General features: G+C 65.1%; 63 protein-coding genes and 2 pseudogenes (2 of these 65 cut by a window edge). 34 read left to right on the top strand and 31 right to left on the bottom strand.

Going from position 1 to position 53,959, the window contains the following annotated elements:
• Positions 1–656: the 5' portion of a FadR/GntR family transcriptional regulator gene (locus RSP45_RS11645; protein WP_415392030.1), read on the bottom strand. Its footprint begins 100 nt before the window's first position; only the first 656 of its 756 coding nucleotides appear in the window; it begins with the start codon at positions 654–656; its stop codon lies beyond the left edge, outside the window.
• Between the two features lie 353 nt (positions 657–1,009).
• On the opposite strand from RSP45_RS11645, the gene RSP45_RS11640 reads away from it, so the two are divergent.
• The 5 genes from RSP45_RS11640 to RSP45_RS11620 all read left to right on the top strand — a co-directional run bounded on the left by RSP45_RS11640 (position 1,010) and on the right by RSP45_RS11620 (position 5,033).
• Complete coding sequence (locus RSP45_RS11640) at positions 1,010–1,708, top strand: hypothetical protein (RefSeq protein WP_415392029.1); 699 nt, start codon at positions 1,010–1,012, stop codon at positions 1,706–1,708.
• A gap of 61 nt (positions 1,709–1,769) precedes the next feature.
• Positions 1,770–2,291 carry a hypothetical protein gene (locus tag RSP45_RS11635; protein ID WP_415392028.1) on the top strand — a complete coding sequence of 174 codons (522 nt, stop codon included), beginning with the start codon at positions 1,770–1,772 and terminating at the stop codon, positions 2,289–2,291.
• 23 nt (positions 2,292–2,314) lie between these two features.
• A complete protein-coding gene (locus RSP45_RS11630; RefSeq protein WP_415392027.1) occupies positions 2,315–2,914 on the top strand; it encodes a hypothetical protein in 600 nt (199 codons plus the stop codon).
• 98 nt (positions 2,915–3,012) lie between these two features.
• Positions 3,013–3,423, top strand: coding sequence for a hypothetical protein (locus RSP45_RS11625; protein WP_415392026.1), 411 nt, complete (start codon positions 3,013–3,015; stop codon positions 3,421–3,423).
• Between the two features lie 26 nt (positions 3,424–3,449).
• Positions 3,450–5,033, top strand: coding sequence for a hypothetical protein (locus RSP45_RS11620; protein ID WP_415392025.1), 1,584 nt, complete (start codon positions 3,450–3,452; stop codon positions 5,031–5,033).
• A gap of 27 nt (positions 5,034–5,060) precedes the next feature.
• Here the strand turns inward: RSP45_RS11620 and RSP45_RS11615 are convergent, their stop codons facing one another.
• From RSP45_RS11615 to RSP45_RS11595, 5 genes are all read right to left on the bottom strand, one after another.
• Positions 5,061–5,936, bottom strand: coding sequence for a hypothetical protein (locus RSP45_RS11615; protein ID WP_415392024.1), 876 nt, complete (start codon positions 5,934–5,936; stop codon positions 5,061–5,063).
• Entirely contained in the window at positions 5,933–6,898 is a 966-nt protein-coding gene (locus RSP45_RS11610; RefSeq protein ID WP_415392023.1) for a hypothetical protein, read from the bottom strand. Before RSP45_RS11610 ends, RSP45_RS11615 begins: the two co-directional genes overlap by 4 nt.
• Positions 6,895–7,281, bottom strand: a complete 387-nt coding sequence (locus RSP45_RS11605; protein ID WP_415392022.1) for a hypothetical protein — start codon at positions 7,279–7,281, stop codon at positions 6,895–6,897. The genes RSP45_RS11610 and RSP45_RS11605 overlap by 4 nt, the downstream gene beginning before the upstream one ends.
• A 66-nt stretch (positions 7,282–7,347) precedes the next feature.
• A complete protein-coding gene (locus tag RSP45_RS11600) occupies positions 7,348–8,109 on the bottom strand; it encodes a hypothetical protein (protein WP_415392021.1) in 762 nt (253 codons plus the stop codon).
• On the bottom strand, positions 8,106–8,642 hold the full coding sequence (locus tag RSP45_RS11595) for an RNA polymerase sigma factor (protein WP_415392020.1): 537 nt from the start codon (positions 8,640–8,642) through the stop codon (positions 8,106–8,108). The genes RSP45_RS11600 and RSP45_RS11595 overlap by 4 nt, the downstream gene beginning before the upstream one ends.
• Before the next feature lie 166 nt (positions 8,643–8,808).
• Between RSP45_RS11595 and RSP45_RS11590 the strand changes: the two genes are divergently transcribed.
• Genes RSP45_RS11590 through RSP45_RS11580 form a run of 3 tightly spaced genes read left to right on the top strand, consistent with a single transcriptional unit; the run spans position 8,809 to position 11,792 of the window.
• Entirely contained in the window at positions 8,809–9,645 is an 837-nt protein-coding gene (locus RSP45_RS11590) for a hypothetical protein (RefSeq protein ID WP_415392019.1), read from the top strand.
• The gene (locus RSP45_RS11585) at positions 9,642–10,754 is read left to right on the top strand and encodes a hypothetical protein (RefSeq protein ID WP_415392018.1); all 1,113 of its coding nucleotides are present in this window, start codon (positions 9,642–9,644) and stop codon (positions 10,752–10,754) included. The genes RSP45_RS11590 and RSP45_RS11585 overlap by 4 nt, the downstream gene beginning before the upstream one ends.
• Positions 10,755–10,757: 3 nt before the next feature.
• Positions 10,758–11,792: a hypothetical protein gene (locus RSP45_RS11580; RefSeq protein ID WP_415392017.1), complete on the top strand. Its 1,035-nt coding sequence runs from the start codon at positions 10,758–10,760 to the stop codon at positions 11,790–11,792.
• Positions 11,793–11,795: 3 nt separating this feature from the next.
• Here RSP45_RS11580 and RSP45_RS11575 read toward each other — a convergent pair whose 3' ends face one another.
• The 7 genes from RSP45_RS11575 to RSP45_RS11545 all read right to left on the bottom strand — a co-directional run bounded on the left by RSP45_RS11575 (position 11,796) and on the right by RSP45_RS11545 (position 17,155).
• On the bottom strand, positions 11,796–12,755 hold the full coding sequence (locus RSP45_RS11575; RefSeq protein ID WP_415392016.1) for a hypothetical protein: 960 nt from the start codon (positions 12,753–12,755) through the stop codon (positions 11,796–11,798).
• 201 nt (positions 12,756–12,956) lie between these two features.
• Positions 12,957–13,319 (bottom strand): spore coat U domain-containing protein, encoded by a 363-nt coding sequence (locus RSP45_RS11570; protein ID WP_415392015.1) that lies wholly within the window; start codon positions 13,317–13,319, stop codon positions 12,957–12,959.
• Positions 13,309–13,488, bottom strand: coding sequence for a hypothetical protein (locus RSP45_RS11565; RefSeq protein WP_415392014.1), 180 nt, complete (start codon positions 13,486–13,488; stop codon positions 13,309–13,311). Before RSP45_RS11565 ends, RSP45_RS11570 begins: the two co-directional genes overlap by 11 nt.
• Complete coding sequence (locus tag RSP45_RS11560) at positions 13,485–14,774, bottom strand: fimbria/pilus outer membrane usher protein (RefSeq protein ID WP_415392013.1); 1,290 nt, start codon at positions 14,772–14,774, stop codon at positions 13,485–13,487. The genes RSP45_RS11565 and RSP45_RS11560 overlap by 4 nt, the downstream gene beginning before the upstream one ends.
• Before the next feature lie 321 nt (positions 14,775–15,095).
• Positions 15,096–16,433, bottom strand: coding sequence for a HipA domain-containing protein (locus tag RSP45_RS11555; RefSeq protein ID WP_415392012.1), 1,338 nt, complete (start codon positions 16,431–16,433; stop codon positions 15,096–15,098).
• A 14-nt stretch (positions 16,434–16,447) separates the two neighbouring features.
• A complete protein-coding gene (locus RSP45_RS11550; protein WP_415392011.1) occupies positions 16,448–16,708 on the bottom strand; it encodes a helix-turn-helix domain-containing protein in 261 nt (86 codons plus the stop codon).
• Between the two features lie 162 nt (positions 16,709–16,870).
• Positions 16,871–17,155: a hypothetical protein gene (locus RSP45_RS11545; RefSeq protein ID WP_415392010.1), complete on the bottom strand. Its 285-nt coding sequence runs from the start codon at positions 17,153–17,155 to the stop codon at positions 16,871–16,873.
• A 538-nt stretch (positions 17,156–17,693) separates the two neighbouring features.
• Here RSP45_RS11545 and istA point away from each other — a divergent pair.
• On the top strand, positions 17,694–19,226 hold the full coding sequence (istA, locus tag RSP45_RS11540; protein WP_083539302.1) for an IS21 family transposase: 1,533 nt from the start codon (positions 17,694–17,696) through the stop codon (positions 19,224–19,226).
• Complete coding sequence (istB, locus tag RSP45_RS11535) at positions 19,216–20,010, top strand: IS21-like element helper ATPase IstB (protein ID WP_072464014.1); 795 nt, start codon at positions 19,216–19,218, stop codon at positions 20,008–20,010. Before istA ends, istB begins: the two co-directional genes overlap by 11 nt.
• Before the next feature lie 504 nt (positions 20,011–20,514).
• Here the strand turns inward: istB and RSP45_RS11530 are convergent.
• Positions 20,515–20,949: a MerR family transcriptional regulator gene (locus tag RSP45_RS11530; RefSeq protein ID WP_036743563.1), complete on the bottom strand. Its 435-nt coding sequence runs from the start codon at positions 20,947–20,949 to the stop codon at positions 20,515–20,517.
• An 86-nt stretch (positions 20,950–21,035) separates the two neighbouring features.
• On the opposite strand from RSP45_RS11530, the gene RSP45_RS11525 reads away from it, so the two are divergent.
• From RSP45_RS11525 to lspA (RSP45_RS11510), 4 genes are read left to right on the top strand one after another with little or no spacing between them, the layout of a single operon-like run.
• Complete coding sequence (locus RSP45_RS11525; protein WP_052081729.1) at positions 21,036–23,294, top strand: heavy metal translocating P-type ATPase; 2,259 nt, start codon at positions 21,036–21,038, stop codon at positions 23,292–23,294.
• A 4-nt stretch (positions 23,295–23,298) separates the two neighbouring features.
• The gene (locus tag RSP45_RS11520) at positions 23,299–23,526 is read left to right on the top strand and encodes a hypothetical protein (RefSeq protein ID WP_289895917.1); all 228 of its coding nucleotides are present in this window, start codon (positions 23,299–23,301) and stop codon (positions 23,524–23,526) included.
• A gap of 25 nt (positions 23,527–23,551) precedes the next feature.
• Positions 23,552–23,923, top strand: a complete 372-nt coding sequence (locus RSP45_RS11515) for a methyltransferase family protein (protein ID WP_289895916.1) — start codon at positions 23,552–23,554, stop codon at positions 23,921–23,923.
• Complete coding sequence (lspA, locus tag RSP45_RS11510) at positions 23,920–24,396, top strand: signal peptidase II (RefSeq protein WP_052081730.1); 477 nt, start codon at positions 23,920–23,922, stop codon at positions 24,394–24,396. The genes RSP45_RS11515 and lspA (RSP45_RS11510) overlap by 4 nt, the downstream gene beginning before the upstream one ends.
• Before the next feature lie 45 nt (positions 24,397–24,441).
• On the opposite strand, the gene mntR is transcribed toward lspA (RSP45_RS11510), so the two are convergent.
• Positions 24,442–24,894 (bottom strand): manganese-binding transcriptional regulator MntR, encoded by a 453-nt coding sequence (gene mntR / locus RSP45_RS11505; RefSeq protein ID WP_289895915.1) that lies wholly within the window; start codon positions 24,892–24,894, stop codon positions 24,442–24,444.
• A gap of 97 nt (positions 24,895–24,991) precedes the next feature.
• Here mntR and RSP45_RS11500 point away from each other — a divergent pair, with 97 nt between their 5' ends.
• On the top strand, positions 24,992–25,465 hold the full coding sequence (locus tag RSP45_RS11500) for an Nramp family divalent metal transporter (RefSeq protein WP_415392009.1): 474 nt from the start codon (positions 24,992–24,994) through the stop codon (positions 25,463–25,465).
• Here RSP45_RS11500 and RSP45_RS11495 read toward each other — a convergent pair.
• Positions 25,462–28,353: a Tn3 family transposase gene (locus RSP45_RS11495; RefSeq protein WP_415392008.1), complete on the bottom strand. Its 2,892-nt coding sequence runs from the start codon at positions 28,351–28,353 to the stop codon at positions 25,462–25,464. The two genes, RSP45_RS11500 and RSP45_RS11495, sit on opposite strands and share 4 nt — an antisense overlap.
• Before the next feature lie 159 nt (positions 28,354–28,512).
• On the opposite strand from RSP45_RS11495, the gene RSP45_RS11490 reads away from it, so the two are divergent.
• The 6 genes from RSP45_RS11490 to arsH all read left to right on the top strand — a co-directional run bounded on the left by RSP45_RS11490 (position 28,513) and on the right by arsH (position 32,349).
• Positions 28,513–29,094, top strand: a complete 582-nt coding sequence (locus tag RSP45_RS11490; protein WP_415394056.1) for a recombinase family protein — start codon at positions 28,513–28,515, stop codon at positions 29,092–29,094.
• A 96-nt stretch (positions 29,095–29,190) separates the two neighbouring features.
• Entirely contained in the window at positions 29,191–29,427 is a 237-nt protein-coding gene (locus RSP45_RS11485) for a hypothetical protein (protein WP_415392007.1), read from the top strand.
• A gap of 383 nt (positions 29,428–29,810) precedes the next feature.
• Positions 29,811–30,143: an ArsR/SmtB family transcription factor gene (locus RSP45_RS11480; RefSeq protein ID WP_415392006.1), complete on the top strand. Its 333-nt coding sequence runs from the start codon at positions 29,811–29,813 to the stop codon at positions 30,141–30,143.
• Between the two features lie 16 nt (positions 30,144–30,159).
• Complete coding sequence (gene arsB, locus RSP45_RS11475; protein ID WP_415392005.1) at positions 30,160–31,236, top strand: ACR3 family arsenite efflux transporter; 1,077 nt, start codon at positions 30,160–30,162, stop codon at positions 31,234–31,236.
• Entirely contained in the window at positions 31,233–31,649 is a 417-nt protein-coding gene (gene arsC, locus RSP45_RS11470; protein ID WP_415392004.1) for an arsenate reductase (glutaredoxin), read from the top strand. Before arsB ends, arsC begins: the two co-directional genes overlap by 4 nt.
• Positions 31,642–32,349: an arsenical resistance protein ArsH gene (arsH, locus tag RSP45_RS11465; RefSeq protein ID WP_415392003.1), complete on the top strand. Its 708-nt coding sequence runs from the start codon at positions 31,642–31,644 to the stop codon at positions 32,347–32,349. The genes arsC and arsH overlap by 8 nt, the downstream gene beginning before the upstream one ends.
• Positions 32,350–32,391: 42 nt before the next feature.
• On the opposite strand, the gene RSP45_RS11460 is transcribed toward arsH, so the two are convergent.
• The 3 genes and pseudogenes from RSP45_RS11460 to RSP45_RS11450 all read right to left on the bottom strand — a co-directional run.
• Entirely contained in the window at positions 32,392–32,844 is a 453-nt protein-coding gene (locus tag RSP45_RS11460; protein ID WP_073068602.1) for a MerR family transcriptional regulator, read from the bottom strand.
• A gap of 118 nt (positions 32,845–32,962) precedes the next feature.
• Positions 32,963–33,778, bottom strand: coding sequence for a ZIP family metal transporter (locus RSP45_RS11455; protein ID WP_073068604.1), 816 nt, complete (start codon positions 33,776–33,778; stop codon positions 32,963–32,965).
• Between the two features lie 79 nt (positions 33,779–33,857).
• Positions 33,858–34,022, bottom strand: a pseudogene (locus tag RSP45_RS11450) (MerR family transcriptional regulator); the annotation flags it as partial.
• Between the two features lie 136 nt (positions 34,023–34,158).
• Here RSP45_RS11450 and RSP45_RS11445 point away from each other — a divergent pair.
• From RSP45_RS11445 to RSP45_RS11390, 12 genes are all read left to right on the top strand, one after another.
• Positions 34,159–36,381, top strand: coding sequence for a heavy metal translocating P-type ATPase (locus RSP45_RS11445; protein WP_415392002.1), 2,223 nt, complete (start codon positions 34,159–34,161; stop codon positions 36,379–36,381).
• Between the two features lies 1 nt (position 36,382).
• A complete protein-coding gene (locus RSP45_RS11440) occupies positions 36,383–37,000 on the top strand; it encodes a methyltransferase family protein (protein ID WP_415392001.1) in 618 nt (205 codons plus the stop codon).
• A 115-nt stretch (positions 37,001–37,115) separates the two neighbouring features.
• Entirely contained in the window at positions 37,116–37,733 is a 618-nt protein-coding gene (locus tag RSP45_RS11435) for an SCO family protein (RefSeq protein ID WP_415392000.1), read from the top strand.
• Positions 37,730–38,188, top strand: coding sequence for a copper chaperone PCu(A)C (locus RSP45_RS11430; RefSeq protein WP_415391999.1), 459 nt, complete (start codon positions 37,730–37,732; stop codon positions 38,186–38,188). Before RSP45_RS11435 ends, RSP45_RS11430 begins: the two co-directional genes overlap by 4 nt.
• Positions 38,185–38,802 carry an SCO family protein gene (locus RSP45_RS11425; RefSeq protein ID WP_273699835.1) on the top strand — a complete coding sequence of 206 codons (618 nt, stop codon included), beginning with the start codon at positions 38,185–38,187 and terminating at the stop codon, positions 38,800–38,802. Before RSP45_RS11430 ends, RSP45_RS11425 begins: the two co-directional genes overlap by 4 nt.
• 79 nt (positions 38,803–38,881) lie before the next feature.
• Positions 38,882–39,361, top strand: coding sequence for a signal peptidase II (gene lspA / locus RSP45_RS11420; protein ID WP_415391998.1), 480 nt, complete (start codon positions 38,882–38,884; stop codon positions 39,359–39,361).
• Positions 39,354–39,767: a disulfide bond formation protein B gene (locus tag RSP45_RS11415; RefSeq protein ID WP_273699837.1), complete on the top strand. Its 414-nt coding sequence runs from the start codon at positions 39,354–39,356 to the stop codon at positions 39,765–39,767. Before lspA (RSP45_RS11420) ends, RSP45_RS11415 begins: the two co-directional genes overlap by 8 nt.
• A complete protein-coding gene (locus RSP45_RS11410) occupies positions 39,764–40,444 on the top strand; it encodes a DsbA family protein (RefSeq protein ID WP_415391997.1) in 681 nt (226 codons plus the stop codon). The genes RSP45_RS11415 and RSP45_RS11410 overlap by 4 nt, the downstream gene beginning before the upstream one ends.
• 75 nt (positions 40,445–40,519) lie before the next feature.
• Positions 40,520–40,918 carry a hypothetical protein gene (locus RSP45_RS11405; RefSeq protein WP_415391996.1) on the top strand — a complete coding sequence of 133 codons (399 nt, stop codon included), beginning with the start codon at positions 40,520–40,522 and terminating at the stop codon, positions 40,916–40,918.
• Between the two features lie 267 nt (positions 40,919–41,185).
• Entirely contained in the window at positions 41,186–41,848 is a 663-nt protein-coding gene (locus tag RSP45_RS11400; RefSeq protein WP_415391995.1) for a L,D-transpeptidase, read from the top strand.
• 123 nt (positions 41,849–41,971) lie between these two features.
• Positions 41,972–42,436 carry a DUF411 domain-containing protein gene (locus tag RSP45_RS11395; protein WP_415394055.1) on the top strand — a complete coding sequence of 155 codons (465 nt, stop codon included), beginning with the start codon at positions 41,972–41,974 and terminating at the stop codon, positions 42,434–42,436.
• A gap of 49 nt (positions 42,437–42,485) precedes the next feature.
• Complete coding sequence (locus tag RSP45_RS11390; RefSeq protein WP_415391994.1) at positions 42,486–43,001, top strand: L,D-transpeptidase family protein; 516 nt, start codon at positions 42,486–42,488, stop codon at positions 42,999–43,001.
• A gap of 150 nt (positions 43,002–43,151) precedes the next feature.
• Here RSP45_RS11390 and RSP45_RS11385 read toward each other — a convergent pair whose 3' ends face one another.
• Both RSP45_RS11385 and RSP45_RS11380 read right to left on the bottom strand, forming a co-directional pair.
• Positions 43,152–43,454, bottom strand: coding sequence for a M23 family metallopeptidase (locus RSP45_RS11385; RefSeq protein ID WP_415394054.1), 303 nt, complete (start codon positions 43,452–43,454; stop codon positions 43,152–43,154).
• 111 nt (positions 43,455–43,565) lie between these two features.
• A pseudogene (locus RSP45_RS11380) lies at positions 43,566–44,282 on the bottom strand (DUF5930 domain-containing protein); the annotation flags it as partial.
• Positions 44,283–44,416: 134 nt separating this feature from the next.
• Here RSP45_RS11380 and RSP45_RS11375 point away from each other — a divergent pair.
• A protein-coding gene (locus RSP45_RS11375; RefSeq protein WP_415394053.1) for an IS3 family transposase occupies positions 44,417–45,504 on the top strand; the annotation gives its coding sequence in 2 pieces (ribosomal slippage) (positions 44,417–44,666 and positions 44,666–45,504; 1,089 coding nt in all).
• Between the two features lie 310 nt (positions 45,505–45,814).
• On the opposite strand, the gene RSP45_RS11370 is transcribed toward RSP45_RS11375, so the two are convergent.
• The 10 genes from RSP45_RS11370 to parA all read right to left on the bottom strand — a co-directional run.
• Positions 45,815–46,258, bottom strand: a complete 444-nt coding sequence (locus tag RSP45_RS11370; RefSeq protein ID WP_058096996.1) for a CopG family transcriptional regulator — start codon at positions 46,256–46,258, stop codon at positions 45,815–45,817.
• Positions 46,259–46,262: 4 nt separating this feature from the next.
• A complete protein-coding gene (locus tag RSP45_RS11365; protein ID WP_088233777.1) occupies positions 46,263–48,248 on the bottom strand; it encodes a conjugal transfer protein TraG in 1,986 nt (661 codons plus the stop codon).
• Positions 48,249–48,273: 25 nt separating this feature from the next.
• Positions 48,274–50,028, bottom strand: coding sequence for a relaxase/mobilization nuclease domain-containing protein (locus tag RSP45_RS11360; RefSeq protein ID WP_088233776.1), 1,755 nt, complete (start codon positions 50,026–50,028; stop codon positions 48,274–48,276).
• 243 nt (positions 50,029–50,271) lie between these two features.
• Positions 50,272–51,036: a lytic transglycosylase domain-containing protein gene (locus RSP45_RS11355; protein WP_088233775.1), complete on the bottom strand. Its 765-nt coding sequence runs from the start codon at positions 51,034–51,036 to the stop codon at positions 50,272–50,274.
• A 2-nt stretch (positions 51,037–51,038) separates the two neighbouring features.
• On the bottom strand, positions 51,039–51,374 hold the full coding sequence (locus tag RSP45_RS11350) for a DUF736 domain-containing protein (RefSeq protein ID WP_058096765.1): 336 nt from the start codon (positions 51,372–51,374) through the stop codon (positions 51,039–51,041).
• A gap of 67 nt (positions 51,375–51,441) precedes the next feature.
• On the bottom strand, positions 51,442–51,987 hold the full coding sequence (locus RSP45_RS11345; RefSeq protein ID WP_058096764.1) for a S26 family signal peptidase: 546 nt from the start codon (positions 51,985–51,987) through the stop codon (positions 51,442–51,444).
• The gene (locus RSP45_RS11340) at positions 51,984–52,469 is read right to left on the bottom strand and encodes a DUF2840 domain-containing protein (protein ID WP_058096763.1); all 486 of its coding nucleotides are present in this window, start codon (positions 52,467–52,469) and stop codon (positions 51,984–51,986) included. Before RSP45_RS11340 ends, RSP45_RS11345 begins: the two co-directional genes overlap by 4 nt.
• A complete protein-coding gene (locus RSP45_RS11335) occupies positions 52,466–52,720 on the bottom strand; it encodes a hypothetical protein (protein WP_058096762.1) in 255 nt (84 codons plus the stop codon). Before RSP45_RS11335 ends, RSP45_RS11340 begins: the two co-directional genes overlap by 4 nt.
• Positions 52,717–53,460 (bottom strand): DNA-methyltransferase, encoded by a 744-nt coding sequence (locus tag RSP45_RS11330; protein WP_058096761.1) that lies wholly within the window; start codon positions 53,458–53,460, stop codon positions 52,717–52,719. The genes RSP45_RS11335 and RSP45_RS11330 overlap by 4 nt, the downstream gene beginning before the upstream one ends.
• Positions 53,457–53,959 carry the 3' portion of a ParA family partition ATPase gene (gene parA / locus RSP45_RS11325; RefSeq protein ID WP_058096760.1) on the bottom strand. Its footprint extends 151 nt past the window's final position, so 503 of the gene's 654 nt are visible here — the last part of the coding sequence; its start codon lies beyond the right edge, outside the window; the stop codon is at positions 53,457–53,459. The genes RSP45_RS11330 and parA overlap by 4 nt, the downstream gene beginning before the upstream one ends.

The raw sequence follows: 53,959 nt of genomic DNA, 5'->3' as shown, positions 1-53,959 counted from the left end.
GCCGCCTCGCCCTGACGCGCGGCGATGGCTGCGTGGATGCGCTGGTGCGCCGCCACCGTGCGGCGACGTTCGTGCTCGCGATAGATCAGCATGTTGGTGATCGGGATGAAGCTTTCGAGCATCGCGTGCATCATCAGCTGCAAGGGGCCGTTGCCGGTGGCCTGCACCACCGCGCGGTGGAAGCGCACGTCCGAGGCGCAGAAATCCTCGTCCGACAGGGCCTCGTCCTGTTGCAGGGCGATCTCGGCCGCCATGGCCGCCAGGTCGGCATCGCTGCGGTTCTGCGCGGCCAGGCGGCAGCACAGCGCCTCGGTCTGCATCCGCGCGGTCACGATCTCGTCGATGCCGAAACAGCCCATGCCGACCAGCAGCGTCGCGGTGTCGGTGATGCTGCGCGCGGCGGCCCCCGCATCGGGGCGGTTGACGAAAGTCCCGCCCGAGGGTCCGCGCCGCGAGCGGATCAGGTTCTGCGCCGCCAGCACCTTCAGCGCCTCGCGCACCGTGGGGCGCGAGATGCCGAAGCGACGGGCCAGCTCTTCCTCGGTCGGCAGGCGCTCGTCCACGGCCAGCCGGCCTTCGAGGATGGCGGTGCGGATCAGATCGGCCACCTGCCGGGCCAGGCCGCCGCGCACGATCTCGTCATATTGCAAGGCCATGGGGGCACTCCTTTCCCGGCAGGCTAGCAGGGAGGTTAGAAACATAAAAGGTTAGACGAATAGAGAAATAGACGGGTCCGGGGCACCCTGGGCTTGCCCGCTGGCCAGCAGCAGATTTCTGTCCGCAGAGCTATCTGCCACACCACCGCTAACGCAGCCCATGGCACAGGACATGAACGACTAAAGACCGAGTTCAGCAGCAGGCAACGCATGCAAGGGTTGCGAATTTGTTCAAGGGGTCTCGGCACCGGATATGGAGATGCCGGGACGCCCTGACAGGACACGGACCAAGGTCAGCAGCACTCGCCACGTCTTGAGATTGGAGCCCCCGCTTTTGGTGAAGGAAAAGCGCGATGAGACAATTCCATCTTTCGGCCGTTGCGCTGCTGGCGGGATTGTTCGCCTTTGCGCCTGTCCTTGCCGAAACCATGTCGTTTCCCGCCGCGGTCGGAGAGCCGTATACCGGGCGCATGACGGTCGAAGCCTTCCCGGTGGATGGTGGCCATCGCATGCACCGTGCCTGGGGCGACGCCGAGGTGCGGTTTTCAGCGTCGGGCGAGGACCGGATCCTGTTCAGCACCACGGCGACGCTCGACGACGGCGGCAGCCTCGACCTGAGCGTGACGCTTGCCCCGGATCAGGATGGGGCGTGGCGCAGCCTGTCGGAGACCGGTCCGACCGAGATCACGGCGGCAGGCCGCGTCCTGTCCGTGACCGAGCTGGATGGTTTCCACATGGTCCTGACCGGTCAGATCGGGCCTGAGAACGGCAAGCTCACCCTGCGCCGCATCCCCACCGAGAACCCCGGCACGGCGCCGGATGCGGAAATGATCACGGTCTTCCTGTTCGACGTCAGCCTGCCCTCGTCCGAACCCGCCCCCGAACCGCGGCAAGACAAGACATCACCCAGTGCCGAGACGTCATCGGCCGCCGGGGGCGGTGGCGGGTGCGAGCGGATCGAGTGGCGGCTCGTCAACCGCTGGAATTGGGGCGGTGGCCTCAGCCTGAGCCGCGAGCCTCACTGCGTGCCCAAAAGAAGCACCGGCGATTGAACATCGCCAAGCTTCTGCGCTCTGATGTCGTCACATGGGCAAAGAGGATGGAGTTCACCCGATGAAACGCCTGCTCGCCGCGCTGCTGCTCTCTTCCGCCTTGCTGCTCCCCGGCCACGCACATGCCGCCGAGAACCTCGACACCATGTCCTCGGCGCAGATCGTCGCGCAGGCGGGATCGCTGCATCCCTCGGCGCTTTACGTGCTCGCCAGCCGGCTGTTGGCGGAAGGCAGGGGGCAAGAGGCGGCGAACTGGATGTATGCCGGCCAGCTGCGCTATCGCTTCATGCTGGCCGTGCCGGATGCCGGCGCCAACGACCGCATCCTGTTTTCGGCGCTGACGGAACAGGTGGGCCGGCCGGTGAACGAATATATCGCCGGCGACCCCGACGAATGGATCGCGGCGATGCGCTGGGCGCTGGACTGGGACGCGGCGACCGACAACCACGTCACCTCCAAGACCGGGCACGCGGCCGAGCTGGCCCAGGTGCGGGACGGGCTGGAGCGGCTGATCTCCAAGGTGGACGCCAGCCGCGCCGAGATCCGCCGTGAACGCACCGCCAACGGGCTGGAAAACCGCTGATCGACACTGCAAGGAGCCTTCCCATGACCATTTCCGCACCGCTGCGACGCCTTGTCCCCGCGCTTGCCGCCGCGCTCTGGCTGGCACCCGTGCAGGCGCAGACGACCGATCATCTGGGCCTGCCCGGTCCGATCGCACTGGCCGGCGACAGCTATGCGCTGGCCTGGTCCGCGCGCCCGGCGGAAAACCATACCAAGCAGGAATATCTGCCGCCGGGCGAAACCCCGGACAGCTACAACCGGATGCTGCTGGTGGAAACGGTGGCGGGCGACATCGGGGTGATGGATGCGGTGCGGGCGCAGGCAGAGATGCTGACCCAACGCAAGGCCACCGACCCGCTGGTCAACATGGATATCGTCCAGAACGAGGCGACGGGCGAGGCGCTGCTGGATTTCATCGTCAGCAGCAAGGACGAGGCGGGCGAATATATCGTCGAATGGAACGCCTATCGCTATGCGCCGCTGGCCGAGGCCGCGGGCGGGCCCGGGGTGATGCTGTTCGGCGTCAGCCACCGGGCTTATGGAAACGAGGCCGCCAAGACCTTCCTGCAGGGATTGTCCACGCTGCGCCCGACGCAGATCAGGGCGCTGGCCGAGGCGCCTCTGCCACAGCCGGGGGGCTGAGGATGCACGCCGCCCCTCGCCCTGCAGCTGCTCCGGCACCGGTATCGACGCATGTTCCAACCCGCCTGCTTGCGGCGCTCAATGAAAGGTCCCTGCTTATGACGTTACTGGGGAACAAGGCTGGAAAATCCCGTTTCGCCCTGGTCCTGCTGGGCGCGATGGCGACCGCCGGCCCGGCAGCGGCGCAGGATTATCTGGGCATCCACCTCGACACGATGCGGGAACACAACCTGCGGCTGCATCAGCAACAGAACGCCAGCCCGGGCAGAGCCGGAAAATCCCCTGCATCCAAGCCCAAATCCGGCAAGATGTCCGCCCAAGCCGAAGCCCGCGCCCGGGCCGAGGGCGCAAGGATCATGGAAGAGCACAAGCGCCAGCTTGCCCCCCGCTACCGGATGCGGGTCGAGCGCGACGGCAAGGCTTCGGCCGACCGCTGGCTGGCCGAAGAGTCGCGGCGGCTGGGCATCGAGACCGGCCGCAAGATGCGGGCGAAATATTCCGGGCAATAGCTCCGACGAAACGCAGGAGCGGCCGGATGCGCACTGCCCCCCACCTGTTCTGCGTGCTGGTTGCCCTGGGGCTGGCCGGCACCGCCCATGCCGACCCGCTGGCCGAACTGAGTGATTCCGTCACCGATCTGTTCAGCCGCGCCGAAAACGCCCGCGCCCATGCGCGGCATTGCGCGGGGCGTCCCGATGCGGACCGGGTGGCGCTGCGGGATGCGCTGGCCGGCTGGTCGCATCGCAACGACGCGGCGGGCTATGACGCGCTCATGGCCGCGCTGAAGGACGCGGCGCCGGGGCTGACGGAACAGACCGAGGCCGCCCTTGCCCAGATCGACGCGGCCGTGGCGCAACAGATCGCCGCCAAGCCGCAGCTTTGCGCCGGCCTGGCCGATCGGCTGAAATCCGACGAATTCGCGCTGCGCCCGGCCCTGCGTGAAACCCGGCGGATCGCCCGCGACCTGGGCGTCCGCCCCCCCGACCCCATGCCGCCCCGGATCGAACCGGGGCTGGCCGCGGCGGTCCAGCCGCTGGCGCAATTCTCGGCCTGGGCCAGCGCCGCGATGGCGGAAATTGCCTCGGCCCCCGGCGCGCAGTCCGACCGCGCCCTGCGCGAGGCGCGCGAGGAGCATCTGCTGGCGCTGCTCGAGCCACAGGGGCGGCTGGCGTTCCGGGGCCGCGTGATCTCGGACAGCGAGTTGCGCGAATGGCGCGGCGACCGGCAATCCAGCTTTGCCGCCAGTTGCCGCCGCTTTGCCGACAAGGACGGCCAGCAGCGGATGGACGATCTTGTCGGCAGCACAGCGGTGCTGACCGGCAAGGTCTACTGGGTTCGCGACGACGCCCCCGGCGGCATGATCGGCTTGCGCGACTGTCGCATCCTCGACCCTGCCGCGGCGGGCCTGCCACAGGCCGGCGACGGCCCGGTGGAGTTGGAACCGCGCCCGCCCGAGTTGGCCGAGCTGCTGGCCGCACCGGGACCGCGGATCGGGTCTGCCGATGTCGAGCGGGTGCTTTACACCGCCGAGTTCTCGACCCGTCTGGACGGTGCCGGCAACGGCTATCTGGACCGGCAAGAGGATATCTGGGTGCTGCTGCGCGACGGCACCGCCATGCGCCACGACTGGCCGGTGCCCTTCGGCGATCTGTCGCTGGACATGTCGCGGGCGCGGGAACCCGGACGCTGGTTCACCTGGGCCGAGCACGGCAAGGATGTGGTTCTGACCGCGGCGGACGGCACGGCGCTGGAGCTGACAGGCGCCGAACGATTGCTGCCGATGCCCGAAGGCGGGACCATTTCCGGCCGCTGGGCGATGACCGACATCGCCATTGGCGGGCTGCGGCGCGACCGCAGCTTCGACTTTGCCGCAGATGGCACCCTGCTGCACAGCAGCGACAGTTTCGTCGGCGGCCGGGTCGGGACCAGCTTCATCACCTCGTTCCTGACCCCCGAGCAGGAGACCCGCTCCGCCTATCGCTTCCAGGGCTACGCGCTGATCCTGACCGGCCCCAAGGGCGAAGAGCGCCATTTCGCGGCCCGGCTGGAGAACGGCGACCCCGCCGCGCCCGACGACCTGATCATCGACGGCCGCGTCTATTGGCGCGACGACAAATAGCCCGCCGGGCAATCGGCGGCGGGGCGCTCAGGGCGCGCGAAACCGGTCCAGCAGCATCACGCCGCGCCGGCTGCGGGGGACGAACAGCGAGGCGCCGTCCTCCGACCAGAAGGGCGGGGCGCGCAGCTGCCAACCGGCACTGCCCTCGATCCGGCCCAGTTCGGCGCCGTCCTGGACATCCCAGAACCGCAGGCGATCGCCGCCCCGCTCGGAGGCGCCGGGCTCCCCTCGCGCGATGGTGCCGCAGTCCGAGACCGCCGCTGGAAAGGCGGACATATCGCGCCTGGCCAGTTCCGCGATCCTTGTACCGTCGGCGTCCAGCAGGACCAGCGGCCTCGTGCTGCCGCCGGCAAGGATGCGGCTCCCTCGCGCAGCAAAGACGGCCTCGAAACCGTATGCCTCGGGCGGCGTGGGCGTGCCGGGATAGGCGGTCAGAGAGCGGCCCTCCACCGGGACATCGGCGAACTCGCGCAGGTCGTCGCGCTGGGTGACGACCGCGTCACCGCCCGATTCCGAGCAGGATTGCCGGATCACGCCGCAGGCGATCAGCAGCCGGGTGCCATCAGGCGACAGGAACAGCCGCGCGACCCCGCCGCGCAGCGGCAGCGGATAACGTCCGCCTTCCGCGCCGGTTCCGGGGTCGAAGACCAGCAGCCCCGGGCGCCAGCCATCGGGGGTGCGCATCTCGACCGCCATCACCACGCGGCCGTCGCCCAGTGGCTGGGCAATGCTGTTGCGGGACGGCGCCACGCCCTCGAACACCACAGTACCAATGCAGCCCGAGCGCCCCAGCGCACGGTCGATCCAGCCGCAGGTCCGCGACCCGTGCCACGCCGCAAGTCCCGCCGCCCCAACCAGCGCCAGCGCGGCCACCGCCGCGGCGATCAGCCGACCTCGCCTCATTCCCCTGCCCCCACTGCGTAAAGCCGCAATTCGCTATCGGCGCCAGCCGCGGGCTTTCCGGCCAGCGCCACGATCACCGCATCGCGCTGCGGATGCCACAGGATCGCCGGGGCAAGCTCGCGGGCGATGTCATGCGCAGCCAGCAGCCGTCCGCTGGCGATGTCGTGGATGCGGATCGCGGCCCGGATCTTGCCCGGCCCTGAAAAGCGGCGCGCGAGGATGGCAATGCGGTCCCCATCGGGCGAGCGGGCGCTGTCCAGCCGCAGAAAGGGGATAAAGTCATCGGGCAGGTCCAGCGCCAGCGCCGTGTCGCCCGGTCGGATCTCGGCCCCTGCGGGCAGGCGGGCGTTTGGGTCAGGTAGCGGCTGCTGCCGGGTCAGGATCACCTGACCCGAGGCCGCATCGAAGGCGACATGCGCAAAGACCACGTTTCCCGAAGGTGAAAACCCTAGATCAAAGGCGCGGCCATCGGCATCGGGGGGCGCGTGGCGGTGCTCGATCCCGGCGAACCACCGCCGTTCGCCGTCGCGGTCGAACAGCATCACGCGGGTTTGGCGGGGCTTGTTTCCGCCCGGCAGGTCGCAGGTGTAAAGCGCGTTGCAGCTGATCGCCATGGCCGTGCCGTCGGGCGACAGGCGCAACTGCTCGGGCCGGCCCTGCATCCCCAGATCGGCGCGGGCGATCTCGGCCCCAGTCGCGGGGTCGAGCGTTGCCACGACCATTTGCGCCTGCAGCCGCTCGCGGGGTCCGGGGCGATAGTCGATGCCGCCGACGACCAGCCGGCCCTGCGCATCGGTCGCCAGCGCGCCGCCCGTCACCACCAGATCACGCAGGGCGAAGGCAGCAAGGCAGCCGCCACCGCCCGCGACCTGCCCCGCCCAGCCGCAGGGGCGGGACAGGGCAAAACCCGCACCCCCGGCCCCCAGCAGCAGCAGCACGACCAGCAGCAGCGCGCGCGTCATTCCGCGGGCCGCTTGGGGAACCAGTGGCGGCATTCCCCGGCGATGCGCAGGACCACCAGCGTCTCGCCGTCGAAATGCCCCTCGGCCACCACGCAGCCGCTGCGGGCAAAGGCGTCCTCGATGCGGGCGCGGTCGGCGGCGCCGGCGCGCAGAGGGGGCGGCGCGGTCAGGTCGTGGCCGGACAGCGGACGGTCGCGGGTGCCGTCGGGGTGGATGCGGAACACCCCCCGCCACGGGCAGGGTGCCTTGACGCAATATATTCCCGTGGTGCCGAGGCCCCAGAACTGTTCGCCGTCCGCCGGGACCGGCAGGGGCTCGATCGACAGTGCCGACACGGCAGAGGCAGACAGGACCAGTGCGGCGGCAAGGATGCTGCGGAACATGGCGGTTCCTTTCCAGAAATCATCGTTCCCCCATGGGACGCGGGGCGCGGCCCGGACCTTGGGCGCTTATTCGGGGGCGGCCAGCCGGCCGGCCACGGCAGCCCGGTCGGGCGCGTCGTGGACCCGCCGCGACAGTTCGGCCGACAGCCGGATGCCGTCGGGGCGGACCGTGAACACGTCCCAGTTCGTCGCATCCCCGAGACGGCTTTGCAGAAGCAGCAGCTCCGGTCCGTCCGGGGGCGCCAGCAGGAAGGCGTCCAGCAATGCGAACTCCACGCCGGGATCGAGGCTGCGGCGGTCGAACGCCTGCTCGGCCCCATCGCGCTGGAAGGACAGGGTGACGCCATCGCCGCCCTCGCGCACGATAAGCTGGAACCCCTCGAAATCATGGCGCTGCGCGACGGCCAAAGGCCCGTGGTCGGCCGGGGACGCTGGCTGCGGCGGGCGGGCTCCCAGAACCCGGCCCGGCGGCGCGGCAGGGTCGGATGCGCCGTCCCGGACCGGGGGCGCCTCGGCCAGCCGGTCGGGCGCCTCGACGGCTTCGCGCGCAAGCCCGCGCCCCTCGGCCGAAGGGGCGCCGTCGACCAGCTGCGGCGCATCGGGCTGCGGCATCAGCAACGCCACCGCGGCCAGCGCCGCCAGCGCCCCTGCCGCGGGGGCCAGCCAGAGCCGCCACCCAAGGCGGCGCGGTGCGGGCGGCGGCGCGGACGGAGGATCGGCAAGGCGCGCCTGCGCCGCGGCGATGGTGGCCTGCATCCGCGCCGGGTCCGGCTCGGGCGTGGGGATCCGGCGCAGCAGGTCAAGCGGATCGGACAGCCGGCTTGTCACAGCACCCCCCGCAGCGTCTTGCGCGCCTTGTGGATATGCCAGGCCACGGTCACCTCCTTGCAGCCCATGATCTGCGCGGCCTCGGCCTGGCTCAACCCCTCGGCATGGACCAGCATCACCGCATCGCGCTGCTTGTCGGGCAGCGCAAGCACCGCCCGCCAGATGTCGGCGACGCGCAGAGCGTCCTCCTGATCCGGGGGGTGGCTGTCCTCGGCCACCACGGCGACGGCATCGGCCAGCCGGGTGCGGCGCTGCTGGCTGCGCTGAAGATCGCGCACCGCGTTCAGCGTGACCTTGTAAAGCCAGCTGGTGAAGGCGGCGCGGCCGTCGAAGCTGCGGATCGCCTGCGGCAGCCGCATGCAGACGGTCTGGGTCACGTCCTCGGCATCGCTTTCATGCCCGAGCCAGCGATAGGCGATGCGGAAGACATAGCGGTAATGGGCCGCGACCAGAGCCTCGAACGCCGCGGCATCGCCGGCGCGCACGCGCGCCAGCAGCGCCTGTTCTTCCATTTCGGGCCGAATATCGCGCAACCTGTATGCCTGCCGAACCGAGCCGCCACAATTCATCGTCACATATGCACAGGATCACAGAGAGAGGCGCTAGCAAAGCGAAGAACGTCCTGAAGGCGGCAACAGGGCGAGCTTTCGCCAAGATCCTGCCGGCGGCCGTCGTCCCAAGGGCAGAAAGGAGGCGTTCATGGGTGTAAGCCATCTGTCCCGTTGTCCGATCCGACGGACAATCATCCTTGCCGCTCTCTGCGGCGTGCCGGCCGTGGTGCAACCGGCGGCGACAGACATCACCCTCAAACCTGGGACAGAGCTGCCGCAGGCCGATGCCCCGATCGACCTGGGCTTGTGTCGGCATCATGGGGTTGAGCCCCGGACGGCCGCGGGGCAGATGGTTGGTGGTGCGGGTTGGGCCGTTACCGATGAAGAGCCACTCGGCGCGCTGATGGCAGTGAGCTTCGTCGCCGGATCGCGGTCGATGACCAGCGGCGCCTGCGTCCTGAGCGGTGGGCGCGTCGGCATCTTCGACGGCGCGGAGCTGCTGGCCCTTGTGGAAGGTTCGCAACCGGGCGGTACCGCGATAGCGCATCTGCGCCGCAGCGGCGACCGCTTGCGCATCTGGGACGGCGCGATGCTGTCCCGCCCCGTGGCCGATATCATGCTGGCAGAGAATGTCCCCGCAGTCGTCCCGCTGCCGCCCTTCGACACCTTTTGCGGCGGAGCGCGGCGGATGCCGCTGATCCATGGCCTGACCCTTGGCGATGCGAACATCCTGCTGGCCGACCATGGCTGGGAACAGGCCGGACTTGCGCCACCTTCGGACCCTATCGCAGCCGAGCTTGTGGCCAACGGCTTTACCGGCGTCGAGCATTGTTCCGGGACCGGCTTCGGCTTTTGCACCCTGTCGTTCGTTCAGGGTTTAGCCACCGCCTCGGTCCTGACCTTCGGCGACCTGAACCTGCCGGCAGGACCCCTCGTGGCGGATTACGACGTGACTTGCCCCGACTTACCCTCTCAACCCGGATGAAGGAAAAGATGATGAACCGACTCGTCCCCGCGCTGGCGCTTGCCCTTGTTGTCGGCACCCCGGTAGTGGCCGAAGACTCGAACCTGCGTGCGGTGCTGTCGGTCCTTCCCGACACGGTTTTTTCCGACCTCACGCCGGATGTCGCGCGGTATCTCGATCTCTCCGCCCTGGCTGAAGCCCATGGTGGCGCGCTGGGGCGCGAGGCCCTTTCTCGCGCCTTGCTGGGGGGCGGCATCCGCCCGGCGGAGGCGCTTGCCCTCGGTTCCCCGGACAGCTTTGCCGAAAAATCCGGGATCGACAGCGCCGCGCTGGCTTTCGTTGCCGGCATCGGACAGCCGCCGGGCGCGGTCTCGGTCTGGGGCTTTGCGGACGCGGAAGCTGCGACGGCGGCGTTCTCCGGCCTCTCGGGACGCGGCTTCACCGAACTGCCGTCGAAGATGATCGCGAACGGAGAGCCGGGCATCGTCGATCTGGCCACGCGCGATCCCGCCGACCCGTGGCGCGGCCCGATGGGGCAGGCATCGGTCGTGGGGCTTTCAGGCCCGGCCCTGCTGCAAGCGGGCGACGGCGCGGCGCTGGAGCCGCTTTTGGCGGGCCGGCCCTCGGCTCTGGACACGCTGGCCGGCCGGATCCTTCTGGACGCGCTGGAAGCAGAAGAGGGCGCGGTGCTGCAGGCGGCGTTCCTCGGGGCGTGGCACGGGCTGGGCGGCGGCATCGATCCCGCGACCCTTGCCGGAAAGAACCCGGACGAAGCCCGCGCTGCCCTGGAACAGGCCGCCGCCGGGGCTTCCAGCGGGCTGCCTCTTTGGCAGGGTGCCGCACTGGCCGATCTGGAAACCCCCGAGGGTCCCGCCCTGGTTCTTGCCGTCGCCTATACAGACTGCACTGATGCGCAGGCGGCGGCGGACGGCGCGGCGGACCTGTGGCGGGAAATGGACGGCACGGCCGAGGATCTTGCCGAGGCAAGCGTTATCGAGAGCCAGCCATCCGGTTGCGCGGCGATCCTGCGCATAGCCGGGCACGACGACACGCCCCGGCCCTTCAACCAGGCCACCCATGCATTGATGGCCGGGAACCTGCCCGCGTTGCGTATCGGCACCGGGGACTGAGGGATGCTCGCTGGCCCGAAAGGAAAGGTTTCCGCCCTTGCCGGACGCTGGCTCCTCGCGCTGTGGCTCTGTGCCCTTCTCTCTGCCTGTGCGGATCGGCAGGCGGCCATCGAGGCCGCGACCGCACTGGCCGAAGCGGCCTATCCCGGCCAGCTGGAACTGGTCGACACACATCTGCAAAAGGACCATTACGATGTTGTCTTCGCAATCAGGGACGATCCGTTCACGCGGATCCGCTTCGGCGTCGATCGCGATGCCTCGCGCTGCCGTCCGGCGTCGCCCTGCGAGGACCGCCTGCACCGTGCCTATGCAGCCGGCGTTTCCGCAGGGGTCAAGCTGAGGGCGGTGAACGCAGCCCTCCCCCGGTGCGGCGTCGTGCCGCTTGCGGTTCAGGACGCGCAGGCCGGGACCGGCTTCACCACGGTCGTCGAGCTGGACCTTGACGTGCAGGATCAGCAACCCGCACTGGACCGCATGACACCCTGCATCGCGGCGTTCCGATCCGCCCTGCCCCCCGGCGCCACACCCGAGCAGCGCAGCCTGAAGCTGCGCATCCTGCTGCCGAAACCGGGCGAGACAGCCCGTCCCCCTGCCCTGCTGACCTTCGAGACGACGCTGGCCAGGGCGCGAAGCGATGACATCAGCTTTCTCACCGGGATCGGACCGGACGCAAACGGCGTTCTTGCCGAAAGCCTGAGGGTCGATCCTGCGATCCTGTCCGCCAAGAAATTTCGGGACAAGCTTGTCGATGCTGCCGAAGGGGCGCTTTCGGACGATCCCGCCGGCGGACATGTTCCGAAGCTCGCCTTTGCCACCGGCGCGCGTCTGGACCCGCAGCGGCTGGACGTGATCCGCAGCTATATCCTTGCCTGCAGCACCTCGCAGAAGGGTCAGGGCCCCTGCAAGACGGATATCGCGGTGCGGCTCCGTCATGATCTCGGCACAGGCGAGGTGATCCCCGAGGCCATTCTCCGCGATATCCGCGACACCTCGGGCAGTCTCCATCTGCCGCCTCTGCCCGGCCGCGGCGTCGGTTGACGATCAGAAATGAATGCTTCGGCAGTCGGTATTCTCAAGGCCAAGTGCCGACAGCTCAACATCCATGATCGGGGAACGAACCGCCTTGTAGGCCGCCGACGGGTCTTCCGCGGGCGAGTGCAGGACCAGCAAACGCGATCGCTGGACCTCTGCCATTTGCTGGAACAGCTGCAGGAACCGGGTCCAGCTTTCACCATCCGGGGCAAGCTGCGCCGGAATGTTGGAAAGCTGCTGGAACGACATCTGCCATTCGGCCTCGGCAGCCTGCAGTGCGGCATCGAGTTCGGGTCTGGGCAGGTCGAGGGCCCCGCGATGCGCATCCACAAGCGCAGCCAGCACAATGTCACGATTGCCCTCATGGTCCTGTTCGGATTGGCGGACGACGATTTCGGTGCAGGCGGCTGCGGCCTTCCGGACGAAGATCCGACGATCTTCGGGAATGTCCACGTCCTGGGCGATCAGTTGGCAATCGCGCCCTGCAAATCCCAGCCGCTGCATCGCGTCGTTGACCAATTCGGTGGTGGGCCCGAACTCGGAAGCCGGGATCAATGTGCTTGCCCGGTTCTCCAGCCACTGCAAACGGTTGGTCTGCAGCGCAACCTCGGCTTCGAGGAAGGCTATGAAAATATCCCGGTCTTCCTGCTGCTCGGCAGGCGGGACAAGCTTTGCCAGGGCGCGAAAGCTCCGGCTGAGTTCATCTCGGCTGGCGGCGATGTCGTCGTGCAGCGCACGGCGCACGTCGTCCGACAGATCTGTTCGCTTGAGGGACGCCGCGACGACCTCGGCGCTCGCCATCCGCCCTTTGCCGATAACCTGATCGGGTCTGGTATCGATGATCTGGCGGCAGGCTCGGTTTGCCCTCTCGGAAAACTCCGCTTCATCAGCTGATGCGGAGCATGGCAGATGCATGAGAGCGACGGACGCCAGTATAATCCATAGCGGGCGGTAACCTGATTTCTTCACAATACTGGTCCTTCCTCGCTTTCCAGAAGTTTCAAGTGTTGCGGCCAACCTCTAACGGACTCTCAACCCACTGGGCTATCATGGCCGTTGCACCAAACGGATGCTGTGACTTCATCAACGATCCACGCTTGAAAATATGTCCCCGTCTCAACCACAGTTCCTGGACCCAGGTGCTCGCTGGCATGTTGCGGTCAGCCCGCCTCAATATGTCACCGTCACGACCACCGTGTCCGAATAATTGCCGGGCGGCGGAGTGTTCTGGGGCGGCACCCTACCGTGGACCGTGAATGTCTGCGCCGTCCCCGAACCGGCCGCGGTCAGCGCCAGCCCGTCCGCCAATTGGCCCCAGCCAAGGGTCCGGGCGCTGTCGCGATACAGGTGATAGGCAACAAGGTTGCCGGCCGGATCCTGCATATGGCGACTGTTGGCCGAGTTGCCGTGCAGCCCGTAGCCGATCCCGACATTATAGCTCGACCCCGCCGTGCAGGTAACGCGGATCCGGCTGGTTGCATCCACCGCCTGATCCAGCATCCCGGCACTGCCGAAATCCAGATCATCCGCCACCAGTCGGCATTCGGGCATCGATCGGGGTGTTGCTGAGCACGTCGACCTGTCCAAAGACGACATCACTGGCGGTGAAGGTGCAGGCACGGGCCGCTCCGGTGCCCGCCAGCAGCAGCACCACAATGAACAGGTTCAGCCGCAGCAGGGAAAAGGCGGGAAAACGGATCACAGGCACGGGACTCCTCGCATTTCGGTCAGCGATCCGGGCTCGTCCACATAGTCGAAGCCGGCAGTGCAGCTGCGCCCGTTCGGATAGGTGACACGGATTTCGTTGCGGGCCTTCAACCCGGTCGCAAACACCTCGCCGTCAAAGCCGACCAGCAACTCCCCGTCGATTCCGTTCAGGGCGACGCCGCCACCAACCTCCAGCGGCTGGCCATGCGCATCGACCAGCCCGACGATCGCCGCGCGGCCGCTGGCCTCGACGCCAAAGTCGATGGTGGTGCCGGCGCGATGGGCCGGGCGGACGGTCTGGTGCGTCGCGGCCACCACCGCATCCAACGGCAGGTTGGCCGGGTCGATCGAAAGCTTGTTCGCCTCATAGGCGCGCAGATCGGGGACCAGCAGCTTGCCGCCCGGACCAGTCCGCCCGACGGGACGGTTTTCGGCGCTGACCTCGACCCCCGGGGCGCCGGCATCGACCACTACGAAGGAATCGTCGATGCGCCGGGACATGAAGACACCGCCCCCCGCCACGACGATCGCGCCATCCAGCCGCAGACCCATCCCCCGGCCATCCTCGGACAGGCGGCCCGCCAGCTCCACCCGCCCCAGGCTGCTGTCATGCGCCGCCCTTGCCGCAAGGCTGGACTGGTCGTTGCGGTCAGCCTGCAAGCGCCAGTTCCAGCCGGGGATGCGTTGTTCGCTGCGCCCGCTGGCCGAGACATGCTGCCGCCAGCCGCCCCGCCGATGCTCGAAGCTGGTGCTGATGTCGCGCCGCTTGTTCAACGGAATATGCAGCTGCGCCGACAGCACCGCATCATCACGGGTGCCGCGTTGCGCCAGTGCGGTCAGGGTCAGGCTGCTGTCGCCCCAGACCCGTGTGCTGTAGCTGGCGCCAAAGCTGGTCTCATCCCAGTCATCGGCATGGCGCAGATCGCTAAGAAACAGATTTGCGGTGCTGCCCACGCCCACTGGCATCGATAGGGACAGCTGCGCCAGATGCCGGGGAAAATCGGGAAGCAGCGGCTCGGCCAGATCAGGATCGGCAGAGAGCGCCGCGATATCGGTGAAATCGCCTTGGGTCGCCATGATCCGGCCACTCAGCCGCGTGCGGCCAAGGCTCAGCTCGGTCGAAAGATCCATCAGGCTGCCGTTGCGGTCCCGGGTGCGGCTCTGCGCAAAGCTCAGCGTGGCGGTGCCCCTGTGTGCAATGCGGAACGTGGCGCCAAGGCCCGCCATGGCCAGGTTGTCGCCGCCTTCGGCATGGGCCAGCAGCGTGAGCCCGTCGGTCAATCCTGCGCGCAGCGTCGCCGCGGGGGGATGACGAAAAGAGCTATTCGTTTTTTCTCTTCTGGCCCTGGTGACGCCCGCGGTGGCGATGATTGGCGCTCACGAACGGCCGGTATCGCCGTCTGTTGCGGGGGCGATGCTGCCGCGCCGAAAGTCCGCTCCCCGCCCTTTGCTGCCGTTCGCCATCGCCCGATGCCGCCGCGCAGCGTCCCGAAAGCTGCCGTTCGTCCCCAGCGCAGCATTTCCGTAACGCCATCGTACGTGCTTGGACAGCTACCATGAGAAGGTCCGCCCCACGCCGACGCGCGGGGGCGGGGGCATCCGCTAGCTGAACGCGCCCCATCCACCCGCTGTCTCGGGCAGGTCATCTCTGACGACGCGATCGTAGTAATCGCGTTCTTCAAGGCCAAAGTCGATATCGAGCGCATCCTCGACCACACGCGCTTGGGCATGGAGACCATCGGCGAGGCCCTTGGAGGCACGGCAGGCCGAGAGATCGGCGATCCTCTTTGCATACTGCTGGATCTGCTTCATCGTCCGTCCGACCGGTGGCTTGCCAAAGCCAAGATCGAACAGCAGCCCTCGCAGCGCATCGGCATCAAAGTCTTCGGCGAAGCGCGCGTCACCATGCCTGAATGCGAACTCATGTGTCACGCGTCTGTCCATGAACACCGGCACCACATCGTAAAGCGGTGCCAGCAGGACCGTCCGTCCACGATAGAGAAGCGACGTGTTCTTGCCGTGGTTGTCCGTGTTGCCCACGAGCAGGTTGAAGATCGTCTGCGCCAGAAAGTCCCTTCTCGTGAGGGCGGGCACCGTCGTCTGTGCCGCGATGACATCCACAGCGGCGGCTGAGAAGCGGCGATGCGGATCCACGGCGTCGCGCTCGTATTTGAGGCTCGGCGGCAGACCGAGCGCCTGGCAGAAGTCCTCGGCGTGACGGCGCCGAATTGTCCCTGCTCCATCCGCGATCTCAATATCGCGGTCGAAGCGCGTCGACAGGAGCGCGTTGATGTGCATCCCCTCGACGTCGAAGACAAGATCCCGAGTCTCGGCGGCGTCGATCCCGATCTCGGCGGCGATCTGGAGCAGCGCCGTCTCCTGGCGCGTGATGTCGGGATCGAAGTTCGGAGACACTTTCAGAATATGGGTTGTCGGCGCGCGGGAACCGTCCTTCGGCAGCCAGACCGCACCTTCAAACATGAGGCAGGCGATCTTGCCCTGGACGCCCGCGACGGGTGACGGGTTGCGCTCGCCCTCTGGCATACGACGGTGCTGATGCAGCGATAGGACGATCTGATGGAGCCGGGCGTCCGAAAGCCGCTCGTAATCCTCGGGGAACCTTCCCGGCATCTTGCCGGGCCCCGTGCCCTCGGGAGTGACTGAGATCGCACCCGGACAGTCTGCCCCGAGATGCCACAAGAGCGCACCGACGTCGCCACGGTCGAGACCGAAGCCGTCGAGGACCCGTTCGAGCTGCGGTCCCTCGAACAGGAGGTTCGCGAAATAGCCCCTGCAATCGGCATCGCCATATGACTCAGGGGTGATCGGCAGCGACATCGAGAGACGATGCTCGGGACCGATATCGTCGGCATAGACGAACGACAGGCTCTTGTCCTCGGAGCGGGTTAGCAGGCCCACGGGTACGTCCCGCCCTTCCATCCACACATCCATTCTCATGGACGCACCTCGGCGAAGATGTCGATGCCGAGAATACCGCACAGCTTGAGATAGGTATCGAGATGCGAGCGACGGCTCCCGCGCTCGATCTTCGAGAGATTTCCAGGATCGATGCCCGCCATCGACGCCAGTTCGAGCTGCGCGATGCCGAGCCGCTCCCGATGCAATCGGATCATCTCGCCAAGGTCGGATGCGTCGAGGAGCTGCCGACGGCGCGGTATGTCCGGCTCGTCATCATGACTGGGTTTGTGGGTCATGCGCGTCTTCCATCAAAGATTGGCTCTAACGCCAAGAATACAGCATGCGACGCGTCGGAGGCAAGGGAATTGGCCTCAACGCCAAGACAGCGTGCCGCAGCGACGGACTCGGTAGAGAATTGGCGAAAACGCCAAGTAGAGAGGTGAGGCATGCACTCCTGATCACCCGAATTCAGGGCTGGAAGCACCACACCGTCGAAGTTCGGTAAGTGGAAGGCAGATCACCTCGCTTGCAAAGCAGAAGCTCGCGCAGGTTCTTCTGGCGCAGACCGGTGTGTAGACCGAGGCGCAAGCGAAATGGACGGCATAGCGCTGACGCATCATCACCGTCTGATACCGGCGGTACTCGGTCGAGCCGCTGATGATGACATTGCGAACCCAGTCAAGAATCTCGGCCTGCTCGTTGCGCGGCCGCCGGTTGAAGTCTTCCGGCAGGTGCCAGGCCATGCGCGGCACGCCGCATCGCGAGTTCCGGACTGGTGTCCTTCCCCCTGATCTTCGCCATGTTCCGCGACCGGGCTTCCGGCGTCAACCTGTCCACCATCGCTGGACCCTCCTGCGCGTCCTCATTTCCGCGCGAATATTGAGTCAGCGTTGAGTCAAGATTTTCAACGCAAGAAGCCGTTATCTCGGGCGGCTCGTAAGCCTTTGAGTTATTTATTAGATTCTGGTTGCGGGGGTAGGATTTGAACCTACGATCTTCAGGTTATGAGTCGTGTCGAACGAACCATGAACAATCACTCGGAACCGCGAGTTCTTGCGCAGTTTCCGACACTTGCCGATCCAGCAGGAAAGCCACCGTTGCGCATGATCTGTCGGTATTGCGCAGCGTTCTTCGGCCTCGTGCTTCCATAATGCTTCCAACGGGCCGAGTGTTGATTTTCACCCAGAACTGAGCCGGGTAGGCGCATAATTTTCACTGAGAATTGAGCCATGTGAACCTTTCCCCAACGCAGTGAGCGGCGGGGGCAACGGAGTGATCCACATGGGACTTTTGAACATCATCCGACGAATGCATTTGCGGCAGAATCTGTCGATCCGCGAGATTGCGCGGCGCACGGGACTGTCACGGAATACCGTGACGAAGCATCTTGCGGCGGGCACGATCGAGCCGACCTTTGCCACGCCGGAGCGGCCGAGCAAGCTTGACCCCTTCGCCGAGAAGCTGGCCGGCTGGCTGAAGACCGAGGCCGGGAAGTCGCGCAAGCAGCGGCGGACGCTGAAGCAATTGCATGCCGATCTTGAGGCGCTCGGCTTCACCGGCTCTTACGGCCGGGTTGCAGCCTTTGCACGGCAATGGCGGGCAGATCGGCAGCGTGAGCAGCAGACCACGGGGCGCGGAACCTTCGTTCCGCTGTCTTTCCGCCCAGGCGAAGCCTTCCAGTTCGACTGGAGCGAGGACTTTGCCGTTCTGGGCGGCGAGCGCACGAAGCTGCAGATGGCCCATATCAAGCTGGCGCACAGCCGCGCCTTTCTGGTTCGCGCCTATCTCTTGCAGACACACGAGATGCTGTTCGATGCCCATTGGCATGGCTTCCGCGTCTTCGGCGGTGTGCCCGGTCGCGGGATCTACGACAATATGCGGACGGCGGTGGATCGCGTCGGCCGCGGCAAGGAACGGCAGATCAACATCCGCTTCCTCGCGATGGCAAACCATTATGTCTTTGAGCCGGAATTCTGCAATCCGGCGGCAGGGTGGGAGAAGGGGCAGGTCGAGAAGAACGTCCGGGATTCCCGCCACCAGATCTTGCAAGCGATGCCGGACTTTCCCGACCTTGCCGCGCTGAATGTCTGGCTGGAGCAGCGCTGTCAGGACCTGTGGCGCGAGACGGCACACGGCACCTTGCCGGGCTCGATCGCCGATGTCTGGGGCGAGGAGCGGGCGAGCTTGATGCCGTTGCCCACAGCCTTTGATGGCTTCGTCGAGCAGAGCAAGCGCGTCTCGCCCACCTGCCTGATCAGCTTCGAGCGCAATCGCTACAGCGTTCCGGCACCCTTTGCGAACCGGCCTGTCAGCCTGCGGATTTATCCGGACCGGCTGGTCGTGGCGGCCGAGGGCAACATCCTGTGCGAACACCGGCGGATCATCGAGCGCAGCCACCAGCTACCACCGCGAACGATCTATGACTGGCGACATTACCTGGCGGTCGTGCAACGCAAGCCCGGGGCGCTTCGGAATGGCGCGCCCTTCCTGGAATTGCCGCCGGCTTTCCGGCAGTTGCAGGAGCACATGTTACGCAAGCCCGGTGGTGATCGCGAGATGGTCGATGTCCTCGCTCTCGTGCTCCATCACGATGAGCAAGCCGTGCTCACCGCCGTGGAACTGGCCCTGGCCGAGGGCGTGCCCACCAAGACCCATGTCCTGAACCTGCTGCACCGGCTGGTCGACGGCAAGGTGGTGGGGGGACCGCCGCTGGATACGCCACACGCGCTGGCCCTGCGCCGTGAGCCCAAGGCCAATGTCGAGCGCTATGACGGGTTGCGCACCCAAATCGCCGGAGGCCGCCATGCGTCATGATCCCGCCAGCGGCGCCATCGTCATCATGCTTCGCAGCCTGAAGATGCATGGCATGGCGCAGGCTGTCACTGATCTGATCGAGCAAGGCGCCCCGGCCTTTGAAGCCGCCATCCCGATCTTGTCGCAGCTGCTGAAGGCCGAATTGGCTGAGCGTGAAGTCCGTTCCATCGCCTATCACATGAAAGCCGCGCGTTTCCCTGCCTACAAGGATCTGGCGGGCTTCGACTTCTCGGCCAGCGAGGTGAATGAGGCGACGGTGCGCCAGTTGCACCGCTGCGAGTTCATGAGCGGCGCCGAAAATATCGTGCTGATCGGCGGGCCGGGCACCGGCAAGACCCATGTCGCGACCGCACTCGGCATCCAAGCCATCGAGCATCACCGCCGAAAGGTTCGCTTCTTCTCGACCATAGAACTGGTCAACACCCTCGAACAGGAGAAAGCCAGGGGCAAGGCCGGGCAGGTCGCCGAAAGCCTGACCCGCCTCGACCTCGTGATCCTCGACGAACTGGGATACCTGCCCTTCAGCGCCTCCGGCGGTGCATTGCTCTTCCATCTGCTGAGCAAGCTTTACGAACGCACCAGCGTCGTTATCACCACCAATCTCAGCTTCAGCGAATGGGCGACGGTCTTCGGCGATGCCAAGATGACCACCGCGCTGCTCGACCGGCTTACTCATCGCTGCCACATCCTGGAGACCGGAAACGACAGCTTCCGCTTCAAGGCCAGTTCAGCCGCAGCAGCCCAGAAAAAGGAGGGGACGTCACATGCCTTGACCCCAGCTTGACCCTCAATCCATAGTCAGAGGTGGCTCAATTCTCGATGGAAAACCCGGCTCAGTTCTGGGTGAAAATCAACATTCATGGCGTGAAAAGACGTCCGAGGCTTATTCCGACCAATGCTCCCAGCACTCCGAAAGCAATTGCGTGAGCGCTGGCATACTGGATCATGTCCAGTCTGTTCCCGCCCAGTTGGCGGGCGCGGATTATCCCGCGCCAGACGCCCAGAATAGCCCCGAGGAGCGTCAGCATCTGTCCACTCGATGTCCGAAAGGTATCATTTTTGTCTGTCCTGCTCGTTGCGGCCGGTCGGGGCCTTCTGCAACCTCAAGCAGCTAGAGGTTCAAGCCAAATCTGGGGGGATCACAGATTTGTCAGTTGGTCGCGGCAAGGAAGGGAGATGCGGAAATGTTCCGGCCTATCGCAATGGGGCAAAGCTTGCCGGCTACAGGACCTGGTGCGCGCGCGGTTAACGCACCAGACAATGAGCAGCGCAGGACGCGTAGCCTCCGTCAGGAAGTCGCATCCTCGATCGCGTGGTCGGTGATGCACTGGGAGTGATCGCTGAGGACTTCAATGACCCTGCAGTCGGAAATCCTGTCGCCCGCGCATTGCACCACCATGCGCTCCAGCTCTGTCTTGAGTGCGGCAAGTCGGGCAAGGCGGCTTTCGACTTCGGCAAGCTGTGCCCTTGCGATGGCATCCGCTGCGGCGCAGGGTTGATCCGGATTGTCCGACAAGCTGAGCAGATCGCGGATTGCCTCCAGCGAAAATCCCAGGTCGCGTGCGTGACGGATGAAAACCAAACGCTCATGCGCCTTGTGGGTGTAAAGTCTCTGGTTGCCAAGACTGCGCTCGGCCTCCGGCAACAAGCCGATCTGCTCATAATAGCGGATCGTGGGGATCTTCACGCCGGTCGACGATCCGAGCTTTCCGATGGTCAGCATCAAGATTCTCCTTGAACCTATAGTAGCTAGAGCACTTAAAACCCTGATTCGATGATGGCAACCGCCCTGCTTCGGCGGAGGAGAGAATGATGACGAAATCGGATCTGGCTGACGAAACCGTCTGCGACTGGACAGTGTCCGGCATGGATTGCGGATCATGTGCAGGCAAGATCAGAAACGCCGTGACCCGTTTGCCGGGAGTCACCGGGGTCGAGGTGGGCATCATGTCCGAACGTCTTCGCCTGACCCTGGACGAAAACAAGACCGGCCGGGAGCAAGTCGAAAAGACCGTGCGAGCTTTGGGATACGGGATCAAGCCACGCGGGGCCGAGAAGAAGGAGTTCGTCCTTCCTGGTGCGGCATCCGATGGCAATCACGAGGCGGATGATCACGTACGTCCCGCTGGGGTCGAGGCCGCTCATTCCGGGCATGGCAGTCCCGGCCATGTCCATGACGACCCAGCCGATCGCGGCAAGAACTGGTATCAGACCGGCAAGGGCAGACTGGTCATCTTCACCGGTCTGCTGCTGGCTGCGGCTTGGGGCGTGGAGCTGTTCGCGCCTCGCATTGGTGCCTGGGCATTCGTCGCGGCCTGCCTGATCGGCGTTGCCCCGATCGCCCGTCGCGCCTTTGCTGCGGCGCGATCCGGCCAGTTCTTCACCATCGAGGGGCTGATGACAGTCGCTGCCATCGGCGCGCTGTTCATCAATGCAGCGGAAGAGGCTGCACTGGTTGTGTTCTTGTTTGCCGTGGGCGAAGTCCTTGAGGGCGTCGCCGCAAGCAAGGCTCGCAACGGCATCCGCGCACTGGCCGATCTGGTTCCAAAAACAGCGCTGCTGGAGGAAAACGGCACGACACGCGAAGTCGCCGCCGCCAGTCTTCAGGTGGGCCAGACCGTTCTGATCCGGCCGGGCGATCGGATCCCGGCCGACGGAGACATCATCGAAGGCATATCCGGTGTCGATGAAAGCCCGGTAACAGGGGAAAGCGTGCCCGCCACACGCGGTCCGGGGGAGAGGGTCTTTGCGGGCTCGATCAACACCGAGGCTGTGCTGCGCGTCACCGTGACCAAGGCCGCCCAGGACAACACCATTTCCCGCATCATCCGTCTTGTCGAAGAAGCCGAGGAGGCGCGTGCGCCAACTGAACGCTTCATCGACCGCTTCAGCCGCTGGTATATGCCCGCCATCGTTGCGGTCGCGGTCCTTGTGGTCGTGGTGCCCCCGCTGGTCTTGGGCCAGTCCTGGGACACCTGGATCTATCGCGGGCTGGCGCTGCTGCTGATTGGCTGTCCCTGCGCGTTGGTAATCTCGGTTCCTGCCTCCATCGCATCGGCGCTCTCTACCGGCGCCCGGCGAGGTTTGCTGATGAAGGGGGGCGCTGTGATCGAGGCCGCCGCCAAGGTCTCGAAGGTCGCATTCGACAAGACCGGCACCCTGACCCATGGCCGCCCGCAAGTCACCGATCTGGTTCCGTTCGGCCACACGACCGAGGCGCAGCTGCTTGAGGTTGCGGCAGGGGTCGAAAGCGGATCCAGCCATCCGCTTGCCGTGGCTATCTTGAACAGGGCCGAAACGGCCGGCGTCCCGGCCCTTCCAGCCCGCGATGCACGCGCACTGGCAGGACGGGGGGTCGTCGCAACAGTGGGGGATGCGCCGGCTTGGGTGACCTCGCCCCGACATGCCTCCGAGAATGGCGGGTTGGATGGACTCGGTCTGCGACAAGCGACCATCTTCGAGGAGCAGGGAAAGACTGCCGTGGCCGTTTATCGCGAAGGCATCCCGCTTGGCCTTATTGCCATGCGCGACGAACCCCGGGCCGACGCTGCAGAAGCGGTGCGCCAGTTGTCGGCCATGGGCATCACATCGACCATTCTGACAGGGGATAACCCCCGCACCGCCGCGGCTATTGCCGAAGGTCTGGGCATGCAGTTCCAGGCCGACATGATGCCCGAGGACAAGCTCAGCGCCATTCGCGAAATGAACGAACAGGGCGGCGTGATGATGATCGGTGACGGCATCAATGATGCTCCTGCCCTCAAACAGGCCAGCATTGGCGTAGCCATGGGCTCGGGCACCGACGTGGCGCTGGAGACCGCCGACGCGGCCATTCTGCGCGACCGGGTGACTGACATTCCCGCACAGATCCGGCTTGCCCGCGCGGCCATGGCCAACATTCGGCAAAACGTGACCATCGCGCTTGGTTTGAAGGCGGTCTTTCTTGTGACAACAGTGCTGGGGATTACCGGCCTTTGGATTGCCATCCTTGCCGATACCGGGGCTACAGTGCTTGTCACGCTGAACGCGCTCCGCCTGCTGGGCTTCAATCCCGAGCGTGAGGGCTGAGGCCATGCTGTCAGGGTTTGGCTGGTCCGTACTGGCGCTGTTGGCGGGCTATCTGCTGCTCTTTTTCTGGGGCAGCGCCATGGCGGCTCAGGCAGCGCGGACGTCGATCTGGCTGTTTGGCCAAGCCAGGGGACGCGATCGCTGGGCAGCGTTTGGCTTTCGGGCGGCCTTTGTTCTGGGCTTTTTTGGCCCGCTGCTCTGGCTGGCTTGGCCCGGCCCTGCACAAGATTGACCCTTTTTGGACCGGGGGTGAGGCGGTGGCGATTGGCCTGCTCGGCGTCTTTATCGCCGGCACCGGCGCAATGCTCGCCTTCGCCGCGCAGATGTCGATGGGCAGCTCGTGGCGTGTGGGTGTCGCCGAGGGTGCAACGGGCACGCTTGTGTCAGGCGGGCTTTATCGTTTCAGCCGCAACCCCACCTTTGTGGGTCAGTTCATGCTGCTTGCGGGAGTGGGTCTTGCCATTCCTGCAGTTCCCACGTTTCTCGCTTCGATGCTCTTCCTTTGGTCGGCTGCCACACAGGTTCAATCCGAGGAAACCGCGTTGCAGCAGGCGTTGGGAAGAGACTATGACCATTATCTCAAGACTGTGCCGCGCTGGATCGGCTTTCACCGGAGAAACGAAACATGAAGGCGACCCCGATCATTCTCCTGATTGGTGCCACCGTGTTGGCAGATCAGGCCACCAAGACGGTGGCACTGTTGCTGCTTTCTCCAGGAGAGATCCTGCCTGTTGTTCCTGGGTTTAATGTGACGCTTGGCTTCAACGAAGGAGCCAGTTTTGGCATGATGTCGGGTGCCATGGCGGGACGGCCGCTGCTGATGGCAGCACTGACGGGCGGGCTCGCCTTGATGTTCGCGATTATGGCGTTTCGTGCGGAAAGCCTTCGTGAGCGGACAGGTCTTGCGCTGATCGTGGGCGGTGCGCTCGGCAACATCATCGATCGACTGCGGCAGGGTGCGGTCACCGATTTCCTCGATCTCTACTGGCGGAATTGGCACTGGCCCACGTTCAACGGCGCCGATATCGCAATCACGCTCGGGGCCTTGCTGGTCTTCACCGTATGGCTTCGCCCATCGAAATCCAAGGAACCTGCGTTTTAACCAGAGCAAGACTATGAAGCTGGACAGGCCGAGTTGGACGCCAGTCTACACCTGATCGGCGTAAGCCTCGAACAAAGCCAATGTCCGTTGACTGACGTGATGCTCGATGCCTTCGGCGTCCCGTTCAGCCGTCTCGGCATCAAGGCCGAGGCGGATCAAGAAGCGCAGCACAATCTCGTGCCGGCGGCGGCATTCATCGGCCAGGGCACGCCCCTTTTCCGTCAGAAAGACCGAGCGGTATCGTTCGCGGGTGATTAGTCCCTCCCTGGCCAACCGCTCCAAGGCCTTGGTCACCGTTGGCGCGCGCACACCCAAGCGCGCGGCAATGGCGACAGGCCGGGCCTCTCCGTGCTCGTGGATGAGCTCGGCAATAAGTTCGACGTAATCTTCCGCCAGTTCGTTGCGCCGTGCGCTGCGCACTTCCTGAAAGGCCTCGGCGCGACTGTCGGCGGGACGGGGTTCATCAGTGGCTGCAGTTGAAGAGCTATCACATGTCATTGGGGGAACTGTTGCACATCGTAGATTGACAGGCAAAGACAAAGGGTAAATTCTTAGCCGAGACTAACTTTTTGAGTGTTCTGGAAAGTTGCAGCCCATGTCATCAAAAGCCTGGCGCCAAGAGCGCGACACTCCTTCCCTTTCCGAGGTTTTCCGCACCATAGCTGTAGGTGGTGGAGTGACGCCCTTCCGCCGCTTTCTGTCCTTTGTCGGTCCTGGTTATCTGGTCGCCGTCGGATACATGGATCCGGGTAATTGGGCGACCTCGTTGGCAGGAGGAGCGGCCTTCGGTTACACGCTGCTGTTCGTGGCGCTGTTGTCCAACATCATGGCCATACTCCTGCAGTCGCTGTGCGCACGCGTTGCAGTGGCCTCAGGGCGGGATTTGGCGCAAGCCTGTCGAGACGCCTATCCCAGGTGGGTATCCATTCCCCTGTGGATCTTTGCCGAACTGGCGATCATTGCAACCGATCTGGCCGAGGTGATCGGCACCGCCATTGGCCTGAACCTGCTGTTCGGCATCCCGCTTGAGATGGGGTCTGATGCCGGAGGGGGCAGAATCCTACGCTAAGCCCTTTTCGGCCACCTGTATTCGCCAGTGAGGAGGATATGGGCCCAACCGAGTGGCGAGGTGTGCGCCAGAAGGTTTGGTGAGCATCTCAGGCCTTCGCGTCGGCGGCCAGCGACGGCCTGGCCGAGATGTTTGGTGTTCCAGTAGATGACGATCGCGGCGAGGAGGTTCAGCCCGGCTATGCGGAAGTGCTGGCCTTCGGAGGTGCGATCACGGATTTCACCTTGGCGGCCGATGCGGAGTGCGTTCTTCAAGGCGTGGTGAGCCTCACCGTTGTTGAGGCCGATCTGGGCGCGGCGTTGCATGTCGGCATCGAGTAACCAGTCGATGATGAAGAGCGTCCGTTCGACCCGTCCTATTTCCCGCAAGGTCACCGCCAGCTCGTGCTGTCTGGGATAGGATGCGAACTTCCGCAGCAGCTGGCTGGGCGGCATGGCCCCTGACGCCATGGTCGCCACGCTGCGCAGTATATCCGGCCAGTTTGCCACAATGAGACGTTCCTTGATCTTGCCCCCGATCAGCCCCTTCAGCTCTTTCGGGCAGGAGGCCGGATCGAAGAGGTAGAGGCGCTTTGATGGCAGGTCGCGGATGCGGGGAATGAACTGGAACCCCAGCAGCGCGGTCACCGCGAAGACGTGGTCGGTGAAGCCGCCGGTATCGGCATACTGCTCGCGGATTTTCTGACCGGCGTCGGTCAGAAGCAAGCCATCGAGGATGTAGGGCGCTTCGTTCACGGTGGCCGGGATGGTCTGTGTGGCGAAGGGTCCGAACTGGTCGGAGACGTGGGTATAGGCCTTCAGCCCGGGTTCATGGCCGTACTTGGCGTTGATCAGGTTCATCGCCTCGCCCTGACGCGTTGTCGGGAAGAACTGGCCGTCGCTCGAAGCGCTCTGCCCGCCGCCCCAGAACCGCGCCATCGGCAACCTCGACTGCCCTTCGATCACCGTGGCCAGGGCGCGCGCCATTGCTTCGCTTTCGACGTGCCATCGCGACAGGCGTGAGAGTTGGAAAAAGTCGTGCGTGTTCGTGGCCCCGGCCATCTTGCTGAGGCCGAGATTCAGCCCCTCGGAAAGCAACACGTTCAGCAGGCCGATCCTGTCCTTGCAGGGCACGCCGGTGCGCAGATGGGTAAAGGCCTCGGTGAAGCCAATCTCATCGTCCACCTCCAACAGAAGATCGGTGACCCTGACTTCCGGCAGGCGGCGATAGAGATCGAGAACCAGCGCATCGGCTTCCTCGGGAACCGCGGCGGTCAGCCGGTCGATTTTCAAGGTGCCGTCCTCGATAGAGCCACCGGGGATTGCCCCGGCCTTTGCCGAACGCGCCAGGCGATGCGCGGCGTCAGCCATTCTGGCTTTGCGGTCGGCCAGCCAGGTTTCCGGCTCGAACGGCATGGCCAGCCTCGGGGTGACGCGGGCAATCTCTACCGGGACCAGCGCTTCCTTCAGATCGCCATACCTGCGCGAATGCGCCAGCCAGATGTCACCGGATCGGAAGGCCTCGCGCAGATGGAACAGGACCGCAACCTCCCAGTGTCTGCTTGCCTCATCAGCCTCCGCATCCAGATGCCGCAACCATTTTGAGCCCCGGCGAAGGAATGTCAGTGGCAGGACCGCCGCCATCTTCGTGCCCGCGATGATCGCGCTCGCCGCCAGCAGCGGTTCTGTCACGGGCGCGGCGCAAATGTCTAATGCCCGCAGCATGCGCGGTGCGTAACGCCGGAAGCGATGATATCCGTGAACGACATGCACCAGCGGATCGGCGGCAAACGTGTCGGTCAGTTGCTCGGCCGTGGCGACAAGCCCTTTGAGGGATATCCAGCCACCGGCATTGCCGACGGCCTCTTCGAGGGAGGCCCGATCCTCATGCGCTTCCAGGAGTGCCGCTCCCAATGTCTTGAAGGACTGCAGGGTGTCCTTCAGCGCCAATTTGGCATCGTCCATCCGGGCGTCACATCGCGATTTCGCCTCGCGCCAGGTCTTGCCGACGATCCGGTCATGGGTCTCGACCACGGCGTCAGCAATGGCGCCGCGCCATTCCAGAGCACAAACCGCAAGGATGGCGAGACGGCGGTCACCCGAGATATCCCGCAGATCGCCCGCGAAGTATCGCTCTCCCTGCCGGCGAAGGCGGGCAACGCGGTGTGGCTGTACATTCGCCAGAATGCCCCGGTCCAGCGCCAAAGCCTGCAGGAACTCGAGCCGATCGAGCAGGCGGTTCATATCAGCCGAGTTCCGCCCGATCTCAAACTGACGCAACCAGACGAAGCGCGTGACCGAGCCACCCGCATCTTCGGTCAGAAGGGCATCGAGCCGCGTTCGCATGTCATCGTCCAACTGACCGGCGACCCTGGCATCGACCCGCCGTTCAGCCGCGACAAGCGCATCCGCGCAAAGCCGCTCGATGACCGTGATTCCGGGCAGGATGGTCTGAGCCGCCCGGCACTGCTCGACGAAGCGCCGTGCCAGATCCTCGTTCGACCGGGCAGTTTCGGCCGCGCCTTCAAGCCAGGCCTTCAGGTCCCGGGCGCCCCGCCCGGTGAACATCTTGTAACCGTAGATGGCGCGCAAGGCGGCCAGGTGCTCATGCCGGGTCTCCTCGCGGGCGGCGTAGCCGGCCAATTCGTCGGGCCTTATCCCAAGCTGCGCTGCCAGAAAGCGTGTGACTGCTAACGGAATGACCTCGCCCGGCGCCAGCAACCGCCCGGGATATCGCAGCGCGCATAGTTGCAACGCAAAACCGAAGCGATTGTGGGAACGGCGACGGGCATGGATGAGCTCCAGATCGTCGTCTGCCAGCGTGTAGTGGCGCAGCATCGACGCTTCATCGGTCGGCAGATCGAACAATGCCGCCCGTTGGCGGTCGGTCAGAATGCTGCGTCTTGGCATGGCGATCTTTCAGGAAATCGTGATGGACGACCGTCCGTAAGGGGATCGGTCTGCGGACGGCGCCGACCGCATTGGCCTCCTCTTGTCATGGCAAGGTAAAGCCTGTCTCAGATAGCCGGTACGATGATCGTCTCAATCATGGGAGGCTTTGCGGACGAAATGACCGGTACATTCATCGGCTATGCCCGCTGCTCGACCGACAAGCAGGACCTCGCCGCCCAAAGGGCCGCGCTCGAAGCCTTGGGCGTCGCCGCCGACCGCGTCTATGTCGACCACGGCTTGTCGGGGAAGACGCGGGCTCGCCCCGGTCTCGACCAAGCGCTGGCGGCGGTCCGCGCCGGCGACACCCTGGTCGTGCCCAAACTGGATCGTCTCGCGCGCTCGGTCCCTGACGCCCGCGCTATCGCCGACCAGCTCCTCGCGCGCGGCGTGAAGCTGCAGCTCGGAGCCAGCGTTCACGATCCGCATGATCCCATGGGTCGCATGTTCTTCAACATCCTGGCCACATTTGCCGAGTTCGAGGCCGACCTCATCCGGCTCAGAACCCGCGAGGGCATGGCAGTGGCCAGAGCCAAAGGCCGGTTGAGGGGCAAGCAGCCCATGCTCTCGGAGCGCCAGCAGAGGGAGCTACGCCGGATGCACGACACAGGAGACTACAGCATCAGCGACTTGGCTGAACTGTTCTCAGTGTCCCGCCCTACCGTCTACCGCACCCTCAAGCGCCAGCAGACCGCCATCTAGCCCTGCCAGAATCCAGCCGTTCAGCGATGCCAGTCACAGGCAAACTGCGTTTGGTTCACTCTGCCGAAAACAACTCCTTTCGGGTCTCAATCCGTGGTGAACCTTCCGCTCATCGCGTGGCAAAGCGCACCGGAGCCTAGCCATTCCCAACATTATCGGCATGATCCTGCTCGATTGAAACCAAGTGGTTGGTACGTGGATATTGAAAGCTTCATCGGGCGCTGGAAGGCGTCGGGCGGCAGTGAGCGGGCCAACTTCCAGCAGTTCGCCATCGAACTGACGCAGCTCTTGGACGTTCCAGCCCCCAAGGCGGAAGTCGTCATGCGCCCTTGAGCCGTCGCGGTACTGGAACGGGAACCAGTAGCCGGAGAGGCGATAATACCCGATAAAGCGGAGGTAGTGCTCAGCCCTTGCCGGATCGGCGATGATCATGCCGCGTTGCTGCAGCAGGGCAAGTTGCGCGGCGAGGTTCAGAGCCGGCTTCTGAAAGGGAACGCTTGGCAATAAAAAAACCCGCCTGTTGCGCATCGTGGAGAGGCGTGGCGGGTCTGTTGTCCCTCATATGCCCTCAGACGTGCGGAATGTCAATAGGAACCGCAGCCAAGCGGTAGAGGAACCGCAGCCAAGCGGTAGCTGCCATTGTTTAGGGGCGTCCTGCAAGCAACGGAAGAGCCTTGAGCCTTGTGCATCCCTAACAATTCGTCTATTCCAGACATATGGAATCATCGCACGCCATCGCCGCCCTGTCTGCCCTGGCCCAGCCGACCCGGCTGGAGTGCTTTCGGCTGCTCGTGCGTCACGAACCCGAGGGCCTGCCCGCCGGAGAATTGGCCCGCGCGCTGGATGTGCCGGCCAACACCCTGTCTGCCCACCTCACGATCCTTTCCCACGCGGGCCTCGTCGCAGGCGAACGGGAAGGCCGCTCCATCGTCTACCGCGCCAACCTGGAGCGCATGCGCGCGCTCACGATCTTCCTGCTCAAGGATTGCTGCGGGGGACGCGCCGAGTTGTGCGCGCCGCTTGTGGCCGAACTTGCGCCCTGCTGCTGATTTCCCGGAGATCTTCATGACGGACCACATGGCCGACGCATCCGCCCCCGCAGGGGGGCTCGGCACCTTCGAGCGCTGGCTGTCGCTCTGGGTCGCGGGTGCCATTGTGGCGGGGATCGTGCTGGGCAACCTCGCGCCCGGCCTGTTCGCGGGCCTTGCCCGGATGGAGGTCGCTTCCGTCAACCTGCCCGTCGCCGTGCTGATCTGGGCCATGGTCTACCCGATGATGGTAGGCGTCGATTTCGGCTCGATCCGCCGGGTGGGCGAGGAGCCAAAGGGGCTGGTCATCACCCTGGTGGTGAATTGGCTCATCAAGCCCTTCACCATGGCCGCCTTGGGCGTGCTGTTCTTCGAGTATATCTTCGCCGGCCTCATCCCGCCCGATGACGCGCAGGCCTATCTCGCCGGGGTGATCCTGCTCGGCGCCGCGCCCTGCACCGCCATGGTCTTCGTCTGGTCGAACCTCACCCGGGGCGATCCGACCTACACCCTCGTGCAGGTGAGCGTGAACGATCTCATCATGGTCGTGGCCTTCGCCCCTATCGTGGCGCTGCTTCTGGGCGTCACCGACATCGTGGTTCCATGGGACACCCTGCTGCTGTCCGTGCTGCTCTACATCGTCGTGCCGCTCGCGGCCGGCATCCTCACCCGCAACCGCCTCGTGGCCCATGGCGGGGAGGCGGCAGTCGAAGCCTTCCGTGACCGCATCAAGCCCCTCACCATGGCGGCGCTTCTGATCACCGTGGTGCTGCTTTTTGGCTTCCAAGGCGAGAAGATCCTCGAAAACCCTCTGGTGATCGTGCTCATCGCTGTGCCCCTGCTGATTCAGAGCTACGGCATTTTTGCCATCGCCTATGGCGCGGCGCGGGCGCTGCGGGTGCCGTTCGACATTGCCGCGCCCTGCGCGATGATCGGCACCTCGAATTTCTTCGAACTGGCGGTCGCGGTGGCGATCAGCCTCTTCGGCCTGAACTCGGGGGCAGCGCTCGCCACTGTCGTGGGCGTCCTCGTCGAGGTGCCGGTGATGCTTTCGCTCGTGGCCTTCGCCAACCGCACCCGCCACTGGTTCCCCGAAAGGACGCGCCGGCCATGACCGTCACCATCTGGCACAACCCCGCCTGCGGCACCTCGCGCAACACCCTAGCCATGATCCGGGCCAGCGGTGAGGAGCCAGTCGTCATCGAGTATCTGAAAGCCCCCCCAAGCCGCGAGCGCCTCAAGGAACTGATCAAGGCCATGGGCATCACTTCCCGCGAACTGCTGCGCGAGAAGGGCACCCCTTACGCCGAACTGGGCCTGAGCGACCCGTCGCTCACGGATGACCAGCTCCTCGACGCCATGCTGGCGCATCCCATCCTCATCAACCGCCCCATCGTGGAGACGCCCAAGGGCACACGGCTCTGCCGGCCGTCCGAAGCGGTCCTCGATCTTCTCGACCATCCCGTGGCGGAGTTCACCAAGGAGGACGGCGAGGCGGTTCGCCGGGTGGGCGGACGCGATGCTTGAGAGGACCGGGCTTCCTGACCTTGCTACCGACGCCTTTGAGCGGCCGGACCCCGCTCGGCTGGCGGCGTCGATGCCCACGCACCCGCCGCGCATCCTGCTGCTCTATGGCTCGTTGCGCGAGCGTTCCTACTCGCGCCTCCTGACCTTCGAGGGGCAGCGCCTTCTCGACGCCATGGGCGCGGAAACGCGGGTTTACCATGCCAACGGCCTGCCCCTGCCCGACGACGCCGAGGCCTCCCACCCCAAGGTCGCGGAACTGCGTGAGGCGATGCTGTGGTCCGAGGGCCAGGTCTGGACAAGCCCCGAGCGGCACGGAGCCATGAGCGCGGTCATGAAGGCGCAGATAGACTGGATTCCGCTTCCCGGAGGCGCGATCCGGCCCACGCAGGGACGCGCGCTCGCCCTCATGCAGGTGTCGGGTGGCTCGCAGTCCTTCAATGCCCTGAACCAGATGCGCGTGCTCGGGCGCTGGATGCGGATGGTCACGATCCCCAACCAGTCCTCGGTCGCGAAGGCGTGGCAGGAGTTCGACGAGGCGGACCGCATGAAGCCTTCCGCCTTCTACGACCGCGTGGTGGACGTCATGGAGGAATTATTGAAGTTCACCCTTCTGACGCGGGGCGCCTCAGACTACCTCACCAGCCGCTACAGCGAGCGGAAGGAAGAAGCCGCCAAGCTGGAAGCGCTGAAGAGCATCTGAGCTGCTACAGGTCGCTCCCTTTCCCAAGCACGTGGACAGCAGTCATGCGTTCGCCCCGCCCGAGAGAGGATCCGGCGTCACGTCGAGTTCTGTCTGCCCATGGCACCGCTCGGCCAAGGTCTCGATCACCCGGCAATCCGAAATGGTCCCGCTGGCACATTGGGCGAGCATACGCTCCAACTCGCCCTTCAAGGCTTGCAGCCGGGCGATCCGCGCGCGGGTTTCAGACAGCTGCACGCGGGCAATGTCATCGACGGCAGCGCAGGACTGGTCGGGGTTGTCCGATAGGCTGAGCAGGTCGCGGATCGCCTCAAGCGGAAAGCCCAATTCACGCGAGTGGCGGATGAATGCCAGCCGATCCAGCGCGGCCCGGGGGTAGAGGCGCTGGTTACCAGCGCTGCGCTCCGGCGCGGGCAGCAGGCCGATTTGCTCGTAATAGCGGATTGTCGGGATCTTCACCCCGGCGGCCTGCCCCAGTTTTCCGATGGTCAGCATTACAAGCCTCCTAAAGCTATAGTTGCTGGAGACACTAGACTTTTGTATCGAAGGCGGCAATGGACGGTTGAGAGGAGGCCGGAGTGGCGCTGGTCGAACTTCGAGGAACTTCTCAGCCTCACGCTGCAGGGTCAGCAGATCTCTCGCCCTCCGATCGAACCGCTTCGTTCTGGGCTGGATCATGCGGATCATCCCCGAGCACCGTCTCCAGTCCAGCTGAAACCAGCACGAAGAGTGCAAGGCCACCAACGAAGGCGAGGACGGAGCCGTGCGTATCCTCGCGCGCTTCATGTGCCTCATCCAGCATGTCCTCGACGGCGGCGACGGAAAGAAGACCGGCGGCGAAGGCGAGCGCGGCGAGTTTCGCGGCATCAGGCGCTCCGCGCAGCAGCAGGTAGGCCAGAAGTGCTGCCCCGACGCAGTACAGAATGAAGGAAGCGGAGAGCATGATCCGGCGCTTCCTTGGCACGCCGTTCTCGCGCAGATCCGCCACCGCTGCGAAGCCCTCGGGCAGATCGGCAAGCACCTGACCTGCAGCAAGCGTCACGCCGAACGCCAACGAGACGGCCGTCCCGCTCCCGAGCATCACGCCGTCTGCCGTCAGGTCCACGGCAACCGCGACATAGATCATCCACATGCTGGTGCGATCGGTGCCAGTGCCCTTCTTCTGCTGCAGCCGCTCCACGCCTGCCTCGATCAGAACGTAGGCAACGCCGCCGGCCGCAACCGCCAAAGCGATCCACCACCCGGCGAGGCCCTCGAGCGCCGCGGGGATAAGCTCGACTGCGACGATGCCGATCACGATGCCGGATGCTGCGTGGAGCGCAAAGTTAAGCATACGTGGCGATGCGCCTCCGAACTCGGCAAGCATGCCGCCGGCGAAGTTTCCGAGGCCGGGCAGCAGCGCGAGCAGGAGGACAGCCCAAATTTCCATAGGTCTGGCGTCTCACAATCAGTTGTTCGCAGAACGCGTGATCAGCCCAGATGGTTCTTGCCTACTATCGCTCCGCCTTGAGCGCCTCGACCTCGCGAACGGCTTCCAGCGGAAAGCCCAACTCGCGGGTGGCGAATAAAGCGGAGCCGCTCAAGCGCCTTGGACCCGTCGAGCCGTGGGTTGCCCGGCTGCGCTCGACCTCAGGCAGCAGGCCAATCTGCTCATAGCAGCGGATCGTTGGCACCTTGACCCTGGCGACCTGTTCCCAGCTTTCCGTTCGAAAACCATCATCTGCCCTCTTGAACCTCTAGTAGCTAGAGGAGCTAGGTCATGAACCGGATGCGAATCAAGGGTGCCGTTCCGGCGCAGAAAGGGTCATCATGACTGTGGAGGATCAGGCAGGCGAGCGCCGCGAGTGGACCGTGTCGGGCATGGACTGCGGGTCCTGCGCCATCAAGGTGCGAGGCGCGGTGGAGCGGTTGCCCGGCGTGAGCCAGGTGAACATCGCCACCATGACCGAGCGGCTGTCGCTCACGCTCGATCCCGCGCGGACGCCGCCCGAGAAGGTGGAGGCGGCGGTGAAGTCCTTGGGCTACGGCATCGCGCCGCGCGGCACGGTGAAGGAGCGCAAGCCCTTCGTCCTGCCCTCGGGCGCCGCCGCAGCGGCACCCCACGAGCAGGTCCGCGATCTGCCCGAGGACCGCGAGGACGATCCCGCCGAACGGGAGCTGCCCTGGTGGCGCCGGTCCAAGGGTCAGCTCGTCATCATCACGGGGCTCCTGCTCGCAGGGGCCTGGGGGTTCGAGTTGCTGACCTCGGCCGATGTTGGCCGTTGGGCCTTCGTTCTCGCCACGCTGATCGGACTCGTGCCCATCGCGCGGCGGGCCTTTGCGGCCGCACGCATGGGCCAGCCCTTCACCATCGAGATGCTGATGACCATCGCGGCCGCGGGGGCGCTGGTCATCGACGCGGCCGAGGAGGCGGCGCTCGTGGTGTTCCTGTTCGCCGTGGGCGAGGTCCTGGAAGGGGTGGCCGCCAATCGGGCCCGCGCCAGCATCCGCGCGCTCTCGAACCTTGTGCCAAAAACAGCGCTTCTTGAGGTGAACGGCACCACACGGCAGATGGCCGCGGCCTCGCTGCAGATCGGGCAGGTCGTGCTCGTGCGTCCAGGCGACCGGATCCCGGCGGATGGCGAGATCCTGGAGGGCATCTCGGGTGTGGACGAAAGTCCTGTAACAGGCGAGAGCGTGCCCAGGACCAAGGGTCCGGGCGAGCCGGTCTTCGCCGGCTCGATCAATGCCGAAGCCGCGCTGCGCGTGCGCGTGACCCGGGCGGCCGAGGACAACACCATCGCCCGCATCATCCGCCTCGTGGAAGAGGCCGAGAGCGCCCGCGCACCCACGGAGCGCTTCATCGACCGCTTCAGCCGGATCTACATGCCGGCCGTGGTGGGGGTGGCGCTGCTCGTCGTCCTCGTGCCGCCACTGGCCTTCGGCCAGGAGTGGGGAACCTGGATCTATCGCGGCTTGGCGCTCCTGCTCATCGGCTGCCCCTGCGCGCTGGTGATCTCGGTGCCGGCCTCCATCGCCTCGGCCCTCTCGTCGGGGGCACGACGCGGCCTCCTGATGAAGGGGGGCGCGGTGATCGAGGCCACGGCCAAGATCACCCGTGTGGCTTACGACAAGACAGGTACGCTGACGGTGGGCCGGCCTCAGGTCACCGACGTGGTCCCGCTCAGTGCGGACGCGTCCGAACTCCTGGCCGTGGCCGCCGCCGTCGAGGCCGGGTCGAGCCACCCATTGGCCGAGGCAATCTCCGCGCGGGCCGAGGCGGAGGGCGTTCAGCCGCTGCCCTCATCGGGCGGCAAGGCGCTTCCTGGCAAGGGTGTAGAGGCTTTGGTCGCGGGAGAGCAGGCCTGGGTCGGCTCGCCCCGCTTCGCCGCCGCCGAAATGGGTGTGCTTGATAGCGAGGGCATCCGCCAGGCCATGGCGCTCGAGGAAGAGGGCAAGACGGTGGTGGTCGTGTTCCGCGCGCGCCATGCGCTCGGCCTCCTGGCGCTGCGGGACGAGCCGCGTGCGGATGCCCGCGAGGGCATCCGCCAGCTCAAGGATCTCGGCGTCACCTCGGTCATGCTGACGGGCGACAACGCCCGAACCGCGGCCGCGATCGCGGGCAGTCTCGGCATGGAGCACCGCGCTGAGCTGATGCCCGATGACAAGGTCGCGGAGGTCCGGGCCATGGCCGAGGCGGGCGGCGTCATGATGGTGGGCGACGGGATCAACGATGCTCCGGCCCTGGCGACGGCGAGCGTGGGCGTAGCCATGGGCTCTGGCACGGACGTGGCGCTCGAGACGGCGGATGCGGCGCTGCTCAGGAACCGCGTGACCGATGTGGCCGCCCAGATCCGTCTCGCGCGTGCTGCCATGGGCAACATACGCCAGAACGTCGCCATCGCGCTGGGACTCAAGGGAGTGTTTCTGGTCACGACCGTGCTGGGCTTCACCGGCCTCTGGATCGCCATCCTCGCGGACACGGGCGCCACCGTACTCGTGACGCTGAACGCACTCAGGCTCCTGGCCTTCAACCCTGAGCGGGAGGCGTAGAGTGACGATCTTTGGCATCGCCACCCTGGGGGTCTTGGCGCTTTATCTTGCGCTGTTCTTCCTGGCATCGAGCTGGGCCGCCCGCGCTGCAGGACGTCCAGTCTGGCTCTTCGGCCGCGCCACGGGGCGGGACCGCCTTGCCGCTCTGGGATTCAGGGTGGCCTTCGCGCTGGCCTTCGTCGGGCCGCTCCTCCAGATGGCCGTTCCCGCGCTCCGCGAGGCCGACCCGCTCTGGCGGGAGTCCGCCGCGCCTCTCTGGAGCCTGCCGGGGCACCTCCTGGCCGTCCTCGGCGCGATGCTGGCCTGGGCCGGTCAGGTCGGCATGGGCGCCTCCTGGCGCGTGGGCGTGGCCGAAGACGCCTTGGGTGAGTCGATCACCGAAGGACTGTTCCGCGCGTCGCGCAATCCGGTTTTCACGGGGCAGCTTCTGCTTCTGGGCGGCGTGGCGCTGTCCATTCCGGCGATCCTGACATGGATGGCGGTTCTCCTCTTCTGGCTCTCCGCCCGGGGGCAGATCATGAGCGAGGAGCGGCTCCTCGAGACGCGCTTCGGAGAGGCTTACCGCACCTACCGCACCCGGGTGCCACGGTGGATCAGCCCCATCCCCGGCAGGATCTGAGGCGATTGCTTGCCGACACATGGCCACTCGCCGTGAGGGCGCGCTGGCTGCGACGAAATGTTCATCAAAGGCTTGAGGTCTTACGGCATGGCCTCATCCGGAGTAGATGCCCGTCATGAAACTGACTCTTGCACAAAAGATCTTGTGGGTCGCGGCCGCGCTTGCGCTGGTTGCCTTCGCTGCCCTTGTCTGGACCGGTGGCCTGCGCACGAGCGGTTCGGAGGAATCGGCGCAGCAGGCCTTCCGCCCTGAGTTCCGGCTGGAGGACGCGGCCGGTCGCCCTGTGACGAGCGAGGACTTCCGCGGGCGCTACCAGCTGGTGTTCTTTGGCTTCACGAACTGCCCGGACGTCTGCCCCACCACCCTCTCAGAGGTTGCGCAGGTGATGGATGGTCTCGGGTCCGAGGCCGATCGGGTGCAGCCGCTCTTCCTCTCCGTGGATCCCGAGCGCGACGCCGGGGCGGAGCTGGCTGAGTTTACCTCGGCGTTCCACCCGTCCATCTTGGGCCTGGCTGGCAGCCCCGAGGCGACGCAGGCCGCCGCCGAGAGCTTTAAAATCTTCTTCGCGCGCGAGGACGACGCGGCCGCGCCGGGCGGCTACAGCATGGCGCACGCCTCCGCGCTCTACCTCATCGGCCCCGATGGCGACTGGCTGCGCCAATATGAGTACGGCATGCCCGCGGCCGACATCCTCGCCGACCTCCAGAACCGCCTCGAAGGATCATTGCCATGAAGCTCCCTGTTGCTGCCGTCCTTGCTTTCGCCCTCTCCGCCGGCTTCGTCCAGGCCGAACCTGTCCGGCAGGGCGATCTTGAGGTTGATGCGGCTTGGGCGCGCGCCTCGATCGGCACCTCGCGGCCGGGCGCCGCCTACTTCACCGTCCGCAATCTCGGCGACGAGACTGACCGCCTGACCGGCCTGTCCTCGCCGGTCTCGGCCATGCCCATGCTGCATGAGACGACCCTCTCCGAGGGCGTCTCCCGGATGGCCCATGTGGAGGCGGCCGAGATCCCCGCCGGCGGCGAACTCACGCTCGAACCAGGCGGCATGCACGTTATGCTGATGGAGCTGACCACGCCTCTCAAGGAGGGCGCTACTTTTCCGCTGACGCTCACCTTCGAGGCCGGGGGTGAGATCACGGTGGAGGTGCCGGTATTCGGGCCGGGCGCCACGGGACCTGCGGAATGAGCCTCTCGCGCCGGCTCCTTCTCGGCGCAGGTGCGGTCACGGCACTCGGCGCCGGCACGCTGGGTCTGGGCTGGTGGCAAGTGGACGGACCCGGCGCGGCGCGGCCGGCGAGCCTTTCCCCCAACCTGCCTCGGCCGATGAGCGAGATGGACGTCACGCTCACGGACCATCGAGGCCGTCGCGTGACGATCTCGGACTGGGTCGGCCGGCCGAGCCTGGTGTTCTTCGGCTTCACCTACTGCCCGGAGGTCTGCCCCACGACGCTCAGCGACATCTCGCTCTGGCTTGATGGTCTCGGTGCCGAGGCCGATCTGCTCAACGTGGCGCTCATCACCGTCGACCCTGAACGGGACACGGTCGCGGCCTTGGCTGACTACCTCACCTACTTCGACCCGCGTATCACGGGCCACACAGGCACCCCCGAGGAGATCGCGAGAGCGACCGAGGCGTTCCGGGTCCGGGTCGAGAGGCAACCCCTTGGCGAGGACGACTACACCATGGACCACACCTCGGGCGTGTTCCTGTTCCGCGCAGACGGAAGCTTCAGCAGCATCATTGACTACCACGAGGACCGCGCGGTCGCCCTGCCGAAGATCCGGCGCGTCCTGACTTGAGCGCAAACTGCAAGGATTTATCTATGCTTCTTACCTGGGGTGCCTCCTGGCGAACCGATTGGCAGAAGGAAGGTGCGTGATGCGTTGGCGCTCCTTCATCAGTCTCGCTGTTCTGGTGTTGGTTCTTGACCAGGGGACCAAGGCCGCGGCTCTGGCACTGCTCGACTACCACGTGCCGGTATCTGTCTTTCCCGGGTTCAACCTGACGCTCGGTTTCAATACCGGCGCAAGCTTCGGCATGCTCTACAACATCATGGCCGATAAGCCGATGGTCATGGCCGCACTGACCAGTGCGCTGACCGTCTTTCTCGCCTGTATGGGCCTCAGGGCGCGGCTGCCTCTGGAACGCGCGGGCTTCGCGCTGATCGTCGGAGGCGCGTGCGGCAATATCCTCGACCGGCTGCGCCACGGCGCGGTGACCGACTTTCTGGATTTCTACTGGCGCGACTGGATCTGGCCCACCTTCAACGGCGCCGATGTCGCGATCTTCCTTGGCGCAGCCGCCATTCTGACAGCTGGTATGAAGCGCCTCCCAAAGACCGGAGCCTCTGTTGGCTGACTTCAATACGCGGCACACCTTTGCCTTCCTGGTCGCGCTTCTGGCTACATTCTCGGCGCTTTTCATCGGCGAGGTGCTGGGTCAGCTGCCTTGCACCCTTTGCTGGTATCAGCGTATCGCCATGTTCCCCCTGGCACCTGTCCTTGGTGTCGCCCTCTGGACCGGCGATCCGCGCGGGCGGCTTTATGCTCTGCCGCTGGCAGTCTCAGGGCTCGTGATCGCCGCATGGCATTCAGGCCTCTACGCCGGATGGATCCCCGAGCCTGTGCTGCCTTGCACGGCGAATGGCCCCTCCTGCACCGACCGAGCCGGGCAGAGCATCCTCGGACTGCCGATTCCCTTCCTGTCGCTCGCGGCCTTTACCGCGATCACCCTGCTTCTTCTTCCAAAAGGACGATCCGCATGAACCGACGCAGCCTCGTTCTGAGCGCATCAGCTCTTGGTGTTGCCGCCTTCGCCGGCGGCTCCTGGTTGGTCAGGGACAGGCAGGCCCGCGAAGCCGCCGCCGAAGCGGAGGCGCGCGCCGCCGCCATCCCTGACCTTAATGCGCTTCTCGTGCGTCCCACGGCGCCTATCCTCGGACCGGAAGACGCGCCGGTCACTCTCGTCGAATTCTTCGATCCTTCCTGCGAAGCTTGCCGCGCCTTTCATCCGGTGCTGAAGCAGTTGCGGGCTGAATTCCCAGATAGCCTGCGCATCGTCATGCGTTATGCGGCATTCCATCAGGGTTCGGACGAAGCCGTGGCAATTCTGGAGGCCGCGCGGCGCCAGGACTTGTTCGAGCCGGTGCTCAATGCGTTGCTCGAGAGCCAGCCGGCTTGGGCGCGGCATGACAGGCCGAATCTGGACATCGCCTGGGATGCTGCGGAAGCGGCCGGCCTCGACATTTCGACCCGCGACATCGAGACGAAATATCCCGCAACCGTTGCGATCCTGACACAGGATCGGGCCGATATCGAGGCACTCGGGGTGCGTGCGACCCCGACCTTCTACCTTGATGGACAAGAACTGACCGATGTCAGCTTACAGAGCCTGGCGGAATTGGTGCGGGCGGCGGTTGTCGAGGCAACACAACAGGGATAGTCCATCGCCTACGGATCGTTCCATTGCCTGGGTCAAAGCGTCCACTCCTGCACACGGTTTTGCTATCCCGCTCCGATGGACACCAAGCTCCCGCCCCGCTACCCTTCAACCATGCTGCGCATGTTAGTGGTTATCTTCACCGCTCTCACATTGAATGTCGCGCTGCTTGCGGCAACGGCACATAGCCTCAGTGTGGATACACGACTGGCGGTTCAAAAGATGCCGGAAGAGCCGGCCGGGGAAGCTTCTCTAATCTACGCCGACTGCTTGTCTTGCACAGTTGAAGGCGACCCTGAGAAGGATGGCACGACCTGCGACTGGGCTTGTCTGGCACTCACAGCCATTACCCCTGACTTTCTAACGAATCCGTCAACTCAGGTTGCGGTAAAGGCCCGAGCTTTGCTTTCTGCATTAAGCTTGAACGGGATCAGTCCGCCATTGCAAGAACGGCCTCCCAGACTTCATACTGCCTGATCAAGCGCGGTATTGGAGCGTAAACTCCCCTTACCCTGAGCTATACAGCGGCCAATTCCATAAGCTGCCGCTGGATGTGTTCGCCGGTGTCGGAGAGCGCCGTGCGCGATCAGAGCAGAGCCGCCAAAAGCGCGCGGATACCCAGCTTCTGACCCGGCGATCCCAATCGTTTCTGATCCAGCCGATCGCTTTAGAAGCCGCACGCCAATTGGCGAAATTTTCAAGCCAAAACAAGCGTTAAACAAGCAGAAAAACCGGACAGTGACCATGAAAACACGAGGACTTGCAGCCTTTGGCCTGAGCCGCCGAAGCTTTGTCGGTGGCCTTTTTGCAGCGGGATATGGCGCCTTGGGCGCCAATGCGCAGCAAATCGACCCGAGTACCGGCCTTCCCGTCTACGGCAATGCCGAGCAGGGCCGCGCGCCCGATGTCGGCGTGTATCAGATCGACCCCGATGCCGATAACCGCCGCAACATCTCGTCTTTCCGTTCCAGGCACTGGAGCGAGTTCTTCAGCGACATAGGCGCCGGCGTGATCCTCGCCGACATCAACTCGAAGGCGCTTCACTACTGGAATGGCGACGAGACTATCTATCGCGTATATCCGTGTTCAATCCCGGTATCCGAAGATCTGACCAAGCGCGGCCTGACCGAAATCGTTCGCAAGGCCAAGAACCCTCCCTGGACGCCGACACCTGATATGCGTCGGCGCACCCCTGACCTGCCACTGCGCGTGGAGGGAGGGGATCCGGATAATCCGCTTGGGCCCTACGGCCTGTATCTGTCATGGCCGGCCTATCTTATACATGGCACTCATGACACAAGGAAGATCGGCCGGCGTTCATCCAATGGATGCTATGGGCTGTACAACGAACATATCACCGAACTTTATGGCATGGCCGAGGTCGGCACTCAGGTTGCCATATTCTAGAACGTGGCATCGGCGCAGTTGTTCGGGGCTGCGCCGTTCTCGTCTGAAGTCAATCGGACGGAACGTAGAAAGTTCGGCTATAATAAAGAAGGTCAAAATATGAGAAATCGCGCTGTTAAGGAAATGGCAACTCACATCAGGCTATTCGCATTGATCTTGTTGGGCACGTATGGTGCAGCGGCTGCTCAGACGCAGAACACAGACATACATGTCGTGGAGGGTGTGGGATGCGAGTGCTGTGTGAAATGGACGGAATATCTTCGTGAAAACGGGTTCGCTGTCACGTCAGAAAAGAGCCTTGGCACTCTCTTGATCCAGCACAAGATTGATTTGGGCGTCCCGATATCTCACCAGTCCTGCCATACTGGCCAGGTGGAAGGGTATTTTCTTGAAGGCCATGTGCCGGCCGCTGACATTCGCAGATTGCTGCAGGAGCGGCCGGATGCGGCAGGTCTTGCGGTGCCGGGCATGCCATATGGCAGCCCGGGCATGGGCCCGGAAGATAAGCGTGAGGCCTATGAGGTCCTGTTGGTCCGCAACGACGGAAGCAGCGAGATCTTCAGTAGCTACCCTGCGGCTGACCTGTGACTGAGTCCCGCAAGTTACATCCTTTCCGCCCATCTTGGAGCATCCCTGAATGATGAAATTGAGCCGACGTGGGTTTTCGCTGATGGCTCTTGCTGCATTGGCAGCGTGTGGAGTCCGAGAGCCGCAGCTCAAGCGATATTCTGGACCCCCGGTCACACAGGTCGTCGTCTATAAGGGGCGGCGCCACATGTATTTGTTAAGTGGGAATACCGTATTGAAGTCCTATGACTTCGGCTTGGGCTTTCAGCCGCTTGGCCATAAGCAATTCGAAGGTGACGGCAAGACACCGGAGGGGATCTATTTCGTTGATCGCTTCAATCCTCAAAGTCGCTATCATCTTTCGGTCGGGATTTCCTATCCGAACGAGCGCGATCGGGAATATGCAGCGCAATTCAATCTCAGCGCCGGGAGTGATATCATGTTTCATGGTCGCGGACCAGAAGGGAACAAGCTGGCTCGCGGGAATCGAGACTGGACCGCGGGATGCATCGCCGTCCAAGATGATGAGATCGAAGACATCTATGCCATGCTGCGGCCGGGTGTTCCGGTCCTGATCTATCCGTAACCGACAGATCAATCCTGACGCCCGGATCGAAAAGGCCTGTCGTGTGAAGGTAACGCCGAGCCGGTTTGTAATGGGCGCGCTGGATGCCCGGTGTCACGACGGCAGAGCGGCCCGACCCTCCGGTGGAAGCCTAAGTGTGCGCTGGCCTGCTCAGAGGAGGTCTCGGCCGGCGCGGATGTAGCGCATCGGATCGACTGCCTCGCCGTTCACGCGCACCTCGTAGTGGAGGTGGGGTCCTGTCGAGCGGCCCGAGTTGCCCATGTCGCCTACCCGATCGCCGCGCGCGACCGTCTGGCCCACCTTGACGCGGGTGGCGTTGAGGTGCGGGTAGCGGGTTTCCAGACCGAAGGGGTGTTGAACGATGACGATCCGTCCGTAACCGTTCTGCCACCCAGCGAAGGTGACGACCCCATCGGCCGTGGCGTAGACGGGGGTGCCGACAGGTCCGGCCATGTCCACGCCTTTGTGCATTCGACCCCAGCGCGGGCCGAAGGGCGAGGTGTACCGGAAGGCGTCTTGCACCGGCATGGCGAGCGGCACGGATTCAAGGGCCAGGCGGTAGTGGTCGAGCTCGTCGAGCCGGTCGACGATGCGGTTCGCGCGCACGGTTGCGTCCTCCAGCGAGGCCTTGCCCATCGTGGAGACGGCGACGCGAACCAACGGCTCCTCCTCGTGGAACGACTGGCCACCCTTGACGGAGGCGAGTAACGCCTCCGAGTCAAGCCCGGTCGCACGGAGCATCTCGTCGAGCGGTTCGACCGAGACGAACAGAGTGTCCTCGATCTGTCGCAGGATTCGATCGCTCTCCTCTTCCCTCAGCCGCAACTCAAGCTCCAGTTCGCCGGCGAGGCGAAGGGCCTGGTTGGTCTTGGCGGCGGCTTGGTCGCGCTTGTCCACCGTCTCGGCCAGGGTGCGGGTCAGTAAGTCGAGCGTGCCGGCGAGTTCGTCAGCTTTTTGGTCCTGTGACGCAGTCGATGCAGAGAGTGCGACACCGGTCTCTTCCATGGTACGGCGCAGGGTGTCTCGGGCGACCTGAAACTCACTCTCCATCTCGCGGTTGCGGGACTCGAGCGCTAGAAGCTCGCTCTGCATCGACGAGATCTGCTCGATGGCGGCTGCAAACCGCTGTTGGGCGGCGCGTGCTTCCATTGCCCGCTGGTTGCGCTCCCTGCTGAGCGCGAGGACGCGGTCCTCAAGGACGGCCTGCTCTCGTACGCTGACGGAACTGATCGAGTCCACGATCAGGACAGACGTGACCGTCAGGCACCACACCACCAAGGACGTTCCACCAGCCCAAGCGAAGGCCTGAAACGCGGGGCCTAGGCGAACGAACCGGACATGGTTGGGTAATCCTCCCCGTGGTTAAGGGGATGCGAAGGTAGAATTTTCTCGGCAAGATGGACGAGGAGATTCCGATGAAGAAGAGCCGTTTCACCGAAGCCCAGATCATGGGCGTGCTGCGCCAGGCGGAGGGCGGGCTGCCCGTTTCCGAGCTTTGCCGCGAGCATGGGATCAGCAGCGCGACGTTTTACAAATGGCGCGCGAAGTTTGGCGGCATGGATGCATCCATGATGAGCCAGATGAAGGCCCTCGAGGATGAGAACAGGCGACTGAAGCGCATGTTCGCCGATCTCAGCATGCAGGCCGATCTGCTTCGAGAGGCTCTGGGAAAAAAGTGACGCGGCCAGCTCAGCGCCGGGAGCTGGCCGAGAAGGCGGTGGCGACGAAGGGGGTCAGCATCGCGCTGGCCTGCCGGGCGTTCGGCGTCAGCGAGACCTGCTTTCGCTATAGTCCGAAGCGTGACGACGAGAACGAGATGATTGCCGATCTGCTGGTCGGGCTGACGAATGTCCACAAGACCTGGGGTTTCGGCCTGTGTTTCCTGCACCTGCGGAACGTCAAAGGACATGTCTGGAACCACAAGCGGGTCCACCGGATCTACTGCGAGCTGGAGCTGAACCTGCGGATCAAGCCGCGGCGCAGGCTGAAGCGGGAGAAGCCCGATGAACTGGCAGTTCCAGAAGCCCCGAACCTGGTCTGGTCGATGGATTTCATGGCCGATCGGCTGGCCGACGGGCGACAGTTCCGGCTGCTGAATGTGCTGGACGACTTCAACCGCGAGGGGCTGGGTATCGAGGTCGATTTTTCGCTGCCCGCCGAGCGGGTCGTCCGAGCCCTGAACCAGATCATTGAATGGCGCGGCAAACCGCTGGCGATCCGGGTCGATAACGGCCCGGAATACGTCAGTGCCACGCTGACAATCTGGGCCGAAAAGCAGGGCATCGCCCTGACCTACATCCAGCCCGGAAAGCCGCAGCAGAACGCCTATGTCGAGCGCTACAACCGGACGGTCCGGCACGAATGGCTCGACCTCTACATCTTTGAAACCATCGAGGAGGTGCAGCAGATCGCCACCGAATGGCTATGGACCTACAACAACGAGCGCCCCAACATGGGCATCGGCGGCGTCACACCCGCCATGAAGCTGAAAATGGCTGCGTAAGTTCTACGGTCGCGCCCCGTTAAAACGGGGAGGATTACCATCCCTCCCGCCCTTGGCCAACGATACCGAGCGAACAGCGCTTTGCACAGCTTGAACCGCAAGTATCCGCCGAAGGCCGCCGCCGTGTCTTACTGATTGGGTGGATTTCCGTTCGGCAAGAGTGCGGTGTCCGCTTTCGGACATGTCGCCAGGCAGGATCGACAGCGCTGGAATGTCTACTTTGGGCCGGGTCTTCTTCCGCATCCGTGAGGGGCTGCGCCATACCGCAGTCTGCCTGAATGTCGCTGATGGGCTCGAAATGGTATACCAATCAGTGTGTCCCCGCACCCTGTTCTGATCCGGCCACATCCTCCGAGATTTCCTGCCGGAGCTTCGGCCCCTGCGCGAGGCGCCGGCCGAGTGCGGTGATGAACGCCTCATATCGTTCCGCCGACTTGGCCTTCGCGGCCTTCGCCGCTGGCTCAGGCAGCGCCGGCGTTGTCGTGACCCAGAACCGAATGAACACCGCCAGGCTTTCGACGGCGATGCCGACGTCCCGCTCAAGCCGCGCCATGCGGCGGTCGAGCTGGTCGAGGCGCTTGACGACAACCGCTTCGCGCCGCTCGGCATCGTCCGGCGACAGGAACGACGCGATGGCGGCTTCGGCGATCATGGATTGCGAGCGATCCCGGCGTGCCGCAAAGTCCGCCAGCGCCGAGGTGACATCGGGGTCAAGATAGATCGTGATCTTCGATTTCTTCCTGTGGCGTGTCATGGCGCTACAGCTCCATGCCGTCGTTCGGGTCCATGGCGACCTGCCGGGCAATCCCCTGCACCTGGCGGATCATGCGTCGGTTCCGGGCAACATCTTCTTCCACGTCATCGGAAAGATCGGGCTCGAACTCGTTCTCGATGGGCTTTTTCTTCTCCACCGGCTTCACGCGGCTGAGTTCGGGCTGCAAGCGGCGTTCGGATTCGGTCGGATCTTCATCATCCCTCATGTGGTCCTCGTCATCCTCGGCAGGACCGGGTCGCGCCGGGATCGGCAACGCGGTCCAGTCGTCGGCACGGGTTCCTTCCGGGCGCGTCAGATCAGGCGGGGAAAGAACGCGCTCCTGAAACCGGGCATCCTCAAAGTAGCGCGCCTTCGTCGCCCGGATCGGCGGGATGCCCGCCACCATGACGATCTCCTCATGTGGTGGGAGCTGCATGATCTCGCCCGGCGTGAGCAACTGGCGCGCGGTTTCCGAGCGCGAGACCATGAGATGCCCCAGCCAGGGCGACAGCCGGTGCCCGGCATAGTTCTTCATCGCCTTCATCTCGGTGGCGGTGCCGAGGGCGTCCGACACGCGCTTGGCGGTGCGCTCATCGTTGGTGGCGAAGCTCACGCGGACATGGCAGTTGTCGAGAATCGAGTTGTTCGGCCCATAGGCTTTCTCGATCTGGTTCAGCGACTGCGCGATCAGGAAGCTCTTGAGGCCGTAGCCCGCCATGAAGGCCAGCGCCGTCTCGAAGAAGTCCAGCCGCCCGAGCGCTGGAAACTCGTCGAGCATCAAGAGCAGCCGATGCCTTCCGGCATTCGCTTGCAGATCCTCGGTGAGGCGACGGCCAACCTGATTGAGCAGCAATCGCATCAGGGGTTTGGTGCGGTTGATGTCGGAAGGCGGCACGACGAGGTAGAGCGTGGTCGGCTGATCGCCGGCCACAATATCGCTGATCCGCCAGTCGGAGCGGCGCGTGACCTCGGCCACGACGGGATCGCGATAGAGGCCGAGAAACGACATCGCCGTCGACAACACGCCCGACCGCTCGTTCTCGGACTTGTTGCGCAGCTCGCGCGCCGCACTGGCCACGACCGGATGCGGCCCCGCCTCACCCAGATGCGCGGTTGTCATCATGGCGCGCAGGGTGGAGTCCACCGGACGCTTGGGATCGGACAGGAATCTGGCCACACCTGCCAGCGTCTTGTCAGGCTCGGCATAAAGAACATGAAGGATCGCGCCGACGAGGAGCGAATGGGAGGTCTTTTCCCAATGGTTGCGCTTGTCGAGGCTGCCTTCGGGATCGACGAGGATGTCGGCGATGTTCTGCACGTCCCTCACCTCCCACTCGCCGCGACGCACTTCGAGCAGCGGATTGTAGGCCGAGGATTTCGGGTTGGTCGGATCGAACAGCAGCACGCGACCATGGTGTGAACGAAACCCCGAAGTGAGTTGCCAGTTCTCGCCCTTGATGTCGTGGACAACTGCCGAGCCCGGCCAGGTCAGCAGCGTCGGCACCACCAGGCCGACGCCCTTGCCCGAACGGGTCGGCGCGAAGCACAGCACATGCTCGGGGCCATCATGCCGCAGATACTCGCGGTCATATCGGCCGAGGACTACGCCATCGGGATCGAGCAGGCCGGCGGCCTTCACCTCGGGCTTTGAGGCCCAACGCGCCGAGCCGTAGGTGGCGACGTTCTTCGCCTCGCGCGCCCGCCAGACCGACATGCCGATGGCGACCGCGATGGCGATGAAGCCGCCCGAGGCCGCGATGATGCCGCCCTTCGCGAAGATCGGCGGCGCATAGGCTTCATAGAAATACCACCACCAGAAGATCGCCGGGGGATAATAGATCGGCGTCCCGAGCAGTTCGAACCAGGGCGGGCCGAGTTGCGGCTGATAGCCGAGGCTCCAGGCGACATATTGCGTCGCGCCCCAGGTGGTGGCAAGGATGATGAGGAAGACGGTGGTGATCTGTCCCCAGAGAATTTTGGTGGCGGACATGGGCAGAGATCCTTTCCAGTTGAGGTCAGAGGCCGAGGCTGCGCTTGCGCCCAAAATCCCAATCGATGCCGCCATCGTCGCGGGCCACGCCGGAGACGTGACGGCCGATCTGCTTTTCCAGCGAGGGCGACCAGGGCACGAGCTGGAAGCCGAGACCCCCGTCAGGTCCGGGACCCTCGATCATGGCGAAGCGGCCGGAGGCGAGTGCGAAGCGCTGACGATAGGAACCGGCGACATATTCGCCACTGGCGGCGCGCTCGAAGGACATGCCGGTATCTGCCGCGAGCTTCTCGGCGAGGCTGTCGAGTTCGCGCCTGCGCAGTGTGCTGAGCAGTCGGCGCGCGAAGACAACGCGGCCGCCCTGCCGCTCGGCATAGCCCTCGCCGATCAGATGCTCCGCGCGCTCATCCAGAGCCTGACGGACCTCGGCACCAAAGCCGCTGTCCGATAGGGCGATGGGCTCGCGGGCGATGGCCTGCCGATCGAGCCAGGTCGCACCCGAGGCGCCGATCTGCGCGCCGAGATCGAGATCGGAGCGGACGGCAAGCGCGACACGGCGCGCGCCTTGCGCATCCTCATAAGCGCGCAGCTCGACAATCGAGCCGGGCGGGCTGTCGCCAGCGGCATCCAGATGCGGGAGCCTGATATGATGGCTGCGGCCGTCGGCACCATCGACCACGGCATAGGCGGTCCCCTTCAACTCGTCATCAAGGCCGCGTTCGACCAGACGGCCGATAACCGGAACGTCGAGGCTTTCACCGGCGAGGACATAGCTGGCGGAGCCGCGCTCGATGCCGCGTTCGGTCAGGGCGCGGTGCATGCGCTTGATGATGTCACTACGCTCGCCAAGCTCGCGTAGGACCGCTTCAGCCTCGGGCTTGATGAACCACTGCGACTGGCCGATCTGATCGGCCAGCCCGAGGATTTCAAGGGTGCGCAGCCGACCGACCTTCAGCGTGTGGAACTCGTCCTGCGGGTGATCAGCGAGCGGGGCGAGATCGACGATACCGGATTTGCCAGCGTCGCGGGCAAGCTGCCGGTCGAGTTGTGTCCAGCGTTCCGCCTCGATCTGGGCCTCAAGGCTGCGGCGGATGTCGAGATCAGTGCGCGGCCCCAGATCCAGGGTGATGAGATCGCGCGCCCGGTCCCGCATCCCCTCCTTGATGTAGTCTCGGGAAATCACGAGATCCTGCCCGTCGTCGCGGGTGCCGCGCACGATCAGATGGACATGCGGATGCGCCGTGTTCCAGTGATCGACCGCCACCCAATCGAGGCGCGTGCCGAGATCCTTTTCCATCTGGCCGACAAGATCGTCGGTGAAGGATCGGAGGTCGGACATATCCAGCGCGTCGTCAGGCGAGACGATGAACCGGAAATGATGCCGGTCATCACCGCAGCGCTCCGCGAAAGCGCGACCATCGGCATCCTCCGTTCCCGGCCCGAACAGCCTTGCCTTCTCTCCGTCTCGGGTCACGCCGTCACGGCGCAGGTAATCAAGATGCGCACCAAGCGGCGCCGACGACGCCATGTGGCGAACGACGCGTGCCTTGACGACGGCGCCGCGTGTACGGGAGGTGATGAGGCGGTTGGCCTGTACGCTGGCGCGCTGGCCGCGCCCGAAGCGGGAACGATTGCCGGATGTGACGCGACCGGATCGCGAGACGCCGCCTCCGGCCTTCTTCGCGGCGGCAAGTGCCTGCGCGATGAAGGGCCGGGTTTGCTGCGCACGAGTTGAGCGGATGCGCCCCGGACGGATGCGGAACTCGTGCTCATCGGACATGGCACATCCCCGCACGGTGCAAAACAGAGAATAAAATCAGGAAGATGGACGCGAAGCACACGGTGCGCGATAGCGCCGCACGGTGCGAAACGCGCCAGAAACATGAACAAAAACAACCGCCCGCCTGAGCCGCACCGTGCGCGCTTTTATCCTGCCATCTTTCGGTCGTGGTGCCTGCCGCCACCCTCTGCGCCCTCCATGACACGCCAGCGCCCGATGGGATGCGAATTGCGGTGCCGCTGCTCATGGCCGGTCCCCACCGGCATCGCGGGCGACGAACAGCCCCTCCGACTGCAAGGCGGTGAGTGCGTCCGGTGCCGCCGGGACGAGCGAAGGGGCATCGTCCGGCGTGCGGTCGGGGGACGCGGGATCGGCAGCGGAAGCGCCTATTTCACGCGCGACGAAGAGCGCCGCCTCGCGCCAGTCGGGCGGCGGAGCGACCGTCGAGCCGCTGCCGGAAGGCCGCTCGCCGAGCAGGATCGGCGTCAAAGCAGCGACATAGGCGCGCGTCTCGGCAGGCAGCGGACGAGCCGTCGCGCGGTATTCATCGTAGCGACCGGGACCGGCATTGTAGGCCGCGAGCATCGCGGCGACATTGCCGTAGCGATCCCACATCTCGCGTAGGTAGGCGGTGCCCGCGAGGATGTTGTCGCGCGGCTCGAAGGGGTCGCGGCCGAGAGCATGGCGGATGCGCAGCTCCGCCCAAGTCGAGGGCATGACCTGCATCAGCCCCATCGCCCCGGCGGTGGATATGGCGCGCATATCGCCCGCGCTTTCGACCTGCATCACGGCGATGATCCATGACGGCGGGATGCCGAAACGCTGCGAAGCCTCCTCGATATGCGCGCCGTGCGGATGCGCAGCGACCGTGCGATCCGGCACGGTGGTTTGCGCCAGACCGGACAGCGGGGCGATGGTGGAGACGAACAGGCCGGAAAAAAGAAGGAGGATGATGCGGCGGCGGACACCGCATCTCCCCGAAGCGGGACGAGTGCAGGACGTGACCATGATCACCCCTGTTCGTCGCGCTTCTTCGGACGGGTCCAGTGCAGACCCCACTCGCGGCCATCTTCGTCCGACTGGAACAGCCGGGCGCGGATCGGCTGCTGAAAGACGGGATCGTCGAGAAGGACGGAGACGAACGGTCCTGCGCGCTCGCCAGAATGTTTCCAGCCTGCGCCGACTTCCGGCCCGTCTTCATCCCCAAGCCGAATTCGATAGGCGGGCGCGTTCTCTGACTCGACATCATCGATCGGAACAAAGGTCAGCTCAAGGTCGAGCGAGAGGGTGCGAAGCTGCCCGAAATAGCCGGACGGGGTGCGGGTAAACTGGCCGATCTGTGCCATGGAAGGCTCCTTTCCTATGCGGTAGAGAAGACGCGGGCCGCTCGCACGCCCCGCACTGGACGCGCCGTCACCGCATCGGCGCGCGCCAGACAAAGCGGCCATCGCCGTCTTCGTCGGTGAAAAGCGGGATCGCGTGGCCGATCACCGCGGAGGCGGGGAGCGGGCCGAAATAGCGGCCGTCGAGGCTGTCGCCGACGTCCGGGTTCATCAGGAAAACCTCGCCCTCGGCGATGACGCGGCAGCCCAGCCAGACCGGCAGGTCTCGGCCGAGGCTGTCGTGGTCGCGCGCCTCGCCGAGCGGAACGCCGTTGACGGAGATGGCGCGGCCAGCGCGACATACGCGCTGTCCGGGCAAGCCGAGGACATGCTTCAGAAGCGGCACGTCGCGGGCGACATAGCCGCGCTTGACCATGAACGAAGCGATGGGTTCGGGTGGGATGACGGCGACCAGATCGGGCACCTCGATCCGCTGAGTGGGCGTGACGGTGTAGAAGCCGATGGGCACGCTGGCCGATGCGTTCCAGACCAGCCTTGGCGCGGTCGGAACGAATCCGGTAATGGCGATCCCGAGCGTGGCAGCCGTTGTCGCCATGACATAGCGAAAGCGCGTCATGGGGCGATCTCCCGGCGCCGGAGCCATGCCTGATGGCGCTCGGCGGTGTAGGGTCGCGGCGCTTCGCCCGCGTTCATCCAATGGGCAACGTGCCGCCAGTGATCGGGATCGACCTGGGCGGGATCGACGCCAATGGCCTCGATCCCGTCGACATGGCGGAGGACGGCCTCGACCTTCGGCCAGCCTTCGATCTTCAGCAGGATTTCGCCGCCCGGACGGGCGAAGGGCAGCGTCTGATAGGACTCGCCCGGCGCAACCGCGCGCAGGATGTCGAGGCGCGAAATGATCGTGCCGTGGTCGTTCGCCGCCCAGCGGACGAACGCGAACACCGCGCCAGGACCGAAAGAGACGATACGGCGGTTGCGGTCGAGGAGCTGCGTTCCCGCCTCATGGCCGAACCTGATCCAGTATTCGGTCCTGCCTTCCACCCAGGTCAGTTCCACGCGGGTCAGATCGTCGTCATGGGCGTCGATGCCGTTCATGGGCGGTCTCCCGATATGTCGGGAAACTCGCGCGCCAGCAGGTCGCGCAGCATGTCGGCGACGGTGATGCCGCGTCTGATCGCGGCGATCTTGATCCGCCCGCGAAGCTCGGGCGTGATGTCAATCGTCAGCCGGGCGGAATGGGCGGTTACGGCGCCATCTCGCGCTGGTCGCGCATCGCCGGCCCTGATCCAGCCTTCGGGATCGGCCGGGCGGGCGGCGAAGCCGCGCTTGTCGGTGCGCGCCGTCATGACGGGCCTCCGTCATGAAACGGCAGCACGGTGGCGATGCGCGCCCGCGCGCGCTCGGCCATGTCGGGGTCGATCTCGCAGCCGATATAGCGCCGGCCGGAAAGCCGGCAGGCTTCCCCGGCCGCGCCGGAACCGGCGAACCAGTCGCCGACCAGGCCACCTTCCGGGCAGCTCGTGCGGATCAGAATTTCCAGGAGCGCCGCAGGTTTCTCGGTCGGATGGATGGCGCGGCCATGACAGTTGCGCAGGTAGATGACCGAGCGCATGAGGCGCGGCCCGCCGTCATGGCTGACGTAATGGCCGGCGTCGATCTTGCCGGTATGGGGTGGGCGCCGCTTGCGCCGGACGGTGCGGGCTGTTGCGTCGGGCGTGGTCTGGACGTCGTTGTAGATGTCGCGCCATGTCGTCTCGGCGGGATAGAACTGCACCGCCAGTTCATGCACGCGCTTGAAGCGGTCGGCATGAAAGCCGGTGCCGTTCTGCTTCTCCCAAACCACCTCCTGCGCGATCCGCAGGCCCGCATCAGTGAAGCGGTCCGCTGTCGCCATGAAGCTGCGCAGCGAACCGAAGACCCAGAGCGAGCCGGTCGGCGTAAGCGCGGCGCGCGCCAGCCCGACCCAGCCCTCGACACGCCGATCCCAGGCGAGCGAGGTGCCGCCATAGGGCGGATCAGCGAGGATCATGTCGTAGGGTGCGTGCCAGGGCATCTGTTCGCGGCAATCGCCGGTGAGAATCGTCATGCCGACGCCCTCCCGATGCCCAGCCGTTCGACCTCGGTAGCCAGTGCTGCGATCTCGCGCGCCGCAGGTGATCGGGCGTCGATCTCACTGGCGAGCCGCCCGGTCTGCGCGGCGTCGGCGAAGACGACGCGCTGGCCGATGGCGCTGGCGAGTAGCGGGGGGTCGTGGTCCGCCAGCGTCTCGGCCGTTTCGCGGGCAATGACGGTGCGCGAGCCGCAGCGGTTGAGCACGAAGCGCGCGACGAGCTGCGGGCGATAGATGCTCGCTTCCGTCAGGAGGGCGAGCATCTCGGCCGAGGCCCAGCCGTCGAACGGCGATGGCTGCACCGGGATCAGCACGAGATCGGCGGCGAGCAGCGCCGAGCGCATGAGGCCGGCGACGCGCGGCGGCCCGTCTATGACGATATGATCGACATCGCGGGCAAGCTCTGGCGCCTCACGGTGCAGCGTATCGCGCGCCAGGCCGAGTGTGCCGAAGGCACGGGGCAGGCCCTCACGCG

The sequence above is a fragment of the Paracoccus sp. SJTW-4 genome, assembly GCF_047716885.1.
GTDB classification, from domain to species: Bacteria; Pseudomonadota; Alphaproteobacteria; order Rhodobacterales; family Rhodobacteraceae; genus Paracoccus; species Paracoccus solventivorans.
This window is presented reverse-complemented; position numbering and strand designations above follow the sequence as displayed.

Coding starts and splice junctions, on each gene's coding strand:
- arsH (WP_415392003.1), top strand. CDS start 31,642: ATGCTTGAGAGGACCGGGCTTCCTGACCTTGCTACCGACGCCTTTGAG.
- RSP45_RS11335 (WP_058096762.1), bottom strand. CDS start 52,720: ATGACGGCGCGCACCGACAAGCGCGGCTTCGCCGCCCGCCCGGCCGAT.
- RSP45_RS11480 (WP_415392006.1), top strand. CDS start 29,811: ATGGAATCATCGCACGCCATCGCCGCCCTGTCTGCCCTGGCCCAGCCG.
- RSP45_RS11490 (WP_415394056.1), top strand. CDS start 28,513: ATGACCGGTACATTCATCGGCTATGCCCGCTGCTCGACCGACAAGCAG.
- RSP45_RS11610 (WP_415392023.1), bottom strand. CDS start 6,898: ATGACGCGCGCGCTGCTGCTGGTCGTGCTGCTGCTGCTGGGGGCCGGG.
- arsB (WP_415392005.1), top strand. CDS start 30,160: ATGACGGACCACATGGCCGACGCATCCGCCCCCGCAGGGGGGCTCGGC.
- lspA (WP_415391998.1), top strand. CDS start 38,882: ATGCGTTGGCGCTCCTTCATCAGTCTCGCTGTTCTGGTGTTGGTTCTT.
- RSP45_RS11605 (WP_415392022.1), bottom strand. CDS start 7,281: ATGTTCCGCAGCATCCTTGCCGCCGCACTGGTCCTGTCTGCCTCTGCC.
- mntR (WP_289895915.1), bottom strand. CDS start 24,894: ATGACATGTGATAGCTCTTCAACTGCAGCCACTGATGAACCCCGTCCC.
- istB (WP_072464014.1), top strand. CDS start 19,216: ATGCGTCATGATCCCGCCAGCGGCGCCATCGTCATCATGCTTCGCAGC.
- RSP45_RS11630 (WP_415392027.1), top strand. CDS start 2,315: ATGACCATTTCCGCACCGCTGCGACGCCTTGTCCCCGCGCTTGCCGCC.
- RSP45_RS11435 (WP_415392000.1), top strand. CDS start 37,116: ATGAAACTGACTCTTGCACAAAAGATCTTGTGGGTCGCGGCCGCGCTT.
- RSP45_RS11385 (WP_415394054.1), bottom strand. CDS start 43,454: ATGGCCGGACCTGTCGGCACCCCCGTCTACGCCACGGCCGATGGGGTC.
- RSP45_RS11625 (WP_415392026.1), top strand. CDS start 3,013: ATGACGTTACTGGGGAACAAGGCTGGAAAATCCCGTTTCGCCCTGGTC.
- lspA (WP_052081730.1), top strand. CDS start 23,920: ATGAAGGCGACCCCGATCATTCTCCTGATTGGTGCCACCGTGTTGGCA.
- istA (WP_083539302.1), top strand. CDS start 17,694: ATGGGACTTTTGAACATCATCCGACGAATGCATTTGCGGCAGAATCTG.
- RSP45_RS11495 (WP_415392008.1), bottom strand. CDS start 28,353: ATGCCAAGACGCAGCATTCTGACCGACCGCCAACGGGCGGCATTGTTC.
- RSP45_RS11405 (WP_415391996.1), top strand. CDS start 40,520: ATGGACACCAAGCTCCCGCCCCGCTACCCTTCAACCATGCTGCGCATG.
- RSP45_RS11430 (WP_415391999.1), top strand. CDS start 37,730: ATGAAGCTCCCTGTTGCTGCCGTCCTTGCTTTCGCCCTCTCCGCCGGC.
- RSP45_RS11340 (WP_058096763.1), bottom strand. CDS start 52,469: ATGAACGGCATCGACGCCCATGACGACGATCTGACCCGCGTGGAACTG.
- RSP45_RS11350 (WP_058096765.1), bottom strand. CDS start 51,374: ATGGCACAGATCGGCCAGTTTACCCGCACCCCGTCCGGCTATTTCGGG.
- RSP45_RS11425 (WP_273699835.1), top strand. CDS start 38,185: ATGAGCCTCTCGCGCCGGCTCCTTCTCGGCGCAGGTGCGGTCACGGCA.
- RSP45_RS11520 (WP_289895917.1), top strand. CDS start 23,299: ATGCTGTCAGGGTTTGGCTGGTCCGTACTGGCGCTGTTGGCGGGCTAT.
- RSP45_RS11620 (WP_415392025.1), top strand. CDS start 3,450: ATGCGCACTGCCCCCCACCTGTTCTGCGTGCTGGTTGCCCTGGGGCTG.
- RSP45_RS11345 (WP_058096764.1), bottom strand. CDS start 51,987: ATGACGCGCTTTCGCTATGTCATGGCGACAACGGCTGCCACGCTCGGG.
- RSP45_RS11410 (WP_415391997.1), top strand. CDS start 39,764: ATGAACCGACGCAGCCTCGTTCTGAGCGCATCAGCTCTTGGTGTTGCC.
- RSP45_RS11580 (WP_415392017.1), top strand. CDS start 10,758: ATGCTCGCTGGCCCGAAAGGAAAGGTTTCCGCCCTTGCCGGACGCTGG.
- RSP45_RS11370 (WP_058096996.1), bottom strand. CDS start 46,258: ATGACACGCCACAGGAAGAAATCGAAGATCACGATCTATCTTGACCCC.
- RSP45_RS11400 (WP_415391995.1), top strand. CDS start 41,186: ATGAAAACACGAGGACTTGCAGCCTTTGGCCTGAGCCGCCGAAGCTTT.
- RSP45_RS11360 (WP_088233776.1), bottom strand. CDS start 50,028: ATGTCCGATGAGCACGAGTTCCGCATCCGTCCGGGGCGCATCCGCTCA.
- RSP45_RS11460 (WP_073068602.1), bottom strand. CDS start 32,844: ATGCTGACCATCGGAAAACTGGGGCAGGCCGCCGGGGTGAAGATCCCG.
- RSP45_RS11590 (WP_415392019.1), top strand. CDS start 8,809: ATGGGTGTAAGCCATCTGTCCCGTTGTCCGATCCGACGGACAATCATC.
- RSP45_RS11525 (WP_052081729.1), top strand. CDS start 21,036: ATGATGACGAAATCGGATCTGGCTGACGAAACCGTCTGCGACTGGACA.
- arsC (WP_415392004.1), top strand. CDS start 31,233: ATGACCGTCACCATCTGGCACAACCCCGCCTGCGGCACCTCGCGCAAC.
- RSP45_RS11365 (WP_088233777.1), bottom strand. CDS start 48,248: ATGTCCGCCACCAAAATTCTCTGGGGACAGATCACCACCGTCTTCCTC.
- RSP45_RS11395 (WP_415394055.1), top strand. CDS start 41,972: ATGGCAACTCACATCAGGCTATTCGCATTGATCTTGTTGGGCACGTAT.
- RSP45_RS11550 (WP_415392011.1), bottom strand. CDS start 16,708: ATGACCCACAAACCCAGTCATGATGACGAGCCGGACATACCGCGCCGT.
- RSP45_RS11640 (WP_415392029.1), top strand. CDS start 1,010: ATGAGACAATTCCATCTTTCGGCCGTTGCGCTGCTGGCGGGATTGTTC.
- RSP45_RS11530 (WP_036743563.1), bottom strand. CDS start 20,949: ATGCTGACCATCGGAAAGCTCGGATCGTCGACCGGCGTGAAGATCCCC.
- RSP45_RS11390 (WP_415391994.1), top strand. CDS start 42,486: ATGATGAAATTGAGCCGACGTGGGTTTTCGCTGATGGCTCTTGCTGCA.
- RSP45_RS11615 (WP_415392024.1), bottom strand. CDS start 5,936: ATGAGGCGAGGTCGGCTGATCGCCGCGGCGGTGGCCGCGCTGGCGCTG.
- RSP45_RS11585 (WP_415392018.1), top strand. CDS start 9,642: ATGAAGGAAAAGATGATGAACCGACTCGTCCCCGCGCTGGCGCTTGCC.
- RSP45_RS11635 (WP_415392028.1), top strand. CDS start 1,770: ATGAAACGCCTGCTCGCCGCGCTGCTGCTCTCTTCCGCCTTGCTGCTC.
- RSP45_RS11555 (WP_415392012.1), bottom strand. CDS start 16,433: ATGGAAGGGCGGGACGTACCCGTGGGCCTGCTAACCCGCTCCGAGGAC.
- RSP45_RS11500 (WP_415392009.1), top strand. CDS start 24,992: ATGTCATCAAAAGCCTGGCGCCAAGAGCGCGACACTCCTTCCCTTTCC.
- RSP45_RS11355 (WP_088233775.1), bottom strand. CDS start 51,036: ATGGTCACGTCCTGCACTCGTCCCGCTTCGGGGAGATGCGGTGTCCGC.
- RSP45_RS11330 (WP_058096761.1), bottom strand. CDS start 53,460: ATGACGATTCTCACCGGCGATTGCCGCGAACAGATGCCCTGGCACGCA.
- RSP45_RS11455 (WP_073068604.1), bottom strand. CDS start 33,778: ATGGAAATTTGGGCTGTCCTCCTGCTCGCGCTGCTGCCCGGCCTCGGA.
- RSP45_RS11445 (WP_415392002.1), top strand. CDS start 34,159: ATGACTGTGGAGGATCAGGCAGGCGAGCGCCGCGAGTGGACCGTGTCG.
- RSP45_RS11545 (WP_415392010.1), bottom strand. CDS start 17,155: ATGGCCTGGCACCTGCCGGAAGACTTCAACCGGCGGCCGCGCAACGAG.